Annotated in this window: 57 protein-coding genes and 1 tRNA gene (2 of these 58 running past the window's edge); 31 read left to right on the top strand and 27 right to left on the bottom strand. The window is 67.8% G+C overall.

All coding sequences use genetic code 11. The annotated features are described in order from the left end of the window. The 6 genes from NKJ07_RS10530 to NKJ07_RS10505 all read left to right on the top strand — a co-directional run. Positions 1-458, top strand: partial view of a pyridoxal-phosphate dependent enzyme gene (locus NKJ07_RS10530; RefSeq protein WP_318566784.1) — the end only. It extends 703 nt beyond the left edge of the window; the window shows 458 of its 1,161 coding nt (coding positions 704-1,161); the start codon falls outside the window, past its left edge; its stop codon occupies positions 456-458. 92 nt (positions 459-550) lie between these two features. Further along, the gene (locus NKJ07_RS10525; protein ID WP_318570440.1) at positions 551-1,249 is read left to right on the top strand and encodes a metal-dependent transcriptional regulator; all 699 of its coding nucleotides are present in this window, start codon (positions 551-553) and stop codon (positions 1,247-1,249) included. Next, the gene (locus NKJ07_RS10520) at positions 1,249-1,980 is read left to right on the top strand and encodes a TMEM165/GDT1 family protein (protein WP_318566783.1); all 732 of its coding nucleotides are present in this window, start codon (positions 1,249-1,251) and stop codon (positions 1,978-1,980) included. Before NKJ07_RS10525 ends, NKJ07_RS10520 begins: the two co-directional genes overlap by 1 nt. A gap of 111 nt (positions 1,981-2,091) precedes the next feature. After that, positions 2,092-2,754 (top strand): LysE family translocator, encoded by a 663-nt coding sequence (locus tag NKJ07_RS10515; protein WP_318570439.1) that lies wholly within the window; start codon positions 2,092-2,094, stop codon positions 2,752-2,754. A gap of 78 nt (positions 2,755-2,832) precedes the next feature. Beyond that, positions 2,833-3,888, top strand: coding sequence for an NAD(P)-dependent glycerol-1-phosphate dehydrogenase (locus NKJ07_RS10510; protein WP_318566782.1), 1,056 nt, complete (start codon positions 2,833-2,835; stop codon positions 3,886-3,888). A 233-nt stretch (positions 3,889-4,121) separates the two neighbouring features. After that, positions 4,122-4,739 carry a DUF420 domain-containing protein gene (locus NKJ07_RS10505; protein ID WP_318566781.1) on the top strand — a complete coding sequence of 206 codons (618 nt, stop codon included), beginning with the start codon at positions 4,122-4,124 and terminating at the stop codon, positions 4,737-4,739. A 29-nt stretch (positions 4,740-4,768) separates the two neighbouring features. On the opposite strand, the gene NKJ07_RS10500 is transcribed toward NKJ07_RS10505, so the two are convergent. Next, the gene (locus NKJ07_RS10500; protein ID WP_318566780.1) at positions 4,769-5,050 is read right to left on the bottom strand and encodes a hypothetical protein; all 282 of its coding nucleotides are present in this window, start codon (positions 5,048-5,050) and stop codon (positions 4,769-4,771) included. A gap of 122 nt (positions 5,051-5,172) precedes the next feature. Here NKJ07_RS10500 and NKJ07_RS10495 point away from each other — a divergent pair, with 122 nt between their 5' ends. Both NKJ07_RS10495 and NKJ07_RS10490 read left to right on the top strand, forming a co-directional pair. Then, a complete protein-coding gene (locus tag NKJ07_RS10495) occupies positions 5,173-6,243 on the top strand; it encodes a glycosyltransferase family 4 protein (protein ID WP_318566779.1) in 1,071 nt (356 codons plus the stop codon). 146 nt (positions 6,244-6,389) lie between these two features. After that, complete coding sequence (locus tag NKJ07_RS10490) at positions 6,390-6,587, top strand: hypothetical protein (RefSeq protein ID WP_318566778.1); 198 nt, start codon at positions 6,390-6,392, stop codon at positions 6,585-6,587. A 126-nt stretch (positions 6,588-6,713) separates the two neighbouring features. Here NKJ07_RS10490 and NKJ07_RS10485 read toward each other — a convergent pair whose 3' ends face one another. Both NKJ07_RS10485 and NKJ07_RS10480 read right to left on the bottom strand, forming a co-directional pair. Further along, positions 6,714-7,325: a halocyanin domain-containing protein gene (locus NKJ07_RS10485; RefSeq protein WP_425504757.1), complete on the bottom strand. Its 612-nt coding sequence runs from the start codon at positions 7,323-7,325 to the stop codon at positions 6,714-6,716. 89 nt (positions 7,326-7,414) lie between these two features. Further along, a complete protein-coding gene (locus tag NKJ07_RS10480; protein ID WP_318566776.1) occupies positions 7,415-8,482 on the bottom strand; it encodes a M42 family metallopeptidase in 1,068 nt (355 codons plus the stop codon). A 225-nt stretch (positions 8,483-8,707) separates the two neighbouring features. Between NKJ07_RS10480 and NKJ07_RS10475 the strand changes: the two genes are divergently transcribed. The 5 genes from NKJ07_RS10475 (at position 8,708) to NKJ07_RS10455 (ending at position 14,019) form a co-directional block, all read left to right on the top strand. Continuing rightward, positions 8,708-9,598, top strand: coding sequence for a GAF domain-containing protein (locus NKJ07_RS10475; RefSeq protein ID WP_318566775.1), 891 nt, complete (start codon positions 8,708-8,710; stop codon positions 9,596-9,598). Next, complete coding sequence (locus tag NKJ07_RS10470; protein ID WP_318566774.1) at positions 9,595-10,281, top strand: DUF7504 family protein; 687 nt, start codon at positions 9,595-9,597, stop codon at positions 10,279-10,281. Before NKJ07_RS10475 ends, NKJ07_RS10470 begins: the two co-directional genes overlap by 4 nt. Positions 10,282-10,340: 59 nt before the next feature. Then, on the top strand, positions 10,341-10,598 hold the full coding sequence (locus tag NKJ07_RS10465) for an MTH865 family protein (protein ID WP_318566773.1): 258 nt from the start codon (positions 10,341-10,343) through the stop codon (positions 10,596-10,598). Positions 10,599-10,902: 304 nt separating this feature from the next. Continuing rightward, positions 10,903-12,765 (top strand): S9 family peptidase, encoded by a 1,863-nt coding sequence (locus NKJ07_RS10460; protein WP_318566772.1) that lies wholly within the window; start codon positions 10,903-10,905, stop codon positions 12,763-12,765. Between the two features lie 114 nt (positions 12,766-12,879). After that, positions 12,880-14,019: a fructose 1,6-bisphosphatase gene (locus tag NKJ07_RS10455; protein WP_318566771.1), complete on the top strand. Its 1,140-nt coding sequence runs from the start codon at positions 12,880-12,882 to the stop codon at positions 14,017-14,019. Between the two features lie 77 nt (positions 14,020-14,096). On the opposite strand, the gene sufD is transcribed toward NKJ07_RS10455, so the two are convergent. The 5 genes from sufD to NKJ07_RS10430 form a co-directional block, all read right to left on the bottom strand. Beyond that, a complete protein-coding gene (sufD, locus tag NKJ07_RS10450) occupies positions 14,097-15,311 on the bottom strand; it encodes a Fe-S cluster assembly protein SufD (RefSeq protein WP_318566770.1) in 1,215 nt (404 codons plus the stop codon). Position 15,312: 1 nt separating this feature from the next. Next, on the bottom strand, positions 15,313-16,743 hold the full coding sequence (gene sufB / locus NKJ07_RS10445) for a Fe-S cluster assembly protein SufB (RefSeq protein ID WP_318566769.1): 1,431 nt from the start codon (positions 16,741-16,743) through the stop codon (positions 15,313-15,315). Between the two features lie 58 nt (positions 16,744-16,801). Then, the gene (locus NKJ07_RS10440; RefSeq protein WP_318566768.1) at positions 16,802-17,719 is read right to left on the bottom strand and encodes an ABC transporter ATP-binding protein; all 918 of its coding nucleotides are present in this window, start codon (positions 17,717-17,719) and stop codon (positions 16,802-16,804) included. A 400-nt stretch (positions 17,720-18,119) separates the two neighbouring features. Continuing rightward, a complete protein-coding gene (locus NKJ07_RS10435; RefSeq protein ID WP_318566767.1) occupies positions 18,120-19,877 on the bottom strand; it encodes a peroxidase family protein in 1,758 nt (585 codons plus the stop codon). Between the two features lie 57 nt (positions 19,878-19,934). Then, positions 19,935-23,996: a DNA polymerase domain-containing protein gene (locus NKJ07_RS10430; protein ID WP_318566766.1), complete on the bottom strand. Its 4,062-nt coding sequence runs from the start codon at positions 23,994-23,996 to the stop codon at positions 19,935-19,937. Between the two features lie 137 nt (positions 23,997-24,133). Between NKJ07_RS10430 and NKJ07_RS10425 the strand changes: the two genes are divergently transcribed. Together NKJ07_RS10425 and NKJ07_RS10420 are read left to right on the top strand one after the other, a co-directional pair. Beyond that, positions 24,134-24,301: a DUF7331 family protein gene (locus tag NKJ07_RS10425; RefSeq protein WP_318566765.1), complete on the top strand. Its 168-nt coding sequence runs from the start codon at positions 24,134-24,136 to the stop codon at positions 24,299-24,301. Between the two features lie 255 nt (positions 24,302-24,556). Then, on the top strand, positions 24,557-24,979 hold the full coding sequence (locus NKJ07_RS10420) for a DUF7346 family protein (RefSeq protein ID WP_318566764.1): 423 nt from the start codon (positions 24,557-24,559) through the stop codon (positions 24,977-24,979). Positions 24,980-24,989: 10 nt separating this feature from the next. Here the strand turns inward: NKJ07_RS10420 and rad50 are convergent, their stop codons facing one another. From rad50 to NKJ07_RS10400, 4 genes are all read right to left on the bottom strand, one after another. Continuing rightward, positions 24,990-27,677 (bottom strand): DNA double-strand break repair ATPase Rad50, encoded by a 2,688-nt coding sequence (rad50, locus tag NKJ07_RS10415; RefSeq protein ID WP_318566763.1) that lies wholly within the window; start codon positions 27,675-27,677, stop codon positions 24,990-24,992. Next, positions 27,674-29,044, bottom strand: coding sequence for a DNA double-strand break repair protein Mre11 (gene mre11 / locus NKJ07_RS10410; protein WP_318566762.1), 1,371 nt, complete (start codon positions 29,042-29,044; stop codon positions 27,674-27,676). The genes rad50 and mre11 overlap by 4 nt, the downstream gene beginning before the upstream one ends. A gap of 13 nt (positions 29,045-29,057) precedes the next feature. Further along, the gene (locus tag NKJ07_RS10405) at positions 29,058-29,438 is read right to left on the bottom strand and encodes a DUF7966 family protein (RefSeq protein ID WP_318566761.1); all 381 of its coding nucleotides are present in this window, start codon (positions 29,436-29,438) and stop codon (positions 29,058-29,060) included. Between the two features lie 194 nt (positions 29,439-29,632). After that, positions 29,633-29,902, bottom strand: coding sequence for a winged helix-turn-helix domain-containing protein (locus NKJ07_RS10400; protein ID WP_318566760.1), 270 nt, complete (start codon positions 29,900-29,902; stop codon positions 29,633-29,635). 170 nt (positions 29,903-30,072) lie between these two features. On the opposite strand from NKJ07_RS10400, the gene pan1 reads away from it, so the two are divergent. Beyond that, positions 30,073-31,290: a proteasome-activating nucleotidase Pan1 gene (pan1, locus tag NKJ07_RS10395; protein ID WP_318566759.1), complete on the top strand. Its 1,218-nt coding sequence runs from the start codon at positions 30,073-30,075 to the stop codon at positions 31,288-31,290. 172 nt (positions 31,291-31,462) lie between these two features. Here the strand turns inward: pan1 and NKJ07_RS10390 are convergent, their stop codons facing one another. Continuing rightward, complete coding sequence (locus NKJ07_RS10390) at positions 31,463-32,233, bottom strand: HpcH/HpaI aldolase family protein (protein WP_318566758.1); 771 nt, start codon at positions 32,231-32,233, stop codon at positions 31,463-31,465. A 100-nt stretch (positions 32,234-32,333) separates the two neighbouring features. Beyond that, positions 32,334-32,486, bottom strand: coding sequence for a hypothetical protein (locus NKJ07_RS10385; RefSeq protein ID WP_318566757.1), 153 nt, complete (start codon positions 32,484-32,486; stop codon positions 32,334-32,336). Positions 32,487-32,616: 130 nt separating this feature from the next. On the opposite strand from NKJ07_RS10385, the gene nth reads away from it, so the two are divergent. Continuing rightward, positions 32,617-33,300 carry an endonuclease III gene (nth, locus tag NKJ07_RS10380; RefSeq protein WP_318566756.1) on the top strand — a complete coding sequence of 228 codons (684 nt, stop codon included), beginning with the start codon at positions 32,617-32,619 and terminating at the stop codon, positions 33,298-33,300. A gap of 314 nt (positions 33,301-33,614) precedes the next feature. Here the strand turns inward: nth and NKJ07_RS10375 are convergent, their stop codons facing one another. Both NKJ07_RS10375 and NKJ07_RS10370 read right to left on the bottom strand, forming a co-directional pair. Beyond that, positions 33,615-34,109, bottom strand: a complete 495-nt coding sequence (locus NKJ07_RS10375; protein WP_318566755.1) for a DUF7321 family protein — start codon at positions 34,107-34,109, stop codon at positions 33,615-33,617. 92 nt (positions 34,110-34,201) lie between these two features. Continuing rightward, positions 34,202-34,756: a cysteine hydrolase family protein gene (locus tag NKJ07_RS10370; RefSeq protein ID WP_318566754.1), complete on the bottom strand. Its 555-nt coding sequence runs from the start codon at positions 34,754-34,756 to the stop codon at positions 34,202-34,204. Between the two features lie 186 nt (positions 34,757-34,942). On the opposite strand from NKJ07_RS10370, the gene NKJ07_RS10365 reads away from it, so the two are divergent. From NKJ07_RS10365 to NKJ07_RS10335, 7 genes are all read left to right on the top strand, one after another. Further along, the gene (locus tag NKJ07_RS10365; RefSeq protein WP_318566753.1) at positions 34,943-35,833 is read left to right on the top strand and encodes a DUF7319 domain-containing protein; all 891 of its coding nucleotides are present in this window, start codon (positions 34,943-34,945) and stop codon (positions 35,831-35,833) included. Positions 35,834-35,906: 73 nt separating this feature from the next. After that, the gene (locus tag NKJ07_RS10360) at positions 35,907-36,560 is read left to right on the top strand and encodes a halocyanin domain-containing protein (RefSeq protein ID WP_318566752.1); all 654 of its coding nucleotides are present in this window, start codon (positions 35,907-35,909) and stop codon (positions 36,558-36,560) included. Continuing rightward, on the top strand, positions 36,560-36,946 hold the full coding sequence (locus NKJ07_RS10355; protein ID WP_318566751.1) for a DUF7318 family protein: 387 nt from the start codon (positions 36,560-36,562) through the stop codon (positions 36,944-36,946). Before NKJ07_RS10360 ends, NKJ07_RS10355 begins: the two co-directional genes overlap by 1 nt. Position 36,947: 1 nt before the next feature. Further along, a complete protein-coding gene (locus NKJ07_RS10350) occupies positions 36,948-37,745 on the top strand; it encodes a cytochrome b (protein WP_318566750.1) in 798 nt (265 codons plus the stop codon). A gap of 9 nt (positions 37,746-37,754) precedes the next feature. Then, on the top strand, positions 37,755-38,534 hold the full coding sequence (locus NKJ07_RS10345; protein WP_318566749.1) for a cytochrome b family protein: 780 nt from the start codon (positions 37,755-37,757) through the stop codon (positions 38,532-38,534). 37 nt (positions 38,535-38,571) lie between these two features. After that, a complete protein-coding gene (locus NKJ07_RS10340) occupies positions 38,572-38,952 on the top strand; it encodes a DUF7315 family membrane protein (RefSeq protein WP_318566748.1) in 381 nt (126 codons plus the stop codon). After that, a complete protein-coding gene (locus NKJ07_RS10335; RefSeq protein ID WP_318566747.1) occupies positions 38,945-39,220 on the top strand; it encodes a DUF7314 family protein in 276 nt (91 codons plus the stop codon). The genes NKJ07_RS10340 and NKJ07_RS10335 overlap by 8 nt, the downstream gene beginning before the upstream one ends. A gap of 537 nt (positions 39,221-39,757) precedes the next feature. Here the strand turns inward: NKJ07_RS10335 and NKJ07_RS10330 are convergent. From NKJ07_RS10330 to NKJ07_RS10320, 3 genes are all read right to left on the bottom strand, one after another. Further along, complete coding sequence (locus NKJ07_RS10330; protein WP_318566746.1) at positions 39,758-40,201, bottom strand: DUF7313 family protein; 444 nt, start codon at positions 40,199-40,201, stop codon at positions 39,758-39,760. Positions 40,202-40,225: 24 nt separating this feature from the next. Further along, a complete protein-coding gene (locus NKJ07_RS10325; protein WP_318566745.1) occupies positions 40,226-40,945 on the bottom strand; it encodes an NAD(+)/NADH kinase in 720 nt (239 codons plus the stop codon). Between the two features lie 96 nt (positions 40,946-41,041). Continuing rightward, the gene (locus NKJ07_RS10320) at positions 41,042-42,337 is read right to left on the bottom strand and encodes a M28 family peptidase (RefSeq protein ID WP_318566744.1); all 1,296 of its coding nucleotides are present in this window, start codon (positions 42,335-42,337) and stop codon (positions 41,042-41,044) included. Positions 42,338-42,615: 278 nt separating this feature from the next. Here NKJ07_RS10320 and NKJ07_RS10315 point away from each other — a divergent pair, with 278 nt between their 5' ends. Both NKJ07_RS10315 and NKJ07_RS10310 read left to right on the top strand, forming a co-directional pair. Further along, positions 42,616-43,779, top strand: coding sequence for a thiolase C-terminal domain-containing protein (locus NKJ07_RS10315; protein ID WP_318566743.1), 1,164 nt, complete (start codon positions 42,616-42,618; stop codon positions 43,777-43,779). Then, entirely contained in the window at positions 43,776-44,159 is a 384-nt protein-coding gene (locus NKJ07_RS10310) for a Zn-ribbon domain-containing OB-fold protein (protein ID WP_318566742.1), read from the top strand. The genes NKJ07_RS10315 and NKJ07_RS10310 overlap by 4 nt, the downstream gene beginning before the upstream one ends. 67 nt (positions 44,160-44,226) lie before the next feature. On the opposite strand, the gene NKJ07_RS10305 is transcribed toward NKJ07_RS10310, so the two are convergent. The 3 genes from NKJ07_RS10305 to NKJ07_RS10295 form a co-directional block, all read right to left on the bottom strand. Beyond that, a complete protein-coding gene (locus NKJ07_RS10305) occupies positions 44,227-45,189 on the bottom strand; it encodes an alpha/beta fold hydrolase (protein WP_318566741.1) in 963 nt (320 codons plus the stop codon). A gap of 87 nt (positions 45,190-45,276) precedes the next feature. Then, positions 45,277-45,957, bottom strand: coding sequence for a DUF7546 family protein (locus NKJ07_RS10300; protein ID WP_318566740.1), 681 nt, complete (start codon positions 45,955-45,957; stop codon positions 45,277-45,279). After that, positions 45,954-48,500 (bottom strand): heavy metal translocating P-type ATPase, encoded by a 2,547-nt coding sequence (locus NKJ07_RS10295; protein WP_318566739.1) that lies wholly within the window; start codon positions 48,498-48,500, stop codon positions 45,954-45,956. The genes NKJ07_RS10300 and NKJ07_RS10295 overlap by 4 nt, the downstream gene beginning before the upstream one ends. Between NKJ07_RS10295 and NKJ07_RS10290 the strand changes: the two genes are divergently transcribed. Continuing rightward, a complete protein-coding gene (locus NKJ07_RS10290) occupies positions 48,499-48,648 on the top strand; it encodes a hypothetical protein (protein WP_318566738.1) in 150 nt (49 codons plus the stop codon). The two genes, NKJ07_RS10295 and NKJ07_RS10290, sit on opposite strands and share 2 nt — an antisense overlap. Here the strand turns inward: NKJ07_RS10290 and NKJ07_RS10285 are convergent. Beyond that, on the bottom strand, positions 48,629-48,826 hold the full coding sequence (locus tag NKJ07_RS10285) for a DUF8131 family protein (protein ID WP_318566737.1): 198 nt from the start codon (positions 48,824-48,826) through the stop codon (positions 48,629-48,631). The genes NKJ07_RS10290 and NKJ07_RS10285 overlap by 20 nt on opposite strands. Positions 48,827-49,084: 258 nt before the next feature. On the opposite strand from NKJ07_RS10285, the gene NKJ07_RS10280 reads away from it, so the two are divergent. From NKJ07_RS10280 to NKJ07_RS10265, 4 genes are all read left to right on the top strand, one after another. Next, positions 49,085-50,278, top strand: a complete 1,194-nt coding sequence (locus NKJ07_RS10280) for a halocyanin domain-containing protein (RefSeq protein WP_318566736.1) — start codon at positions 49,085-49,087, stop codon at positions 50,276-50,278. Between the two features lies 1 nt (position 50,279). After that, on the top strand, positions 50,280-50,861 hold the full coding sequence (locus NKJ07_RS10275) for a cytochrome c oxidase subunit II (protein ID WP_318566735.1): 582 nt from the start codon (positions 50,280-50,282) through the stop codon (positions 50,859-50,861). Next, the gene (locus tag NKJ07_RS10270; RefSeq protein ID WP_318566734.1) at positions 50,861-52,588 is read left to right on the top strand and encodes a b(o/a)3-type cytochrome-c oxidase subunit 1; all 1,728 of its coding nucleotides are present in this window, start codon (positions 50,861-50,863) and stop codon (positions 52,586-52,588) included. The genes NKJ07_RS10275 and NKJ07_RS10270 overlap by 1 nt, the downstream gene beginning before the upstream one ends. A gap of 67 nt (positions 52,589-52,655) precedes the next feature. Further along, on the top strand, positions 52,656-53,297 hold the full coding sequence (locus tag NKJ07_RS10265) for a hypothetical protein (RefSeq protein ID WP_318566733.1): 642 nt from the start codon (positions 52,656-52,658) through the stop codon (positions 53,295-53,297). A 7-nt stretch (positions 53,298-53,304) separates the two neighbouring features. Here NKJ07_RS10265 and meaB read toward each other — a convergent pair whose 3' ends face one another. From meaB to NKJ07_RS10245, 4 genes are all read right to left on the bottom strand, one after another. Continuing rightward, entirely contained in the window at positions 53,305-54,393 is a 1,089-nt protein-coding gene (meaB, locus tag NKJ07_RS10260; RefSeq protein ID WP_318566732.1) for a methylmalonyl Co-A mutase-associated GTPase MeaB, read from the bottom strand. Further along, entirely contained in the window at positions 54,390-54,806 is a 417-nt protein-coding gene (locus tag NKJ07_RS10255; RefSeq protein WP_318566731.1) for a cobalamin B12-binding domain-containing protein, read from the bottom strand. Before NKJ07_RS10255 ends, meaB begins: the two co-directional genes overlap by 4 nt. A 440-nt stretch (positions 54,807-55,246) precedes the next feature. Beyond that, positions 55,247-55,321, bottom strand: a tRNA-Met gene (locus NKJ07_RS10250). Positions 55,322-55,393: 72 nt separating this feature from the next. Then, positions 55,394-55,433, bottom strand: partial view of a GtrA family protein gene (locus tag NKJ07_RS10245; RefSeq protein WP_318566730.1) — the final stretch only. Its footprint extends 404 nt past the window's final position; only the last 40 of its 444 coding nucleotides appear in the window; its start codon lies beyond the right edge, outside the window; the stop codon is at positions 55,394-55,396.

Raw genomic sequence — 55,433 nt, 5'->3', positions numbered from 1 at the left:
AGGTCGTCTACGGGGTGGCGAAAGGGTTCCGTGATCTCGTCGAACTGGGGCTCGTCGATGACGTCCCCCGGATCGTCGCCGCACAGCCCGGCGGCTGTGCGCCCATGGCGACGGCGTTCGAATCGGGACGCCCGGTCGAGACGTGGACCCACCCCGACACCATCGTCGGTGAACTGGAGATTCCCGACCCCGCCGGCGGCGACCTCGCGGTCGACGCCGTCGACGAGACGGGCGGGCAGGTGGTGACGGTCGACGACGACGCGATCCTCGCGAGCGCGGTCGCGGCCGCACAGGCCGCCGCGCTCGAGGTCGGTGCGGCCGGCGGGGCCGCCGTCGCCGCCGCCGACGCGCTCGCCGAGGAGTTCGCCGACGACGCGACGCTCGTCGTCGTCAACACGGAGTCGGGCGTCAAATCCGCCGACATCCTCCGGTCACACCTGATGAGTCAGGGGATCTGAGCGGACTTCGACGAGAACACAAGAGAATTTAGAGGTCCCAAACTTTCTTTTCGGGGGATGGCGTACCCTCGCTCGAGATGGCGAAGTCCGACGTGCTCAGCGACGTGATGGAGGACTACCTCAAGTCCATCTACACCCTGCAGGCGGAGACGGGGCCGCCGGTGTCGACGTCGGCCATCGCCGAACTGCTCGGCAAGACCCCGCCGACGGTGACGAGCATGGTCGGCAAACTCGAAGAGCGGGGGCTCGTCTCCCGCGAGAAGTACAAGGGGGTCGAACTGACTCGTGAGGGCGAGACGGTCGCACTGGAGGTAATCCGTCACCACCGGCTGTTGGAGGCGTATCTCGCGGAGCACCTTGACTACGACTGGAGCGAGGTCCACGACGAGGCGGACGCGCTCGAACACCACATCTCCGAGGAGTTCGAGCGCCGCGTCGCCGAGGCGCTCGGTGACCCCGAGGTCGATCCACACGGCGATCCGATCCCGAGCGCCGACCTCACGCCGCTCGACGCCGACGACTCGACCCGACTCGACGACCACGCCGTCGGCGAGCGGGTCGTCGTCACGCGCGTCTCAGACCGCGACGAGGAGGAGTTGGCCTACCTCGCGGACGCGGGGATCACCCCGGAGACACGCCTCGACGTCGTCGACGTGGCGCCGTTCGGGATGGTGACCGTCCGCGTGGGCGAGAGCGGTCGCGAGCAGTCGTTGCCCGAGGCGGTCGCGCGGTCGATCCGCGTCAGGTCCGTCACGGACGACGATCCGGCGCCCGGGGAGGCCGAGAGCTGATGGCCGGCTTCGTCGAGGTTGCGGCCGTCGCCTTCGTCGCCCAACTCGCAGTCCTCCCGGGCGAGAAGGTGCAGTTCATCATCGCGGGCCTCTCGACCCGGTACGATCCGAGAGTGGTTGTCGCCGCCGCAGGGACGGCGTTCGCCGGGTGGACCGCCCTGGAGATCTGGTTCGGCGCGGCGTTGCAGGGGGCGGTTTCGCCCGTGGTCCTTGACGGCGTCACGGCCGTCCTCTTCGGGTTTTTCGCCGCGTTGCTCGTCCGGTCGGCCCCCGCACCCGGGGAGACGAGTGTCGGCGACAGCGAGACGGACGCACGCGACGCGTCGATGGGATCGGCCGAGACGGACGGCGGTTTCGCCGACGTGGCTCCGCCCACGGTGTTCGGCCGCGAACTGAACGCGTTCGGGAGCTTCCTGCCCATCTTCGCGATGATGGCCGCCGGGGAGTTCGGCGACAAGACCCAGCTCGTGACGATCGGCCTCGCGGTCCAGTACGGCGCGCATCCAGGGATCTGGGCCGGCGAGATGCTCGCGATCCTCCCGGTAAGCCTGGCGAACGCGTACGTCTTCCACCGCTTCTCCCACCGCTTCGACGTGCGGAAGGCACACTTCGCTGGCGCGGCGCTGTTCGGCTTTTTCGCCGCCGACACCGTGCTCGCGATTCTCACCGACGTCTCGGTGTGGGAGCTGGCCGTCTCGACGGTTGCGGACGCGCTCCTCGCGTTGTTGTAACGCTCCTCCGGTCGGCCGTCTCCTCCGTTCCCGAACGTCGAGCATTTTTGTCGGAGGCACCGGTACGGACGGTCGATGGCCGACGTAATCGTCTCGACCGGTGCCGGCGTGGTGTTCGGGTTGGCCCTGGCGGCCCCACCCGGACCGATGAACGCCGTCATCGCCGAGGAGAGCGTACTCCGAGGGTGGACAGCCGGCTTCCGTGCCGGTCTCGGGGCGATGAGCGCCGACGCGGTGTTCTTCGTGCTCTCGCTCGTCGGCGTCGTGGCGTTCGTCGATCAGTTCCCGACGGTCCGTGGGCTGATGGTCGGTGTCGGCGGGCTGCTCATGCTGTACTTCGCGTACGGTGCCGCCAGCGAACTGGGTGCGACGTTCGAGCCGAGCGACGGGACCGTCGCCGACGGCGGGACCGGCGAGACTGGCGCTGGGTTCCGGAAGGCGTTCCTTCTCGCGATCACCAACCCGTACCAGATCCTCTTCTGGCTCACGATCGGTGTCGCGCTCCTCGAATCCGGGCAGTTCGACGTCCTCGCGCAGACGCCGTACGTCGGCGGCGACCTGGCGGGGATCCTCGTCGTCGAGAAGGGGAGCCCCGCGCTCGTCGCCGGCTTCTTCGGTGGCATCCTCCTGTGGATCACCGGCTTCCCGGCGGCGCTCGTCACGGCCGAACGCCGCGTCGAGCGGTTCGCGCCCGTCGTGACCGCCCTGTCGGCTCTCGTGCTCGCCGGATTCGGCGTGGTATTCCTCGCCGACGCCGCCGGAACGCTTCTCTGACCCGCCTCGGCTCTGTCTCGACCCTGCGTCCGGACCGCAGTGAGAAGCCATATGCCCGGTGCCCGTGGATAGGTAGCCATGTTCGACAAGTCGACGTGGATCAAGCTCCCGCGGAACGTCGTCATCGGTCACGGCGTTCTCGGACAGGTCGGCGCGGCCGTCGGCGACCTCCACCTCTCGGGCCAGCCGCTGTTGGTGACGAGCCCGACGCCAGACCGGCTGGCCGGCGACCGCCTCCGCGCACAGTTCGAGATCGAACCCCACACCGTGACCGTCGAGACGGCGAGCTTCGCCTCGGTCGAGGCGGTGGCCGAGACCGCTCTCGCCGAGGAGACCGACTACATCATCGCCCTCGGGGGTGGGAAGGCGATCGACATCGCGAAGATGGCCGCTGAACGGGTCGACTGCGGCTTCGTCTCGGTCCCGACCGTCGCGAGCCACGACGGCATCGTCTCCGGCCGGTCGTCGATCCCGGAGGGCGACACGCGCCACTCGGTCGCCGCCGACCCGCCGCTCGCGGTGATCGCCGACACGGAGCTGCTCGCACAGGCTCCCTGGGAGCTCACGACGGCGGGCTGTGCGGACATCATCTCCAACTACACCGCGGTCAAGGACTGGCAGCTGGCCCACCGGCTGAAGAACGTCGAGTACTCCGAGTACGCCGGCGCGCTCTCGGAGATGACCGCCGAGATGCTCGTCGACAGCGCCGACTCGATCAAGCCGGGCCTCGAAGAGTCCGCGTGGGTGGTGGTGAAGGCACTCGTCTCGTCGGGCGTGGCGATGAGCATCGCGGGCTCCTCGCGGCCCGCCTCGGGCGCGGAGCACCTCTTCTCACACCAACTCGACCGGCTCGTCCCGAACACGGCGCTCCACGGGCATCAGGTGGGCGTCGGCGCGATCATGACCGAGTATCTCCACAGCGGCGAGAAGGGGCAGTGGCGGAACATCCGCGACGCGCTCGAGCGGATCGACGCGCCGACGACCGCCCGGGGGTTGGGCGTCGACGCGGAGACGGTCATCGAGGCGCTCACGACGGCACACACCATCCGCGACCGGTACACCATCCTCGGCGACGGGGTGAGCGAGGACGCCGCTCGGGAGGTCGCGCGGGTGACGGGCGTCATCGAGGAGTAACCGACTCGCGAGACCCGAGCGGCCCGGGGCTGACAGCCGGCACGACTCGCTCGCACGACGACGCGCCGGGCTCCCGCGACCCGCCGTGCGACGGCGCTCACCGCACCGACGGCTGTGGGTGCGTCATCGTTGATGAACTCCGGGGACGAACCGGAGCGTGTCCTTCGGCGGCGGAGGAGACCGCCGAAGCCAGAACCCGAACACGGATATTCACCCCATCCCAACGGTCGCATATGGCTACAGCCAGCGTGCGCGGCCCGCTCAAGGAACACCCGGTCGCCGTGACGGCGGTCCTCTCGGTCGTGGGGTACGCTCTCGTCATCGGCACCTTCCTGGGATACGTCCCTCGGTCGGTCTTTCCCGAACTCACCCTCCAGCAGGTCAATCGTATCGCCGACGCGATCGCCGTGATCAACACGGCGGCGACGCTCCTCCTCATCGCCGGCTGGCGGTTCATCCGCCGCGGGGAGGTCCGAAAACACGCCGCGTCGATGGCCAGTGCGTTCGGGCTCATCCTCGTCTTCCTCGTGCTCTATCTGACGAAGATCGGCGGCGGCGGCACGAAGGAGTTCGTCGGCCCCACGCTCCCGTACTACGGCTACCTCGCGATGCTCGCGATCCACATCGTTCTCTCGGTGGTGTCGGTCCCCGTGGTGGTGCACGCGCTCGTCCTCGGTGTCACCCACACGCCAGACGAACTCCGTACGATGGGAACCCACCGTCGCGTCGGGCGTATCGCCGCCGCGGCGTGGATCCTCTCGCTCTCGCTCGGCGTCGTGGCGTACCTGCTTCTCAACCACGTCTACGACTGGCAGTTCGTCGAGGCGTTCCTCCTCCCGGTGGTGCGCTGACGCGCGTCGTCGCGGCGACTCGGTGCGACTCAGTGCTCGTTCGCGCCGAACGCCGGATCGACGCCGAGTCGCCACCTGATGAACCCCGATAGTGCGGCGAGCATCACGACCATCCCGCCCGCGTTCCACCAACTGAGCGCGCCGATCGCGTAGCCGTAGCCGGCACCGAGTACGATCGCCAGCGCCAACACCGCGTAGAGCCGCAGATACCACTCGCCGTACCACGCGACGAACCGACGTCTGGTCTCTCTCCCGCCCCTGCCCTCGCCCTCGTCCGGTTCCACGGTCGACTCGCCGGCGTCGGTGTCCATACGTCGACGTTCGGGCAGGGGAACATAACGCGTGTGGCCGTTTCGGCGGCGGTCCGGTCTCGGAGTCGCTCGGTCGTCCGCTTCCGGTAGGATTTATTACGTCGGGCGGTCCCTCCGCGACCATGCACGTCGCGTTCGTCTCGATGCGCACGGCTCAACAGGACGAGACCGGCGCGACGGCGCGGACGCGACGGGTGGCCGAAGCGATGGCCGACCGCGGTCACGACGTGACGGTCTGCTGTTCGCAGTGGTGGGGGGGCACCATCCCCGAGTTCGAACAGAACGACGTCGTCTACCGGGCGGTCACGGAGGGCCCCGCCGTCGGGGCGTTCGGCTCGAAGCTCCCGCTTCACCTCCTCAAGACGAAACCCGACGTCGTCCAGGCGGTCAACAGCCCGCCCGGACACGTCGTCGCCGCCAAGCGGGCCTGCCGGCTCCTCCGGGTCCCGCTCGTCGTCGACTGGTGGCGCGACTCCCCCGACGACGACTGGGTGGGATACAAACGCGCCGCCCGCGCGGCCGCGACGATACTCGTGCCGTCGGAGCTCGTCCGGACCGGCGTCCGCGAACACGGTGCATCCGCCGAGCAACTCAGGATCGTTCCCGAGAGCATCGACACCGACCTCGTCCGCGACGCGCCCGTCGACCGACGCGCCGACCTCGTCTACGCGCACGACCTCGACGAGACGGCCAACGTCGAGTCGTTCCTGCTCGCGCTCGCGGAGTTGCGGACGCAAAGCTGGCGTGCGGCGGTCATCGGTGACGGGCCGGCTCGTGCAGCGGCCGAGGAGACGGCGGCGGAGCTCCGTATCGACGACCGCGTCGAGTTCCTTGGCGACCTCCCGTCCGAGGAGTTCGTTCCGATCCTGAAGGGCGCACGGGTGTTCGCCCAGACCGCCGCAGAGGAGCCGTTCGCCACCGGCTTGCTCTGGGCGCTCGCGTGCGGCTGCGTCGGACTCGTCGAGTACCAGGCGGGGTCGAGCGCGCACGAACTCGTCGAAGGCGAGGCTCGCGGTCGCTGTGTCACCTCGCCGCAGGAACTGGCTGACGCCATCGTCGAGGCGGCCGACGACGATCATCGCACGCGGAGCGAGGCGTACGACGCGTACGACCACGACGCCGTCCTCGACCGGTATCTCGACGCCTACCGGGACGCCATCGACGACCGCGGGTTCTCGCTCGGGCTGTTCTGAGTTCCAGCTCGGGCTCGGAGCGCGACTGGACGTGAGACTTCCGTTGAAACTCATCGGACGTCGACTCAGGGTGTGTGCTGACTATAGAGGTCCTATACAGCAGCTCGAGAGAAGGACTTGAGACAGCTCCCCCCCTAAGGGGATGTATGGACACAGATCGATTGATGGAACTCGCTCCACACTACATTGCGATGTTTATGTTGGTATTTCTAGCCCTCACGATCGTTCAAGCGACTGTGGGCGAGGTCGGTTTCTGGATCGAATTAGCGATTGTTGTTGTCGTCGTCTTCGCCTACCGCCCCATCGTGGTGAGACTCGGTATCGCTCCCAGCGGGTGGAGGTGAGGCTGTTACGTGCAGGACACGCGCTATCTACTCGGCACGCCGTAACCTCTCGTATACTGAACGTTTCGATAGCACCGACGCGATCGTTCGGGCACGAATCACCGGGCGACCGACGACGACCCGAGGTTACTCGTCGGGCGTCTCGTAGTCGCCGCCGTACTTGAGGAAGAAGAACGCGAGACCGAGGGTGGCGACCATCGCGAACGTGGTGGCGACGCCGAGGGTCTTGGCGCTCTCGGGGACCTGCGGGACACTGCTTCCCTCGCCACCGCCACCCGTCTCGACCGTCGGGACCTCGCCGCCGACGGCGACGGCCCCTTTCATCCCGAGCGCGAGGTGCGGATCGCAGTAGTAGTTCGTGATGCCGGCGTCGCCCTCCTCGAACGTGTACTCGTAGTTGACGCCGGCTTCCGAGACCGCCGCGCCCGAGTCGAGGCTCGCGGGACCGCTGTCGGCGATGACGTTGTGGCCGCCACCCTCGCCGGTCCACTCGAACTTGACGGTCGTCCCGGGGTCGATCCAGATGCCCGCGGGGGCGAACGCGAGGTTGCCACCGTTGCCGCTGGCGCCGACCTCCACGGTCACCTCACCGGAGCCGCGCATGTCCTGATACCCGCCGTCGACGCCGTCGAGCCAACTCCCGAAGTCGGGCTCCGTCGTCTGTGCCGCGGCGCTTCCCGACGCACCGGCAACGGCCGTCGTCCCGGCCGCGGCTGTCAGGAACGCTCGCCGCGACATCTGCGTGTCGCTCATGCTCGCGCCTATGGCGTCGCCTGTAGTGAATACTTTGGTTCGTGTCCACCGTGGTGGGCGGGGTTCCCTGTCGACTACAGCGAGTAGTCGTGGTCGCCCGTCTCGCTTCCGACGAACGCCGACAGCAGGTCGATCGTCGCCGCGACGTCGTCGACGTGGGCGCACTCGGTCGGCGTGTGGAGATACCGCGTCGGCACCGACAGCGCCCCGACCGGGACGGCACCGCCCGCCCGCTGGAGGTTCGCCGTATCCGTCCCGCCCGCGGGCAACACCTCCAACTGGTGGGCGACCCCCTCGGCCTCGGCTACGTCGCGGAGCCGTCGGTTCACCTTCGGCGTCGTGATCACGCTCGAATCCTTCAGTTTCACCGCGACGCCCGCGCCGAGTTCGGTCACGTGATCGGCCGCGTCGAATCCGGGAACGTCGTTTGCGACCGTGACGTCGAGCGCGAGCGCGAGGTCCGGGTCGAGGTCGACGCCGATCGCCTGGGCCCCGCGGAGCCCGACCTCCTCTTGGACCGTGGCGACGAAGTGGACCGTGACCTCCGGGTCCACGACGCGCCGCGCCGCCTCGAGCATCGCGAACAGACAGACGCGGTCGTCGAGCGCCTTCCCAGTGACGTGCTCGCCCATTCGGACGGTGGTCTGTTGCATCGTCACCGGATCGCCGACCGACACCCGCTCGTCGACCGCCTCTTCCGACAGACCGAGGTCGACGTACACGTCGGAGACCTCCTGTTTCTCCCCTTTCTGCTTGTCGGTCAGCGTGTGGGGCGGGACGGAGCCGATGACTCCCGTGAGCGGTCCCTCACGGGTGTGGACGCGGACGCGCTGTGCGCGGAGGATCCGTGGGTCCCACCCCCCGAGCGCGTCCAGCTGGAGGAAGCCCTCGTCGGTGACGTGCCTGACGATGAAGCCGACCTCGTCCATGTGCGCCGCGACGAGCACGTCGTAGTCGCCGCCTTCGACCGTTCCGACGACGTTCCCCATCGCGTCCGTTCTGATCTCGTCGGTCGCCGCCGCCAGTTCGCGCCGAACCACGGCGCGAACCTCGTCTTCGTACCCCGGTACGCCGTCCGTCTCGGTGAGTTCGCGGAGGAGGTCGAAGTCGAATCCCGTGTCAGGTTCGGGGTCGTCTTCCATGCCCACCGGATGGGTTCCGCGGCGTATAGTTCCGTCCCCGGAGGAGCGGCTGCGAAGGCGCTTTCACTGTTGATAGTTGGCACCGAATACTTATTCGCACGACCGGCTTCTCGTCGTCCGTAGATGAGTGTGAACCACCGGGGGCCGCGTGCGACACCGCGCCGCTGGCCGCACGCTGTCCACCGACGAGTTGTCGTTCGATGTACCGACAGAGGGTCCGAGTAGATGCAGTCCGCCGTCCTCTGTGTCGACGCCGACGCGTCGGCACGCGAACGGACGATGCAGGCACTGTCCGGGACCGGCGAGCTGCGTCCCACGGGGTGTGACTCGGTCGGGGCGGCCGAGGAGGCACTCGACTCGGCGCTGTTCGACTGCCTCGTCACGGAGTACGAACTCCCCGACGGGACCGGGTTGGACGTCGTCGCGGCCGCCAGGGAAGTCCACCCCGACATCGGCTGTGTGCTCTTTACCGACGCGCCGTTCGCCGAAATCGACACCAGTGAGACGGCTCACGCGGTCGTCGACTACCTCCAGAAGGAGACCCCGGCGGACTACGAGTATCTCCCCGAACTGGTCGAGAGCGTGACGACGGCGCGGACACACACCGCGTACCCGCTTCCAGACGACGAAGGAGCACGGTTGGCCGCGGTCGCGTCGTACGACGTCGACGGGCTCGCGGCGACCGACGCCTTCGACCGCCTGACGGAACTCGCCTCGCGACAGTTCGACGCGGCTTTCGCGTTCGTCGGCCTCGTCGACGCCCACGAGGAACGGTTCGCATCCTGTTACGGCGCCGAGTGGGAGTCGTTGCCCCGCGAGAAGACCGTCTGTACGTACGCCATCCTCGAAAGCGACGTCACCGTCATCGAGGACGTCCAGCAGGATCCGCTCTTCGAGACGAACGAACTCCTCCACGAACTCGGTATCCGCTCGTACGCCGGGGCGAAGCTGACCACGACGGACGGCGAGACCATCGGGATGTTCTGTGTCCTCGACGACGAGCCGCGGACGTACACAGCCGACGAACGCGCGACGCTGCGACTGTTCGCGGCCGAAGCGTCCGAACAGCTCGAACTCCGTCGCCGGCTGGCGGAGGCTGGGAGGGCCGACGCGTGAGCGTCAACTCCGGCTCCGAGGCCGCGTCCACGCGCGACCGCTACGAGTTCACCTCCGACCTGCCGCTCCAGCCCGTCTCCACCGGAACGACGCTCGTCGTTCGCGGCGACCCGGCTGCCGCGCCGGGCGAGTTGGCGATGCGTCTGCTCTCACCGGTCTCCCACGGGCAGGGTGGGACGCTGTTAGTCGACACCGACGACACCTTCCACGGAACCGCGACCCGATGGACCGACGTGACGGGCTGCCCCGCCTCGCGGCTGGCAGTCGTCGCCTGTGACGGCGGAAGGGAGGCTCCGGCCGACGGACTCGGTGCGGTCGCCTGCGTCTCACAGCCGAACGACCTCACCGGACTGGGGATCCAGTACTCGAAGCTCGCCCGGTCGTTCACCGAGGGGCCACGCGGTCGGCTCCGCGTCGGCCTCGACTCGGTTTCGACGCTCCTGATGTACTGTGAGGACGTCCAGACGGTCTACCGCTTCCTCCACACGTTCACCGGGCGGATCCGCTCGACCGGCCAACTCGGCGTCTTCGCGTTCAACCCCGCGATGCACGACGAACGCGTCTCCAGCGTCGTCGCCCAGCCGTTCGACGCCGCGATCGACGTCCGGCTCACCGACGACGGGGAGCGCGAGATGCGCGTCTCCGGGCTACCCGACCAGTCGACCACGTGGTCGTCGCTCTGACGTGACGCTCGGGCACCAGTTCCGGAACGCTTTTGAAGTTCTTGGGGGTGGATGCATCCATGACTGACGTCGAAGCCGAACTCCGCGCACAGTTCGAGGACGCGTTCGGCACCGCTGATTTCCCCGTCACCAACCAGATGGATCTGGTCCCCGCCCTTCCCGACGGCCCCGGAACGACGTTCGAGGCGGGCGACGTCTCCTTCTCGGCGATGGAGCTCGCCGCGAACCTCAGCGGTCACCAGGAGTTCCCGTACGAGTCGCTCGACGAACTCGTCGACGACGTCATGGCCGGCCTGAAAGCCGAAGGAATGCTCTGAGTCGTCGGAACGGACACCCGAGCATACATCCTGAGCCGCTCGTTGCTTGATCCCCCACCGCGTGCGAACAGCCGGCACGCCGGGCGTCACGTGTGGCGTCGTGCCGGACGACCGCGTCCACCACACGGCGACAGTCAGGTCACGTCGGCCGGTGGCTTCCGCTTCGTATTTGAACCGTCGCCCGATCGACTCCTTCCATCGACTGATCGACCCCTTCCATCGACGCATCCGGTGAGGTGGTCGACCCGTCCGTCCGGGACCCACCGAGGAAAGGGGTAAACATCCGCCGAGCGAACTGCGCTCGATGACGGACTCCGACGCCCGGCCACGTCCCACCTTCGACATCGACCGGTATCTGAACATCCGCAGCGCGTACGGTGCCTCGTTCGGGCCCGACGGCACGCTCGCGTTCCTGATGGACACGACGGGCGTCCCGCAGGTGTGGACGCTCGACGCCCCCGGCGCGTGGCCGGAGCAACACACGTTCTTCGACGAGCGCGTCACGTTCGTCTCCTGGTCGCCGGAGCGTCCAGAACTCGTCTTCGGCATGGACGAGGGCGGCAACGAACGGGAACAGTTGTTCGCGCTCACCCCGTCGACCGGCGAGAGCAGGGCCCTCACGGCGATGCCCGAGGCGAAACACCGCTGGGGTGGGTGGAGTCACGACGGCGAGCGGATCGCGTTTACCTCCAACCGGCGGGACGAGGCCGTCTTCGACGTCTACGTCCAGGGTCGCGAGGGGGCCGGCGACGACGCCCGACTCGTCACGGAGGGCGACGGCTGGCTCACCCTCGACGGGTGGTCGCCCGACGACTCCCGGCTGTTGGTGACCGAGGCATACTCGAACTTCGATCAGGACGTCTCGGTGCTCGACGTCGAGTCGGGCGAACTCCGGCACCTCACGCCCCACGAGGGGAGCGTCCGGTATCAGAGCGCCTCGTGGGGTCCCGACGGGGAGAACGTCTACCTCGTCACCGACGACGGCGACGCCGACACGCTGTACCTCGCACGGATCGACCTCTCGACGGGCGAACTGTCGCCGGTGGCCGTCGAGGGCGACTACGAGGATCGACCGAACCGTAACTCGCCCGACGGCGACTGGGAGGTCGACGGCGTCGCCGTCGACCACGACGCCCGTCGGCTGGTGTTCTCACGCAACGTCGACGGCTACACCGAACTCACCGTGGGCGAACTCCCCGCACCGGGCCGCGTCGACCCGCTTCCGACGCCCGACCTCCCTCCGGGGACCGCTGGCGGCGTGAGCTTCGACGACGCCGGCGACCGGTTCGCGCTCTCGGCGTCGGCCGCGGCCGACAACACGAACGTCCACGTCGTCGACGTCCGCTCGGGCGAGACCGAACGCTGGACGCGCGCCGCGACCGCGGGGATCCCGCGCGACACGTTCGTCGGGCCCGAACTCGTCCACTACCCCACGTTCGACGGCCGGGAGATCCCCGCGTACTTCTCGGTGCCCGACACCGAGGGCACTGTACCGGTCATCGTCGACATCCACGGCGGCCCCGAATCACAGCGCCGTCCGTCGTTCTCGGCGACGAAACAGTACTTCATCAACCACGGCTACGCGGTGTTCGAGCCGAACGTCCGCGGCTCCTCGGGCTACGGGAAGGCGTACGGTCACCTCGACGACGTCGAAAACCGGATGGACTCCGTCGCCGACATCGAGGCCGCCGTCGAGTGGCTCCACGACCACCCCGCAGTCGACCCCGACCGGATCGTCGCCATGGGCGGCTCGTACGGCGGCTTCATGGTGCTCGCCGCACTCACGGAGTACCCCGACCTGTGGGCCGCCGGCGTCGACATCGTCGGCATCGCCAACTTCGTCACCTTCCTCGAGAACACGGGCGACTGGCGGCGAAAACTCCGCGAGGCCGAGTACGGTTCGCTCGCCGAGGACCGCGAGTTCCTCGAGCGGATCTCGCCGATCAACAACATCGAACACATCGCCACGCCGCTGTTCGTTCTCCACGGGGCGAACGATCCGCGCGTCCCCGTGAGCGAGGCACACCAGATCGTCGAGGAGGCGCGCGACCAGGGGGTCCCCGTCCGCGAACTCGTCTTCGACGACGAGGGCCACGGCTTCTCAAAGCTGGAGAACCGCATCGAAGCGTACCGGGAGATCGTCGCGTTCCTGGACGAGCACGTCTGACCGGGGTCCACCTCCGGCCGGGTACACGATCATCTCCGTCCCGTCCGAACGGACACTCTAGTTGTAGCACCAGTAACACTTAACTCCGTTTCGTAACACAGTAGTATCCGAGCCATGCGAACCCTGTCGTGCATCAAGGCGGACGTGGGAAGCAACGCCGGACACCTCCGTCCCACCGACGAGGTGGTCGAGGCGGTCGAGTCACGTCTCGCAGCGGCGGACGTCCTCGACGACTACTGGGTGTTTACCGTCGGTGACGACATCGACCTACTGATGAGCCACCGCGAGGGCGAGGACGCCGAGGTGATCCACCAACTCGCGTGGGACGCCTTCGAGGCCGGCACGACGGTCGCCGAGGAGCAGGGCCTGTACGGGGCGGGGCAGGACCTCCTGAAGGACGCCTTCTCGGGCAACGTCCGGGGGCTCGGCCCCGGCGTCGCCGAACTCGCCCTCGAAGAGCGCGAGAGCGAGCCCTTCCTGGTGTTCGGGGCCGACAAGACCGAGCCCGGGGCGTTCAACCAGCCGCTCTATACGACCTTCGCGGACCCCCGTCACACGGGCGGACTCCTGCTGAAAGACACTATCCACGAGGGATTCACCTTCGAGGTCATGGACCTCGAACACACCGAGGGCGAGCGCGTCGTCGAACTCGACGTTCCCGAGGACTCCTGGCGACTGCTGGCGCTGTTGATGGAGCCGCACCGGTTCGCCGTCCGGAAGATCCACTCGCGGGCGACCGGCGCGACCGTCGCCGCGGTGTCGACCCAGCGCCTGCACAACATCGCCGGCGAGTACGTCGGCAAGGACGACCCCGTCGCGATCGTCCGCACGCAGAAGGACTTCCCGTCGCCCGGCGAGGTCGTCCAGCCGTACGGCACGCCGCCGTACGTCGCCGGCGCGATGCGGGGGTCACACCACGGCGTCCTCTACCCCGTGCGGAGCGACGACTCCGAGATCCCGTCGTACTACGACGGGCCGCCGCTGGTGAAGGCAGTGGGGATGGTGCTGAACGACGGGCAGTTCTCCGAACCGGTGTATCCGTTCGACGCGTCGTTCTGGGACTCGGTGCGTGACGACGCCGCCCGCGAGTTCCGCGAGTTCCGCGATCGGCAAGGGAGCTTCGGCCCCGGCACCGTCGAGTCCTCCGAACTGGAGTACGGCGGCTGGGCCGCGGTCGTCGACGCGCTCGACGAGCGGTTCGAGGTCTCGCCGTCTGCGGGTGACACCGGCCCGGTCGAAGCCGACGACGACTGAGCCGCCGTGGCGGCATCGTCCGGTCGAGTGAGGGAGAAAAAGGCGGGATTCGCGTGGAACCGGACCGCGCTGCGGCGTTACCGGAGCCGCGCGGCGATCAGTTCTTCGAGGTCGTCGCGGAGTTCGTCGACCGCGATCTCCTCGAGGACCGGCACGAAGAAGCCCTCGACGAGCATGTTCCGCGCCGTCAGATGCGGGATGCCCCGGGAAGTCATGTAGAAGAGGTCCTCCTGGTCGACCTGCCCGACCGTCGCGGAGTGGCTCGCTTCGGTGTCGTGGTTGTGGATGATGAGCTTCGGCGAGGCGTCGGCCTCGGAGTCGTCCGAGAGCATCAGCGTGTTCTCGCGCTGGTAGGAGTTGGTGTCCCACGCGCCGCGGCCGACGTCTTGGACCCCTTCGTACACCGACCGTGCTTCCTCGTCGAGGACGCCGCGGGTGACGAGGTCGGCGGTGGTGTGTTCGGCCTGGTGCCAGACGCGGGCGTTGACGTCGAAGTGCTGGTCACGGTGACCGAAGAACGCGCCGACGATCTTCGTCTCCGAGGAGTCGCCGTTGAGCTCGGTCTCGATGTCCGACCGGGTCAGCCGCGACCCGAGGTTCCCCTCGATGAAGTTCACGGTCGAGTAGGTGTCGGTGACGCCGCGCTTCAGCGTGTAGTTGTACGTCTCTTCCGAGAGGTTCTGGAGCGCGCCGTACTGGACGTACGAGTTCTCGCCGGCGTCGATCTCGACGAGGCCGCTGTAGTAGCGCATCCCCTCCTCGCTGTAGGGCTCCGACGACTGTCGTTCGAGGATCGTCACCGACGAGGAGTCCTCGGTCACGACGAGGGTGTGGTTGAACAGCGACCGGCCCTCCATCCGCGTCCGGATCTTCACGTCCTCGGCGTCGACACCCTCGGGGACGTAGACGAGCGTCCCCGACGAGAAGAGCGCCACCGAGAGCGCCGTCAGGTAGTCGCGCTCGGGATCGATGACGCTCCCGAAGGAGTCGCGGACGACCTCCTCGTGCTCCGCGACGGCGTCGACGAACGACAGCACTTCGACCTCGGATTCGGGCGAGACGAGGTCGCGCTCTTCGGTCTGGGCGAGCGGGTCGACGAGCTCCTCGAAGTCGAGCACAGCGAGGTTCGTCCACCGGCGACCGGGCGTCTGGATGACGTCCGGCAGCTCCGCGTCCGAAAGCGCGGCGAGCGCCTCCAGTCGCGTCTCCAGCAGCCACTCGGGTTCGTCGCGCTCCTCGGAGAGCTGTCGGACCGTCTCCTCAGAGATGCTGGCTGGCAGTTGTGTGCTCATGTTATCCGAGGCTCCCCTCCATCTCGAGTTCCACCAGGCGGTTGAGTTCGACCGCGTACTCGATCGGCAGCTCTTCGGTGATGGGCTCGATGAAGCCCGAGACGATCATCTGCTTGGCGTCGTCGTCGTCCAGCCCGCGCGACTGGAGGTAGAAGACGTCCTCGTCGCCGATCTTGCCCACGGTGGCCTCGTGGGCCACGTCGACGGTCGACTCGTTGATCTCCATGTACGGCATCGTGTCGGAGGTCGAGTCGTTGTCGAACATCAGCGCGTCACACTCGACCGCCGTCGAGGAGTCGTGTGCGCCGTCGGCGATGTGGACCAGTCCTCTGTAGTTGGTCCGGCCGCCGTCCTTGCTGACACTCTTGGACTCGATCGTCGACTTCGTCTCGGGGGCGTTGTGGTACACCTTCGCACCGGTGTCGATGTTCTGGCCCTTGCCCGCGAACGCGATTGTGATGTGGTTGTCCGAGGCACCGCGACCCTTCAGCACCGACGAGGGGTAGAGCATGGTGGCCTTCGAGCCCATCGAGCCCGAGATCCACTCCATGCGACCGCCCTTCTCGACGATTGCGCGCTTGGTGTTGAGGTTGTACGTGTTCTTCGACCAGTTCTGCACCGTCGAGTACTGGACGTGAGCGTCTTCTCCCACGAAGACCTCGACACCGCCGGAGTGGAGGTTGAACGCGGAGTACTTCGGAGCCGAGCAGCCCTCGATGTAGTGGACCTCGCTCCCCTCCTCGGCGATGATGAGCGTGTGCTCGAACTGGCCCATCCCTTCGGAGTTCATCCGGAAGTACGCCTGGACTGGCATCTCGACCGTCACGCCCTCTGGGACGTAGACGAACGAGCCGCCGGACCACACCGCGCCGTGCAGGGCGGCGAACTTGTTATCGGAGGGCGGAACGCACTTCGTCATGAAGTGCTCGCGGACGAGGTCGGGGTACTCCTGGACGGCCTTGTCCATGTTGCAGAAGACGACGCCCTTCTCCTCCCAGCGCTCCTGCATGTTCTGGTAGACGACTTCGGACTCGTACTGGGCACCGACGCCCGAGAGCGCGTTCTTCTCGGCCTCGGGGATCCCCAACTTGTCGAACGTGTCCTTGATGTCGTCGGGCAGGTCGGTCCAGTCGTCGACGCCGCCGCGAGTCTCGACGTCCGGCCGGATGTACGGCACGATCTCGTTGACGTCGACTTCGGAGAGGTCCGGCTGGCCGGGCCAGTCGGTCGGCATCGGCATCTCGTGGAACTGCTTCAGCGCGCGGAGGCGACGCTTCAGCATCCACTCCGGTTCGTCTTTGTCTTCGCTTATGACGCGAATCGTCTCCTCGGTGAGGCCCTTCTCCGCCTGGAAGGAGGACTTCTGCTCCTTCTTGAATTCGAAGCGGGCTTCGGTGTCGGTCTCTTTGAGGTGGTCTTGTTCGGAGCTCATGATGTGTGTCGTGTTGTTACGGTTCGTTGCTTATGACCTTGTGCGTAACCACTCACAGTTACGCCGCCTCGTACACTTCCTCGCGGATCCAGTCGTAGCCCTTGTCCTCGAGCTGACGGGCGAGGTCGGCACTGCCGCTCTTGACGACCTTGCCGTCGAGCATGATGTGGACGTGGTCGGGCTCGACGTACTCGAGGATGCGCTGGTAGTGGGTGATCTGCAGGATGCCCGTCCCCTGCTCGTCGCGCAGGGCGTTGATCCCCTTCGAGACGTCCTGGAGGCGGTCGATGTCCAGCCCGGAGTCGATCTCGTCGAGTACCGCGACCGACGGTTCGAGGATCGCCGCCTGGAGAACCTCGTTCTGCTTCTTCTCGCCGCCGGAGAAGCCCGCGTTGAGGTAGCGCTGGGCGAACTTCTCGTCCATGTCGAGCAGCTCCATCTTCTCCTTGAGGAGCTGCTGGAACTCCGCGACGCCGACCTCACCCTCGTCGGCGGGACCCTCCATCGGGGAGGTCTCGTAGCCGGCGTCTTCCTCTTCGGCCTCGGCCTCGTCCTCGTCGTCGCCCTCGAACAGCTCCTCGCGCTCTTCGAGCTTGGCGTTGAGCGCCTGCCGGAGGAAGTTCGTCATCGTGACGCCCTCGATCTCTGCGGGATACTGGAAACCCAGGAAGATGCCGAGCGCGGCCCGCTCGTTCGGTTCGAGGGCGAGGAGGTCCCACGTCTGCATGTTCGCGGGGATCTCGATGTCCTCGCCGAACTCCTCCTCGTCGAGGTGCAGGAGGATCTCGCCGTCGGTGACCTCGTAGGCGGGGTGACCGGCGATGATCTTCGCAGTCGTCGATTTGCCCGATCCGTTCGGACCCATCAGTGCGTGAATCTCGCCCGAGCGTACCTCCAGGTCGACGCCCCGGAGAATGACTTCGCCGTCGTCCTCTGCGACCTCGGCGTGGAGGTTCTTGATTTCGAGTGTGGCCATGTTGTTGGTGTTCCTCTATCCCGATGTGGGGGAGTCGGCTCCATAATGCTTACGCATCTACCCCATCGGAGTTTCGATTTCGAAAAGGAATCTTGAGCATGTGGGAAATCCGTTCGGCGAGAAACCCACCTCGGCCGATGCCGTAGGCACGCGATACTCCCTCCGTTTCCCCGATCCCCGTCGCTCGTCGGGCGTCCCCGATCGGTGTCAGCCCGCCATCCAGCACCGCCGGCGGTTCGTCGCCGCCTCGGACGAGTCGTCCCCCGTGTCAGGTCGCCGCCCGACCGCGGGTGAACTATTTATTGGGGTAGACTGTTCAGTGAACCCGCCCGGGGCTCGAAAGAACCGTTCGGGCCTCACCCCGTCCAGTCGGATCCGGCCAGCCGTCGCACCGGGTGCCTCACTGCGCCGGATGTGTGTAGCCGCCGTCGACGGCGAACTCGAGCAGGTCGGCTATCTGGAAGTCGTTGCTTCCGCTGTGTGGCCCCGGCAGCGTCGGCGTCCAGCCCGGGTGGACGGTCCGGTACGAGGACGGGTCTGAGTCGACCAGTCCCACGAGCGTCTCGGCGACGATCCGTGAACCGACCGGGCCTAGGTGGTCGCCGCCGGTGAAGTGGGCCGCTTCCGCGAGGACGTAGTACCACAGCGGCATCTCCGTGTCCTGGCTCTGTCCGTGGTCGGAGAGGATCGCGTCGAAGCCGACGTCGTCGTTCGAGACGACGGGGACGTCCCCGATGTTCCGGGCGACCGCCTGGCCCGACGGGAGTCCGAGCTGCCGTCCCCGGACGAGGTTGCGCGACGCGAGTGATTTCCGCCACGCCTCCGCGTCCATGACGAACGGGAGAGCCAGGAGGTCCGGTGCCAACCGTGGATCGATCGCCCGTACTGGCTGTGGGTCGACGTCCGAGCCGTCGAAGTCGAAGAGATACCGCCAGTTGACCGCCTTGTGCTCGGGCACCGCCTGGAAGCCCGTCCCGAGCGCGTCCGTGTCGCCCGGCATCCCGAAGAGCGGTCCCTCGAAGCCCGAGTTTACCCGGTAGTCGAGTCGGGCCTGACTGTGCCCGAAGCGGTACGCCGCACCGGAGAACTCGAGCGGGATGTACGCCTGCTCGCTCGGTTCCACGGTGAAGAACCGCCGGTCGCCATCGTCGCGGACCCGTTCGATGATGTCCGTATCACAGACCGCGGGGAGGTACTCGTGGAGCACGATCCAGTGGTAGTGCCGTCGGACGATCGTCTGTGCCTTCTCGAACAGGTCGGGGACGTCCCCGAGCCAGTCGACGACGGCGTTGTGGAAGTTCAACATCGCGTAGTGCAACTGCGAGATGATCAGGTTCTCGTCGTTCCGCGGGTCGCCGATGAGCGCGGTGTCGTGGTGGTTCCGTGGGAGGTCGATCCGGTCGGCGTCGGCGAGCAGGAGATAGTGGTTGTCCCCGCCGACGAACGGCGACTCGTACCGGAAGGGATCGGCCTCGGGGCCCGCGCCGTACACCGAATCGAGGTCGAGTCCGGGCGTTCGGAAGTTCCGGAGCGCGTCCGGGTCGTTCTGCCGTGTCAGGCTCGACAGCGGGTCGAGCGTGATGTCGTGGTCGATGAACTGTCCGAGGAAGACGAAGCCGCTGGGGAGCGGCCCGTCGTCCACGCTGCCGGCCGCGCTCTCGTCGAGCGGCCCGCCAGGGAGACCGATCTCCTTCAGAAACGCCACGTCGTGGTCCGCGGGCGTGAGGTGGGGGAACATCCGCTGGAACCGACCGTGGCCCGGGGCCGACGGTCCCACCGGAATGTTCTCGACGCCCCGCTGGCCGCCCATGCCGTGGTGCATCGACTGTGCCGCCTCCATCATCGCCATCGGATCCAGTGTGACGCGATCACGCTCGACGGTCAACGAGAGCCCGGTCGTGCCTCCATCGACGGGGTTGGCGTTCACGTGACGGCCGTCGTCGAAGAGATGGACGACCAGTTCCGGGTCGCCCTCCACCACTCCGCCGACGTCGTCACGTGTCGCCGTCACCTCGAACCGGCCGTCGGGCGTCGTCGTGTCGATCCCGAGCGCATCGTCGAGTCCGGTGTCGATGTCGACGACGAGTACCTCGACGTCCCGCGCCGGCCGCCCGCCCCCGTCCGTGACCGTGCCACTCACCGTGATACTGTGTGACATGGTGTCGACACGATAGCGCCGCGAATAAGCGTTTTTGAGCCAAAAAAGTTATTCAGACTACATGAACGATCCGAGTCCGGTCTGTTGCTGGCCGCTTTTCACCTCGTCCCACGACATGCCGAGCGCCTCGATGACGCGGGAGATCGGTCCTTTCAGCGTCTTGTCGAGCATCTTGTCCCAGTCGACCACGAACTCCTCGGGTACCTGGTCGGCGTATTCGAAGCAGATGACGTCGGGATCGCGCTTGAACGCCAGGTAGAGCGGGTCGTCCGCGATCTCGGGGTGGTTCGACTCGATCCGCTGCCAGAAGTCCGGGTGGACCTTCGCGAGATACAGGTGTTTCGGCTTCGACCCGCGGCCGAAGTTCGTCCCGAGCAGGAGGTTGGCGTACTTCGCCCCCCTCACGTGAGCCGTGTCGGTCTCGTACGCCGTGAGCCGCTTGCCGATCCCGCCGGGGACGCCCACGTCGTCGAGCGAGAGGTGGCCGTCGGAGAAGTCCGCGATGATCCCGTTGACGTACGTCTTGATCTCGTCGGTCGGTTCCCCGGTGACGATCATCTCGATGACCTCCCGCTGGACCTCCTTGGTGACAGGCGCGATGTCCGACCGCTTGTACTCGAAGCCGGTGATGTCGATGTCGTCGACGTCCTTACCCTCCTTCCAGACGATGTGGCCCGCGTAGCGTTTCTTCTTGCCCGCCTGGAAGAACCGCCGGTAGAGCTTCTCGAACTCGATCTGGAAGCGGTGGTCGTCCGCCCCGAGTCGATCGCGGGCGAACTGGTCGTACGCGGCGTTGATCTCCGCCTCCAACTCGAACGACTGATCGATCGCCTCCTGCTTGGAGACGTCGGGGCCGAGTTCGAGCATGACCGAATCGGTGTTGTGCAGTACGATCCCGCCGACAGCGTCGACGAAGTTCTCGTTGTTCTCGACGCTCAGATCGTAAACGTACCCGTTGTAGTCGACATCGGTCAGGACCGGATCCCGTCCATCGCGGTAGTCGTCGCACGTCCGAATCGTGTACGACGCGTTCGACTCACGGTACTTCAATGAGTGCTTCCGATTTTGCTGCGTGAGGAGCATCGAGAGCCCCCCTGCGAGTTCCCGACTCGTGGTTTCGAAGTCGAAGTGACGCTCGGCACACTCGTCCGTGTACCTCGGGAACACCTGTGACCCGTCGCCTTCGACGAGTACGTCGAGGAACAGTCCTTGGAGGTCATCGGGGAGGTGGTAGACGAACGATGGGACACGTTTTTTTCGGGAGGTCTGGCCGGCGAACTCGCCGAAGAACACGGCCGCGAGTTCGTTCATCATCTGGAGTTTGAATGTCCGGTCGTCGTACGTGGTCGACGCCTGCCCGCCCTCCGTGCTGTACTCGACGGAGCGCTCGGTCCGGGTGTCACTGGCGGAGATACTCGCAGTCGTGTTGTCGAATAGTCGGTGATAGTCGGTCTGAAGCTGTTCGAGCCAATCGCCCCGTGACTCGGCGATACTCGCTCCACACTTGGTATCGGTCGTCTCGACCGTCGAGGCGCTCCCTTCCGACACGTACGCCGCGAGCAGTCTGATCAGCGCTTGCCCGTCCTCGCTTTCGAGGTCGATATACCGCCTGACTCGGACCGTTTTAGACTGGTGAACGTGGTGTCCGTGTCCGAACCACACCCAATCGTCGTTCGCCTGAACGCGCTTGACTTCCTTATTGGCCTCGTTCGCGCCGACGCTTCGCCCATCGAGATGCTCGCGTTCATAGCCTCGGAGTGCCTCGTACACGTCGACAGAGTCCCTTTCGGTCACGTCGGGCACGCCCGGGACACGGAGCGGGCTCTCGACATCGTTCGGCGAACGCTCGACGAGGCGACCATCGCGCTCGACGACGTACGAGTGGTCTCGCGTCGTCGTCGATTCGCCGAACTTGTGCTGGAGAGTCACGACTGACTTGTCGGTCTCGTGTCGGATCGCCTGCGTGATCGGTTGCCACTCCGCGTTCCCTTTATCACTAACCGAGAGCGCCTCCCACCCTTCGATCATCCGACGTTCCTTTCCCAGTTCCGCGCTCGCGACGGGTCCGCCGTCGGCCGTGACGAGCAGGGAACGATCCGACGTGTGTTCGCCGCGAGCGAACAGTTCTCGAATAGGGAGGATACGGACAGTGTCGCTGGGATCTTTGACGACGATCGGTCGGTCCCCGGTCACGCTGTCCCCGTACGCGACCTGGTAGTCCAGTCCGCTCGCCACTTCCTCGGTGAACTGGATCACCTCGCGCCCGGTGGCGGTGATCGCCGCACCCATCTCCTTGTCGTACAGCCGGAAGCGGTCCCAGCCCAGCACGCCGTACAGCGAGTTCATGATGACTTTCACCGCCGCTTGCTGGCGGTCGAACTGCTCGTACGCCTGGGAGTCGGGGTCGTGGTCGTTCCGCAGCGCCTTCTTCTGCTCGCGCTCATCCAAGAGTTCGTCGACCATCTCCCGGATGATCCCGTCCGGCTCCCGCCGGAAGTGGGTGCCGTTGGGTGCACGGTACGTCTCGCCCCCGTACGTCTCGGGGTCGACCTTCGTCTCCGGCGAGGCGTTGATCGTCACCATACACATCGGGTACAGCGACTTGAGGTCGAGCACCGTGACGTTCTCCTTGACGCCGACGATGGGCTCGAACACCGCACCACCCTCGTACTCTTCGCTTTCTACCGTGCCTTTCGACGGCAGGGCGAACTCGTCGTGGACCTTGTGGAGGACGTAGATGTCGACCGTATCTCCCGGCGTGGGAGCGTCTTCGAGTTTGCAGCCGACGAACGATCGCACCTCGTCCCAGAAAGCGATGACCTCCTGCTTGCGGTCGATCTCGACACAGAGTTCGACGTCGCGGAGGTTGTACTCCAGCAGGCGTTCCGGCTCTTGCTCCCAGAGGTCGCCGATGTCGCCCGAGTACCGCTCTTTGCCCGCGTCGAGTTCGAGCTCGCCGACGGCGTCGAGCCTGTACGATTCGAGTTCGGTGAACTGCGTCCGCTTGTACGCGTACAGCAGGTCGAACACCACGCGACCCTTCACGTCGGGACCACCCCAACCGCCGCGCCACACCTCGCCGACCCGCGAGAGCCGTTCGATGGCGAGATCACGGTCGGTCCGGGGGTTCCGCACCTCCAGACGGTCCAACAGGTAGGGGGCGTCGAAGTCCTCGAAGTTCCACCCGGTCAGGACGTCGGGGTCGGTCTCCTCGATGTAGGCGAGGAAGGCGTCGAGCATCGCGTCCTCGTCGGCGAACGACCGGACCTCCACGTCGATCCCTTCGCCGAGCGGGTCGTACCCGGTCAGCGCTTCGACGGACTCGCCGTTGCCCTCAGGGGCGACCGCGTGCCAGACGACGTACTGGTCCCGGTAGGAGTCGTGGCTGGTGAGACAGACGACCGGCTCCTCGCCGTCCTCGGGGAAGCCGTTGCGGTCGTCGACCTCGATGTCGAACGTGTTCACGCGGAGGTCGGCGTCGACGTCGTGCGCCTCGACCTCCTCGTGTGGCACCTGGACCGATCCCGACTCCAGCCGTCGAGCCGGGACGCGGATCCCGCTCCCGACGTCCTTGTCGATGAGCAACCGGTTGGGGAAGAGGATGTCCGCCTCGTAGTGTTCGAAGTCGTCGCGGATCTGGCCGACGTCCCGTGGCGTCCGCGTACAGATCTTCGTCAGCGACTCCCCCCGGATGCTCTCGTACCCCTCCTCGGTTCGGGTGATGACGTCGCGGTCGAGGTCGGCGTCGGAGAGCGTCTCCGTCGGCGCGTAAAAGTAGGGCTCGAAGCCGAGGACGCGGACGTGTTCGGGTTCGTTGTCGGGCGTCCGCCCGAAGACGTGGATGACGGGGTACTCGTCGCGCCCCTGGCCCTCGATGGTGTAGTCGACCTGCGTGACCATCAGATCGACGACACCGTCGGCCTCGGGGTAGCCCGCCCGGTCGTCCGCGACCACCTCCGTGACCTGTGGCCCGCCGTTCCCGGCGACCGCCTGCGCGATGGCCGACTCGTCCGGGCGATCCCCATCACCGCCGGACTCGGTCGGGTGATCGCCGTCACCCCCGCCGTCGTCCGCCGCCTCGGTGGGTGTGGAGAAGTCACCGAAGTCCGTCTGATCCATGTAGCCACTCTTCGCCGCTCCCGGCTAAAAACCCAGTCTTTCCCCCCGCGTCCGCGCGTCAGTGGGCCCCGCGGGTCGGGGGACAAATTCCGTCGCGAAAGAAAGACATATGACATGGTACGTCATACCATGAGGCGATGTCAGACCCGACTCGTGCCGACAGGCGGGATCGCTCCGACGACCACGACCCGGCCGTCGACATCGAGACATACGAGGTCGACGACGGCGTCGTCTTCTTCGACGCCGAGAACCCGCTCGCGTGGGTCGAAGCCAGCGCGGCGATCCGACTCAAGGACGCCGCCTGAGCCGAACGCGTTTCTTCTCTCGCGTGGGAGCACCGCCGTCCTCCGGACGGGCCGCCGCGTCCCGCACGCTCACATACGTGACCACACCGAGGTTGGGCCGCCTCTGCGGGGCGGCTCGGCCGGCCCGATGAATGACGCGCCGACCGAGTCCGGTAGGGTGCCAGCCGGACGTTACGACCGACGCCGAGTCCGAGTCCGTCTCCGTCTCCGCGCCCGAGCGGAACGGATAAGCGGGGCGAGCGGCTCCGTATGCCCATGCGAACGGTGTGCGACACGGACGGGACGCGGTATCTCCTCGTGAAGCGGTCGAGCGAGTCGAGCCTCGTCCGCGACCCCGAGACGGGCGAAAAACGGTATCTCCCGAACGGGGAACTCACGGTCCTCGACGGCGCGTCGGCGCTCGACGTCGCCGCCGCTGGCGTCCCCGACTCGATCAGACGCGTCGTGACGGCCGCCCACACGGAGCAGGCGCTCGGGCTATTGGTCGAACTCGCCGACCGGGGGCCGATCGGGATCCGCGAACTCCTCTCGGCGTACGACCTCTGTGAGTCCGATCTCCACGGGCTGTTGCTGGAGTTCCGCGCGGCGGGCCTCGTCGAGGAACGCGACGTGGCCGGCGAGCGCGGCTACGACGCGACCGAGACGACCCGCGAGGCCGTAGCCGTCTTGCGTCCGTAGCCGTTCGCGGCTACTCCGGTTCGGGGCCCGCGCCGACAGCCGCGAGGGTCGGGTCGTCGACCCGTTCGACGGCCGAGCGGTTCGACGTCGGGTTCTTCTCGACGCGGACGAGGTCGTCGGCCGCGCCGACGAGTTCGTCGTCGTGGCTCACGATCACGATCTGTCTGACGCCGAGCGAGCGCATCTCGTCGACCAGATCGACGAGCCGGGAGACGTGGCCGGAGTCGAGGAAGACGGTGGGCTCATCGAGGATGAGCGGCGGCATCGGGGCCGCGCCGTCGATCCCTTCCGCGAGGAGGCGGTAGATGGCACATCTCAGTGAAAGGTTGAACAGCGCTCGCTCGCCACCCGAGAGCTGGTCGGGTGCGAGTTCGGTGCCGTCTTTCTGGAACACCGTGAGTTCGTACTCGCCGTCGAGCCGGATGTGCGAGTAGGCGTCGTTGCCGTAGACGAGATCGAACGTCTCGTTCAGCATCCGCCCGAGCGTCTCGACGTTCCGCTGGCGGAGGTCGGCGCGGAGGTCGCCGTACATCGCCTCCAGCGCCTCGGTCTCGTCGTGGAGCGAGTCCAGCCCGTCGACCCGCGCGGCGAGCGCGTCGCGCTCCTCGCGGAGGCTGTCGAGCTGGTCGAGTTCGCTCTCGACGCTCCCGATCCGACTCTGGAGCGCGTCGCGGCGCTCCTGTAGCTCCGTGAGGGTCTCGTCGGCCTGCTGGATGTACGTCTCGGCCCGCTGTTTGTTCTCCCGCGCGTCCGCGACGGTCTCCTCGTCGACCGCCGCGGCCAGTTCGCGGCGGCGTTCGCGCTTCTCCTGCAGTCGGTCGTTCCGTTCGGCGTTCAGGTCGGCCAGCCGCTCGCGCCGCTCGCGCAGCCGCTCGACGGTCGCGGCCGCCTCGGCGCGCTCGTCGACGATCTCGGCGAGTTCGGTCAACCGCTCGACCCGTTCGTCCAGCCGCTCGGCTTCTGCCGTGGTTTCGGCGGCCTCCGCGCGGACCGTCTCCGCACGTTCGGCCTGCGTCTCGCTCGCCTCTCGTGCCTCGCTCGCCTGCGAGTCGAGCTCCTCGGCCTCCTCGCGCAGCCGGACGGCGCGGTCGCGCGTCTCCGCGACGCTCTCGGCGCGGTCGTCGACCAGTTGCGCGAGCGTCGACCGCCGCTCACTGATCGACTCGATCCGGCCCTCGCGGTCGACGAGTTCTTCGGCCTCGTCGATCGCCGCCTCACACTCCTCGCGGTCGGCCTCGCAGTCGGCCAACTCGGCTTCGAGCTCCGCGACGCGGTCACGGTCGTCCGCCAGCCGCTCGACGTGCGGCGAGCCCTCGACGGGCTGTCCGCACTCGGGACACTTGCCCGCCTCGCGGAGGCGTTCCGCCTCCTCGACGCGGCTTCGGGCGGCTTCGAGCGCGGCGGCGACCTCCCCCCGCCGCTCCCGGATCTCGTCGAGGCGCTCCCGGAGTGATTCGAGGTGTGACGCCGCTTCGCCGGGCTCGACGGGCTCCGTCTCGAAGCTCGCACGGAGTTCGTCGGCCTCCGATTCGAGGTCAGCGAGCTGCTCGCGTCGCTCGTCGAGTTCCGCCGCGGCGGTCTCGGCGTCCCCCTCGAGCTCCGACGCCCGCTCGCGCTTCTCGGTCGCACGCGAGGCCAGATCGTCGACCTTCGACGCGAGGTTCTCCGCCTGCGTCTCCAGCGCCTTCGCCCGCGTTCGCCCGTCGGCCGCCTCCTCGCGTCGCTCGTCGGCCTGCGACGACAGCGTCTCGACGCGTGCGTCGATCGCCTCCGGCGCGGCGTCGTCGAGGTCGGTGCCGGCCAGCCGGTCGTCGATCTCGTCGCCGAGGCCGTCGATCCGCTCGCGCTCGGTGCCGAGGCGGTCGCGGATGTCGTCGCGTTCGGCCTCCGTCTCCCGAACCGCCGCTTCGAGGTCGTCGATCTCGTCGTCGAGGCGCGCCAGCTCCTCGCGGGTCTCCTCGTGGGCGTCGAGGACGTCCGTCGCCTCGTCGAGCGTCTCTCGTGCGCGCTCGCGCTGGTCCTCGTACCGCTCGATCTTCGCGTCGACCTCCGACCGCTGGCTCCGGAGGGTGTTCAGCGTCTCGGGGAGCTCTCGCGCTTCGTACTCGTCGATCGTCGCGTCGAGCTGGTCGAGCGCGCCGCGCTTCTCGCTCCGGACGTCCTCGACGCCGAGCCGCGCCTGGCCGGCGCGCTCGCGGTACTCCTCCAGTTTGCCTAGCTGGAGGAGGTCGTCGAGCATCGTCCCTCGCTCGGTGGGCGTGGCGTTGATGAGCTTGTTCACCTCGCCCTGACGGACGTACGCGCAGTTGACGAACGCGTCGGCGTCCATCCGGAGCATCCCCGCGATCCGGTCGCGCACGTCGCGCGCCCCGTCGTACGTCGCGTCGGGGCCATCGAGCGTGCAGTCCGCGGTCTGGATGCGCTCGCCCGACCGTCTGAGCCGGCGGTGGACGTGGTAGGAGACGCCGTCGTGGGTGAACCACAGGTCGATCTCGGCCTCCTCGGCGCCCGTCGTGACGAGGTCGTCGAGCGTCTCGTCGAGCGCCCGCGCGCCGTACAGCGCGAAGAAACACGCGTCCAGGAGCGAGGACTTCCCGCTCCCGTTCAGCCCGTGGATTACCGTCACGCCGTCGTTGAGCGAGAGGTCGGCGTCGGCGTACGGCTTGAAGTTCGTGAGCCGGAGCCGGTCGAACCTCACAGGAAGTCCCCCATCGAGACCTGTCCGTCGCCCGCCTCGTCGTCGCCATCCGCCTCGTCGTCGCCGTCCGCACCGTCACGCTCCGATCGCGCGGTCGCCGTCGATTCGCCGGTCGGTCCGGTCGCCGCACCGCCAGCGGTCGCCTCGTCTGCCGCGGCGCCGGGTTCCTCTTCGTTCCCACTGCCCCCGTTCTCCGTGGTGTCCTCTCCGTCCACCTCCTCCGCGGGTGTCGTGCCCGCCGCCGAGTCGGCCGGCGATGCGGGCTCGAACGCCGAGACGTCGTCGAGTCGTTCCTCGATCCGTCGTTTCACCGTGTCGCGGACGTTCGTGTCCGCGACCTCTCCCCTGACTGCGTCGTCGACGTCGAGCGCCGCCGGCGAGAGCCCCAGTTCGGCCACCCGCTCGCGGACCGCCTCGTCGGGGTCCGCGAAGTCGACGCTCGTCTCCACGTCCGTCGCGGTCTCGAACTCCCGGCGGTCGGTGACGCGCGCGACGAGCGCCCCCCGCTCCGTCGCGAGTTCCTCGATACTCGCCGGCGTGACGGGGTCGCCGTCGCCCGTGATCTCGACGACGACGACGGCGTCTGCGAGGTCGTACTGGCGGACCGCCTCGCGCACGCGGTCTTCGCCCTCGCGCTCGGCGAGCGTGACCTCGACGAAGACGAACGGTCGCGTCTCGACGGCACGTCGTCGGATGTCCACCGCGTCACCGAAGCTGACGAGGTTGTAGCCGCGGCCGTCGCGCTCGGCCGCGGAGACGCGCTCGGTCGACCCGCAGTACGTCACGGGCGTGCCGTCGACCCGTTCGACGCCCGGCGCGTGGTTGTCGCCGAGGAGGACCGCGTCGAAGTCGACGGTTGCCTCGGCGAGGACGGTCTCCGTCTCCCAGTCGGCGTGCGCGAAGGGGGTGAAGAGGCCGTGGGCGACGAGGACGGCCGACGCCGCCCCGTGGGGGTCGAACGCGTAGTCGAGGTCGTCCCGTTTCGACGGCGGGACGTGGTCGAGCCCGTAGAAGGCGACGTCATCGACGACCTCGGGCTCCGACCCCAGTCGCGTGGCGAGCCCCAGTCGCTCGAACAGGTCGAGCCACTGCCCCCCGCGCGTCGACTCGTGGTTCCCCACGACCGCGAGGAACGGGATCCCCACCTCCGAGAGCCGCCGGAGCACCGAGAGCGTCCCGAGGAGGTCCGGTAGCGCCGGCCGGCGGTCGTGGAAGAGGTCGCCGGCGTGGACGACCGCGCTCACCTCCTCGGCGACCGCGTCGTCGACCACCTGCCGGAAGGCGTCGAGGAAGTCCTGCCGCCGCGTCGGCGAGTGGTACTGCTGGTACCCGAGGTGCGTGTCGCCCGTGTGGACGACTCGGGTCATCTGTCACCTCGTCTCATCTGTCACCCCGTTTGCCATCGCCACCTAAAACCGTTCCGCGAGCGGGGTGAAAGTGGTCCGGAGCGTGCTCGAGGTGTCCAGAGTGCTCGGAGTGCTCGGCGGACGGGTCCGTGCGCGGGCGTCCCGCGTCGGACCCCACGACACCGTCGTCGTCGGTCACGCGGCCGTCGAGCGCCGACTCGAACGCCCGAAGCGCCGAGAGCGACTCACGACCCCGGCGGACGGTGTCGTCGTCGCCGTCGCGGACGGCTCCGGCGACGGCGCGAGCCAGTCGGTCGACGCCGTCGGTCGCGAGAAACCGGGCCGCGCTCTCGACGCACTCGGTCGCGCGGGTCGCCTCGTCGACCACGGTTTCGGGACGATCGCTGTCGGCCACGTCGTCGGCGACGAGCGCGCGAAGGGCACGTTCGTCGCCGCGACCTCTGTCGTGTCCGCCACGGGAGTCGTGGCTGCGGCTCGGTATTTGAACTCGTGGGCGGGAGCGGTCGGACACCGGACCCGGCGTCGACGGAGTGGAACGCGACCGGACTGTCCGCCAGCAAGCCAGACCAGGTCGGTAGGTACGCCCGATCAGACCGTTAGCCGGTAGAGCCGTTTGCGCGCGTCGGAGAAGGAGAACCGCGAACTGACGACGCCGGCGTCTTCGAGCCGAGTCAGCGCGTAGCGGACGGTCCGGGCGGGGAGGAGCGTCTCTTCGGCGATCTGTGACTGGGTGAGAGTGTCCTCGTAGTCGAGGACCTTCGCGACCAGTTTCGCGCTGGGCGGGAGGTCCCGAACGGGTTCCCAGCGGTCCGCCTTCGCTTCCGACTCCGACCCCGCGAGTGCCTCGGACGTGCTCATGTGTACTACCAGCTAGCGAGATACAGACTAATAATATTTGTTAATCTGTTTTATTACTTTTAGTAATATAGCGTGGCTAACGCCCGACAGAGCCGCTCTGCGGACCGAACAGGCGGTCGGGTTTCGGCCCGACCCGAAGCCTCTTATGACCTTGTGCCTTACCACGTACGATGACCGATACGGTCGACGATGTCGACCTCCCGTACGACGAGGAGGCTGCATCGCAACAGGAGATGATCGAGGCGCTGGAAGAGCGCCTCGAAGTTCTCGAACGGCAGAACGAGGAGATGCGGGACAAGCTCCTCGACGCGAACGCGGAGAACAACAAGTACCAGCAGAAGCTCGAGCGACTCACGCACGAGAACAAGAAGCTCAAGCAGTCTCCGCTGTTCGTCGCCACGGTGCAGGAGATCAACGACGACGGCGTCGTGATCAAACAGCACGGCAACAACCAGGAGGCGCTGACCGAAGTCACGGAGGAGATGCGGGAGGAGCTCGAACCCGACGCTCGCGTCGCCGTCAACAACTCTCTCTCTATCGTCAAGCGGCTCGATAACGAGACCGACGTGCGTGCACGCGTGATGCAGGTCGAACACAGTCCCGACGTCACGTACGAGGACATCGGCGGGCTCGAAGACCAGCTCAACGAGGTCCGCGAGACGGTCGAGATGCCGCTCGAACGCCCCGAGATGTTCACCGAAGTGGGTATCGACCCACCCTCCGGCGTCCTGCTGTACGGCCCTCCAGGGACAGGAAAGACGATGCTGGCGAAGGCCGTCGCCAACCAGACCGACGCGACGTTCATCAAGATGGCCGGCTCCGAACTCGTCCACAAGTTCATCGGCGAGGGGGCGAAACTCGTCCGCGATCTCTTCGAGGTCGCCCGCGAGAACGAGCCCGCGGTGCTGTTCATCGACGAGATCGACGCCATCGCCTCGAAGCGGACGGACTCGAAGACCTCCGGTGACGCGGAGGTCCAGCGGACGATGATGCAACTCCTCTCGGAGATGGACGGCTTCAACGAGCGCGGCGAGATCAGGATCATCGCCGCCACCAACCGCTTCGACATGCTCGACTCGGCCATCCTCCGCCCCGGGCGGTTCGACCGCCTCATCGAGGTGCCCAAGCCCAACGTCGAGGGCCGTGAGATCATCTTCCAGATCCACACCCGCAATATGAACGTCTCCGACGACGTCGACTTCGCCCACCTCGCGGAACTCACCGAGCACGCCTCGGGCGCGGACATCAAGGCCGTCTGTACCGAGGCCGGCATGTTCGCCATCCGCGACGACCGCACCGAGGTCTACATGGAGGACCTCGTCGGTGCCTGGGAGAAGGTCCAGGCCGAAGCCGACGAGGACGGCGACGTCTCCCGCGCGTTCGCGTAACTCGACCGTTTTACCTCGCTAAGAGACGGCGAACCCGTCTCTGCATCCCGAAATCTCCGATCTTCGGAGACCTCGGGGACGCTCGCTTCGCTCGCGTCCCACTCGTCGGGAAAAGCTCGGACAAAAACCCGCGAGCGAGCGCCTCGGTGCTCGCTCGCGCTCGGTGTGCGTTCTACTCCCGCGCCGCCTCGTGGGCCGTCAGCGCCGCGTCCGCACCCCGAACCAGATCGAGCGTGTCGACCCCACAGATGACGTAGTCGAAGCCCCACTCGACCCACCGCTCGACGTCGTCGGTGCTCGTCGCGAGCGTCCCGACCGGCGTGTCGTGTTCGCTTCCGGCGTCCAGGACGCGGGAGACGGCATCCTCGAACTCGTCGCCGTGGTCGCCGAACGACCCCAACGCCGCCGAGAGGTCCGCCGGACCGATGAAGAGCGCGTCGAGCCCCTCGACCGCGGCGATCTCGCCGACGTTCTCGACGCCGGGCTCGGTCTCGATCTGTGCGACCCTGACGAGGTCGGCGTCGCCGCGCTCGACCTGCCCCCCGACGTCCCGCCCGTAGCCGGCCGACCGGCCGACGCCGATCCCGCGCACTCCCCGAGGGGGGTAGCGCGTCGCGGCGACGAACTCGGTCGCTTCCTCGGGGGTCGAGATCATCGGCGCCATCACGCCCGCGGGGTCGAGATCGAGGACCCGTTTGATCTTCACCTGATCGTTCCACGGGACGCGGACGACGCCGGTGGCTTCGGTCGACGCCGCGTCGATCGCGCGGAGGCCGTTCGCGACGGTCTCCAGGTTCGACGGCGTGTGCTCGGTGTCGACGACGACGAAGTCGAACCCCGTCTCGGCGACGAGTTCGGGGACCGCGGGATCGGCGAGCGTGGTCCAGTAGCCGCTGACCGGTTCGCCGTCACGGAGCCGGGTTCGCAGACGTGTCTCTGTCATACACCACGAGCGTCGGGGCCGAGCGGGGTAAGCCGGCGGGGGTTGCGGCAGCCCCGGCCGAGTGTCAGCGCGTGAGAAATATTAGATAAGTATAGGTGTATCAGAGCGCGAGAAACACCAGGAAGGGAACGACGAACAGCGCGAGGAACATCGCGAGGAGGACGACGCCGTAGCCGACCCCGGCCCCCGCGAGCGTCCGCCAGGCGTCGTGGTCGAAGCCGCCGAGTCCACCCTCGTCGTCGGTCTCGGTCATACGCCCACGTCGGGTGCGGGCGAGAAAACGTTACCCCTCGCCCTCTCACCCGAGCGGGACTCCGCACGTTACCCCTCACTCCCGAGCCGGACTCCGAACCACTCATGTCTCCACCGTGGAACCCCCGAGTATGGGAACCCCACGCGACTCCCGCGAGGCGCAGGCCGAGGAGATCCTCGACCGCCTCTACGAGGAGTACCCCGACACGACCATCTCGCTGAACTTCTCCAACCGGCTCGAACTCCTCGTCGCCGTCGTCCTCTCCGCGCAGTGTACCGACGAGCGGGTCAACGAGGTCACGGCGGAGCTGTTCGAGAAGTACCGCACGGCCGCCGACTACGCGAACGCGGACGAGGCGGAACTGGCCGAGGACATCTACGGCATCACCTTCCACAACAACAAGGCGGGCTATCTCACGTCCACCGGCGAGACGCTCGTCGCCGAACACGACGGCGAGGTCCCCGACACGATGGGCGAGCTCACCGACCTCTCCGGGGTGGGTCGGAAGACCGCGAACGTCGTCCTCCAGCACGGCCACGACGTGGTCGAGGGGATCGTCGTCGACACCCACGTCCGGCGGCTCTCACGTCGCCTCGGCCTCACCGAGGAGGATAGGCCGGAGCGAATCGAGACGGATCTCATGGGGATCGTCCCCGAGGCCGACTGGCAGCAGCTCACCCACCTGTTCATCAGTCACGGTCGAGCCGTCTGTGACGCTCGCAACCCCTCCTGTGCGGAGTGCGTGCTCGAAGACGTCTGCCCCTCCTCGAAGCGGGACCACGACGTGGATCTGGCGAGCGGCGAGGCGTGGTGAGAACGGATCGACGGCGTCACTGGCCACATCGGGCATAGCTTCAGTCCAGGGGTCCGGACGGAGAAGACGATACGAGCGTCAGGGCGGCGTGGCCTCGCTCTCTCCACCTGCCTCCGACCGAACTGATTCACCGCGGTGGCGTGTGACGGTCGCGGCTCCGGCCGCGACTTCACGCGCAATCGGCTGGGGAGGGTGTGGCGTCACCGCACTGGTGACCGCCCGATGACCACGGTTTCACCCGTCACGATGTCTCTCTGAGTTCACTTTCATCCGTCACGATGTCTCTCCGGCCCGCCTCCCCGCACATCCGTTCGCTACCCAAGCCCCGAGCCGAGCATGTAGCCCGTGACGTACCGGTACAGTCCCAGAAGCCACGCGCCGAACCAGAAGAGCACGTAGCCGAAGACGCCGATTCGCAACCGTCCACGCCACGCGCCCATGTTCTCGTGGAGGTCGTCGAGGTCGACGTCCGGGTCGGGGTCGTGGTAGAGGTTCGCCCGACGCTTGGCCTGAAAGATGCGGACGATGCCGGTGAGCGCGAAGACGAGCATCGCGTACGCCTGCAGCCCCAAAATGGCGTGCAGCGCCGACAGCCCGCTCAGCTGGTTGAGCAGGCGGGGTATCATCCACGTCACGACGGGCACCGTGTTGAGCACCAGCCCGGGGACGATGAACTTCAGGTGGTGGACGAGGACGTTCCACGTGACCGTCTCGGCGTCGATCATGATCCAGGCCCCGTAGAGGTAGAAGGGGAGACTCGACGTGACGAGGAGGGCCGCGATCGTGGCGTACGTCGACTCGCTTGCCATCGAGTCGGCTACGGAATGCGGGTGTGTAAAGGGTGCGGCTTCGATCGCCGGCGCGACCGCAACCGCGACCGTGACCCGGCGGCCGATCGCTCCTAGTGGGCCGCGGACTCCCACCCGTCGACGAGGTCGGCGGCGGTCGTGATCTCGGCGTCGTACACGTAGTCGAGGTACGCCAGCCCTCGTTCGTGTTCGTCCTCGGAGAACGCGTCGGCGCAGTCGGCGGAGACGGCGATATCGTAGCCGTTGAAGAACGCGCTCGCCGACGTGTGCCGGACGCACATGTTCGTGTGCAGTCCGACGGTGACGACGCGGTCCACCCCGAGGCTCCGGAGGTGCTGGTCGAGCCCGGTCTCGTAGAACGCGTCGTAAAAGCGCTTCTCGAAGACGTCGTCCTCGTCGGCCGGCGTCAGTTCGGGAATCACCTCCGCGCCTTCGGTCCCCCGCATCGCGTGCGGCCCCCACACTGCGAGTTCGAAGTCCTCCGGGCGGTGGGCGTCGTTGGCGTAGATCACCCGAACGCCGTGTTCGCGGGCGGCCGGGAGGAGTTCGTCCCGTAGTGTCGGGATGATCCGCTCGGCGCGCTCGGCGGCGATCGCGCCGGTCACGAAGTCGTTCAGCATGTCGAGGACGATCACCGAATCTGTCATGATAGTAACTAGTGCGCCAGCGAGTCAACTGTTTCGGTGCGGGGGGTCGAGATCGGTTCGGTGCCGGTGACTCGCCGGTCGGCAGCGACGAGAGCGCACCCGGTCACTGTGTGGTCACAGCGTGAACCTCCGCTCGCGCGAGCGCGGAGCGAACCGCTTAACGGGACAGCGGCCCAACCTCGAACGATGACTGACGCCTCGGACGAGCCAGTGGGTGAGGAGCCACCCGACGCGGCAGCAGCGCCCGACAGCGTGGACTCCGATGGCGACACCGCGACCGACGCCCAGCCCGGGAACAGCCCCGACACCGATCAGGACCTCGAAGCCCTCCGCCGACAGGTCGAAGAGAAGTACGACTTCGACAACTTCGGTCCCGCGGACATGGCCGAGATGACCGTCGAGGAGTGGGAGGCGGCGTTCGACCCCGGGTCGTGGATCGTCGGCCCGGAACTCCTCGACAGAGTTGAAAAGGACCTCCTCAACCGCGTGGCCTCGCGGGACGTCTTCGCGATCGTCGAGCGTTACACCCAGGAGGGCGAGCCACGGCTCGTCGCGTACTCCGACGAGGGGTACGCCGTCGTCTACCCCGACGGGAGCGTCGAGGGCACGGGGACCGTCCTCAGAGACGTGACGCCGACCGTCGCGCTCTGTTCGATGGACGACTACGACGTGCAGGAGCCGCCGGCGAACGTCGGTCTCCCCGCCCCCGACGAGGTGCCCGAGGGCTCCGGGGAGTTCGGCAACCTGATGCTCCAGGCGGTCGCGTTCGCGCAGGTGCTCGGGGGGCTGGCGCTCCTGGGGGCGTGGCTCGTCACGGACCTCAACACTATCGTCGCGCCCGTGGCGGCGCTCTTTTTCCTCCTCATCGGCTTCTTCCTCTTTTTCGTCGTCGCCAACGCCCGGCTCTCGGATCGCTTCCGCTCCGAGGAGTACCGGGCGCGGCTCCGTGCGGTCGGGCTCGAAGACGGGAGTAGGCCCGACTTCCTCCCCCCACTCGACGAGGACCGTCCCGCCGTCGAGGGGGGGAGCGAGGTCGGCGGCGAGGAACCCGGAGAGACCGGCGCACAGAGCGTCTGAGCGGGGAGACGTAACCGGCTGGAGGCGGGTGAGTCGGTGGGTTTAAGCGCGTTCCATCCTGAGGCTGTCCTGTATGAACAGGCGGGATTTTCTCCGGACGGCCGGAGGTGCGTCCGTCGCCGCGACAGCCGCTACGGGCACCGCCGCCGCCCAGGAGGGTGAGGGTGGAGGCGGGAACGTCCAGCCCGACTTCGGGAGTTGGCTCGACGGCGTCGACGGCGGGTATCAGGACATGCGCGGCTCCGGTGAGGTGACCGTGGAGGTCGGCGCCAGCGGCAACGGTGGCAACCTCGCGTTCGCCCCCGCGGGCATCTGGATCGACCCCGGGACGACCGTCAAGTTCGAGTGGACCGGCGAGGGTGGCGGCCACAACGTCATCGCCGACAGCGGTCCCGCGAGCCTCGACTCGGGCGCGGCGGTCTCGGAAGCCGGCGTCAACTACGAGTACACGTTCGAGGAGGGCGACGCCGGCATCACGAACTACTACTGCGATCCGCACCTCGCGCTCGGGATGAAAGGGGCCGTCGCCGTCGGCGGCGAGGTTCCGACGGTCGAGACGGGTGGAGGCGGTGGCGAGAAGGAGCTGGAGGAGCTCGGCGTCCCGATCCAGGCGCACTGGGTCGGCTCGGCGACCATTCTCGGCATCATCGTCACCATCATCTACACCTTCTACATCCTGAAGTACGGCGAGTCGCCGAACACGGGCAACACGGGAGGTGGTGAGTGATGTCGTCGTCCGGCAGTACGTACGGTGACATCCACCGCTACGAGTCCGCTCGGGAGTCGACCGCGGCGGCCATCGGCATCGTCCTCCTGACGGTGATCGAGGTCGTCTTCGTGTTCCTCTTCACCTTCGGGCTGGTCTCCGGGTGGGGCCTGACCGACACGGGGAACATGTTCCTGGGCGGCGTCCTCGCGGTGATCTTCGTCGATCTGGCGTTCATCCTCGCGCTCTACCGGAAGGAGTTCCTGCCGGACGTGATGATCGTCAAGAAGCGTCGGCGCAAGTGGGAAGACCTCTACATCCGCGAGGAAGACGTCGACGGAACGACCATCGGAACCGGTGCGTGGGACACCGTAAAGCGCGCGATCTACCCATACTACAAGCGATAACATGAGCTTAGAAAAGAAAGACGAGTACGACCACAAGGCCTGGTTGAAGTCCAAGGAGGACCTCACGAAGGTCGAGCAGTTCTTCCTGTTCGGCCTCATCTACGTCGACAAGCGGCTGCGGATCGTCGACTACCTGGAGCTGATGGAGACGCTGTACTACCGGGTTAACCTCCAGATGCCGAAGAGCCACACCGAACAGTACAACCTCGACAACAAGTTCTGGTACTGGTACCCGCTGTACACGCTCGGGCTGTTCTCGACGCTCGCGTACGTCGTCGCGGCGATCTCGGGTGCCCTGCTGGGCTTTTATTACAGCCCCGCCACCACGGGAGACCCCACGACCGCGTACAACAGCATCGCCTTCATCATGCGCGACCTGCAGTTCGGGTTCATGCTCCGCTCCATCCACCGCTGGTCCGCACAGGTGATGGTCGCCGCGGTGTTCCTGCACATGCTCCGCGTGTACTTCACGGGGGCGTACAAGGAGCCGCGCGAACTCAACTGGATCCTCGGCATCGTCCTGATCAGCCTGACGATGGTGTTCGGCTACACCGGCTACCTGCTGCCGTGGGACCAGCTGGCCTTCTGGGCCGGGCAGATCGGCGTCGAGATGTCGCTGTCGATCCCGCTGGCCGGCGAGTGGGTCGCCCAGCTGCTGTTCGGCGGCTTCACGCTGAGCCAGGCCACGCTCCAACGGATGTACATCCTCCACGTGTTCTTGCTCCCGTTCGTCGTCACGACGCTCATCGCGATCCACATCGGCATCGTCTGGGTGCAGGGCATCGCGGAACCGCACTGATCCAAGATCATGAGCAACCAAGACACTCCAACCGAGGACGAGAACGAACCGATGGCCGACGGCTCCGGGAGTCTCGCGGTGCCGCCGGACGACGAGACGCCGACGTGGGGCGAGCGCAAGGCCCGCAAGACGGGACTGTCCCGGCTCACGTACGAGTACTTCGAGCGCGCCCGCCGCGAGGATCAGGACCTCCGCCAGGAGTCGACGTACGTCGAACGCGACGTGCTCGGCTTCCCGACGTGGCCCCACGAGGTCATCCGTAACCTCTCGATCACGTCCTTTTTCGTGGGGATGATCCTCTTCCTGTCGGCGACGATGCCGCCACACATCGGCCCGCCGGCGAACCCCTCGTCGACACCGGCGATCATCCTGCCCGACTGGTATCTGTACTGGTCGTTCGGCCTGCTCAAGCTCAACCCGCTCAACCCCGAGCTCGCCATCCTCGGCGGGCAGAAGATCATGGCCGACCGGACGTACGGCGTGCTCGCTAACCTGGTCGTCGTCGGCTTCGTCGCCATCGTTCCCTTCCTCAACAAAGGGAGCGCGCGCAGACCCGTCGAGCAGCCGTTCTGGGCCGCCGTCGGCGTGCTCGGCATCGTCTTCGCCTTCACCATCTCGCTGCTGTCGGTGAAGAACCTCATGCCGATGAACGTCGACCTGCTGTTCGACCTGACGTTCCTCCTGCCCGTCGTCGCGGGGATCGTCGCCTACGCGGTGCTGAAGACGATGCGCGAGGGGTACATGTACGACCTCAACCGTCGCTACTACCGCCTGCGTCCGCCGAAATAACCGCCGCGGCTCGCGGAATACACGCTTTCGTTCACCGATGACCTCCGACACAGACACCACACAGCCGACCAGCGAGGGGACCGGCCGGCGCGGGCGGCGCGACATCGAGGTGCCGATGCGGCTGTACAAGACGATCACCGTGTTCTCGACGCTCATCGCGGTCGTCACCGTCGTCGCCGGCTTCTTCCTGCTCGACGCGGCGACGCTCCAGGTGAGCTTCCTGCGGGCGATCATCGCGGGCGGTCTCGGCGCGGTCGGGCTCTCGGTTCCGACGGGGGTGTTGAGCACCGTGTTGGCCGTCTGTGGCCTGCTCGTCATCGGGTTCGGTGCGGGCGTCTACACGATCGCGACCCGGTTCCGTGCCGAGGGGATGGGAAAGTCTCAAGAGGACGCCGACGAAGGTGAGGACAATGGCTGACGAATTCATCAAAGGGCTCGGCATCTTCACCGGCGGCGGCCTCGCGTGGCTCGTCCTCGCGAGCTGGTACCGGACGACGAGCTTCGAGAGCACCCAGCAGCTCGTCGCGCCAGTGTCGGACGGGGGGATGGACCTGTACAACTCGCTCGGCGTTGCGCTGATGGACGTCTTCTTCTGGTTCACGCTCATCGGGGCACTGACGTTCTGGGTGCTGATCCCCGCGGGTCGACAGGCCCGAAAGGCGATCGAGAACCGCCGCGCGCAGTAATCGCCCGGCCGGTACGGCCCCCTCACGTTCTGCGGCTCTGGCTTCGCCGACCACGCGAAAGCGTGCGCTGTCAGCGTTCACGGATCGACCGCTCTTCCCGCCACCGACCGCAGTGTGAGCCCGCCGTCTCCGACGAGACTCCACGGCGCACGCGGCGCGGGTTTGGCCATCCACGGGACGCCACCGGGGTCGGAAGCCCGTCTCGTTCACGGCCCCACGCGGCACGCGATTCGATGGTGTGGGCGACCGAGCGACCGGTCCGGGCGACGACTCGGCGGAGAGTACGTGGCTTCACTGCCCCGCTCGTCCGTCTCGTCCTCTGTGACGCAGGACGCGTCCGCTCCGCTTTCAGTGGACTGTGCAGACTCGGAGTGAACTCTGTGGCCCGTTTACCGTCCCAGGGACCGACGCAGTCACCAGTCCGCACGACGACGCGGCGAGGGGGGACATCCCGTGCTCTCTGGTGCGGTAATCACGGGGGAACGAGACGGGGACAGAGACCGAAGCGACGGCGCGGCCGGAACGGCCGGCGGAGGCTCAGATGATCGCCGTCCAGATGGGCTCGACGACGAAGAAGAGACTCTGGAACCCGGCGTACAGAAGCGCCACGAACGAGGCCGTGAGGGCCGCCTTCGGGCGTTCAATCGTCATCTCGTTACGCGCTTCCACCTTGCGGGACTCGAACTCGAAGAAGTCCGCGAGGAAGACCCCGAGCACGAGGACGGACATCACCATGCCGCCGTGTGGGGCGACGATCAGGAACGCGAACGACGTGAGGATGAGCAGCACGGTCGTGACCGTGTGGGGCGTGTACCGCGAGACGAGTTCGTCGTCGCCCTCCTCGGCCTGCCTGACATGCGTGCGATGTGCGAGGAGACGCGTCACCATGTTCGCCACCACCAGCGCGAGCACGACGAACGGGATTATCGACTCCGCCGCGACCAGTGGGTCGAGCGGGACGAGGAACTGTAGCGGTTGCATACCCGACGTTCGGGCAGGTACTCATTAGAGTTTTTCCAATCTACGCGCGTCGTCGGGCGAGCAGGGCGGCCGGATCAGGTCGACGACCCCGGCTACGTCGATCCGGACCGGGTCGTCGACGCCGACCTCCCGACGGGCGACGCCGTCGACGACGAGCGACACGGGCGTCTCGTCGCGCTCGACCGACAGCGTCACCGGCGCGTCGGTCACCCACGTGCTGGGACGCGTCGTGTACGGCGAGATGGGGACGACCGCGAGGCCGGCTTCCGTCGTGAGGACCGGCCCGCCGGCGGCGTGGCCGTAGCCGGCGCTCCCGACCGGCGTGGCGACGACGACGCCGTCGGCGCGGAACGACGCGAGTTCGCCGACGGTGTACTCGGAGATCCGGGCCGCCTCGCTCGTCACGAGCGCTACGTCGAGCACGGCTTCGGCCCGGATGCTGTCGACGGTGACCGCGAGGCGCGGATGCGCGCGGGTCCGTTCGAGCCGCGACGGCTCGATCGCGAGCGCGCGGAGCGCCGCGCCGACCCGGTCGACGGCGACCCCGTGTGGCCCGACGTCGGCACCGACGAGAAGGGTGGGGACCGGCGGCGGGTCGGCGGCGAGGGTCCGGACCGCGGGTTCGCCGACGGCGAGCAGGAGATCGGCCGCCGTTTCCCGACCGACGGCGGCGACGTCGACCGGTGCGTCCCCGACCACCTCGGCGAGGGAAACGTCGCCGCGACGTGCGACTGTCAGCGACATTCGGCCTCCCCAGCAGGCGTCACAGCCATTACGATGGCGCTTCGCTCGCGCCGATAAAAGTCCCCGCGGTTCGGCGCTCGCGTCACGACGGCGGGCTCAGAACGGCCAGTCGCCGGTCAGTCTCATCCCTTCGGCTTCGCCCTGGGCGTCGATCGCGGCGGCGATCTCCTCGACGGCAACGGGCGCGAGGTCGGCGTCGGCGCGGGCGAGTTCGACCACGACGTCGGCCAGGAGGACGGCCTGTTCCCGAAACGTCCGGCGTTCGAGTTTATCGAGCGTGTCGGCTTCAGTGTGGCCCCAGCCCCGTCCCCGGTCGCCGGTCTCGGCGGAGACCATACAGCCCGGGACCCCCCGTGCGACGAACGGCCAGTGGTCGGAGTGGGGGAGGTGTTCGGGTACCACGGTGACGGGGTGGTCGTACCGTCCGGCGACCGTCTCGAACGCCGCGGCGAGGCCGCCGAAGCCGCCCACGTGCGTCTTCAGCGTCCGGCCGGCACAGACGCCGTCGAGGTTGCACACCGCCCGGACGTCGTCCGCGCGGGCGGCCGCGTGCCCCGACCCGACGAGGCCGACCTCCTCGGCCCCGAAACAGGCGAGGTGAACCCTGGTGTCGAGTTCGTCGGCCCGCGCCGCGAGGATCCGTGCGAGTTCGACGACCATCGCGGTACCGGCCCCGTTGTCGAGCGCACCCTCCGCGATGTCGTGGGCGTCGACGTGGCTCGTGAGATACACCGCGTCGTCCGTCGTGGGCCCGACGTCGGCGTGAACGGTCCCGCTGTCGGCGTCGGGGGTCTCGCAGTCGACGGTGACCGCTACGGGCTCACCCTCGTGGCGTCGGGCCAGGCGCGAGCCGACCTCCTTCGAGACCCCCACGGCCGGGATCTCGCCGATGGGCGAATCGTCGGTCCCGACGCTCCCCGTCGGGGGGAGCTGTCCGGGGACGTGGTTCCGGAAGACGAAGCCCGCCGCCCCCGCCTCGACCGCGCGGTAGTACTTCTCGCGACGGTGGATGAAGCGGTCGACGTGGTCGGGGACGGTGGAGGAGGCCAGGACGATCGCTCCGTCGAGATCACGGTCGAAATCGTCGGGTAGGCCGTCGCCGAGGTCGACGAGACGGCCCTCGACGCTCCCAGCGGGACTGCGCGGGAGCGCGATCGACGCGAGCGTCCGGTCCGCCGCGGTCACGGCACTGTCGCCGCGCACCCATCCCTGGATCGGGAATGTCTCGACGCGCGCGTCGCGCGCGCCGACCTGGTCCAGGGCGTCGCGCGTCGCCGCCAGCGCCTCGTGTTCGCCCGGTGAGCCGGTCATGCGGTCGCCGATGTCGACGAGTCGTTCGAGGTGGTCCCATCCGACGTCGCTAGTGAACGTGCCGCCGATCCACTCGGTCATGGCCGCATCTCGGGGAGCGCCGCTGAAACCGTTTCGATCGGTCGAGTGGGCTTCCTGTCAGTCATGCCATGGTTCGAAGAAACCTCCACTGAGCGGTGTTCGGTGGCGGGGAGCCCCGTCGAGTCCCGTCGGTCGAACCGCGGTTTTAGCTTTGGAGTTCGAAGTATAACAAAATACCAGCAAATCCCGTCGAAATACATCAGGAGGACTATAACACCGTGAGGCTCCGTACAGACCCATCGACAGGGTTTTATTCACAACCACATGTACGTTAATGCATGACAACTGTTCGCATCGCCGGGGCCGACTTGACCCGCTTCGGGAGCACGCCGGAGCGGACGGGGCGAGATCTGTTCGCCGAGGCGGCGCTCGGCGCGCGCGAGGCCGCCGGGATCTCGCGCGAGGAGTTCGACGAGCTCACCTACGGCAACTTCATGGGCGAACTCGCCGAGCGCCAGGGCCACCAGGGACCCATCATGGCCGAGGCGGCCGGGCTGGACTGCCCCGCGACGCGCTACGAGGAGGCCTGTGCCTCCGCGGGTGTCGCCGTGCGTGCGGCGGTGTCGGCGATCCGGTCGGGGCGGGCGGACGTCGTGCTCGCCGGCGGGATGGAGCGGATGACGAACCAGGAGACGGAGGACACGACGGAGTTCCTCGCCATCGCCGCCGACGAGCTGTACGAGGTCCGCGCCGGGATGACGTTCCCCGGGGCGTACGCGCTGATGCAGCGGGCTTACGTCCAGGAGTTCGGCGGGGAGCGCGAGGACTTCGCACACGTCGCCGTGAAGAACCACGACCACGCGCTCCCGAACGAGTACGCACAGTACCGTTCGGCGATCACGGTCGAGGACCACCTCGACGCCCCGATGATCTCCGACCCCGTCGGTCTGTACGACTCCTGTCCGATCACCGACGGTGCGGCGGCGCTCGTCCTCTGTAGCGACGAGTACGCCGAGGAGCACGCGATCGACGCGCCGGTCGCGATCACGGGCACCGGGCAGGGCGGCGACAAGATGGCGCTCCAGGACCGGACCCACCTGAACCGGACGCCCGCGACCGACCGTGCCGCCGCGGAGGCGTACGCCGACGCGGGGATCACGCCCGACGACGTCGCCGCCGTCGAGGTACACGACTGCTTCACCGTCGCCGAGGTGCTCGCGCTCGAATCGCTCGGCTTCTACGAGCCCGGGGAGGCCGTCTCGGCCGCGCGCGACGGCGAGACGACGAAAGAGGGTTCTCTGCCGGTGAACCTCTCGGGCGGTCTGAAGGCCAAGGGCCACCCCGTGGGCGCGACCGGTGCCTCGCAGATCGTGGAGATGAACCGGCTCCTGACCGGCACGCACCCGAACAGCGAGTACGTCGACGGGGGCGTCGGCGTGACCCACAACGCGGGCGGGACGGTCGCCAGCGCGGTCGTCCACGTCCTGGAGGTGGTCGCATGAGATCGAAACCCCGCGACGACGGCTACGACGACCTCCTCGACGCCGCCGAAGCAGGCGAGGCGTACTACCTCGCCTGCGAGAACGGTCACGGCTCGCTCCCGCCGCGGCGGAGCTGTCCGCACTGCGGCTCCCCGGAGCTCTCCGAGGAACCCCTCCCCGAGTCGGGGACGGTCGAGACGTACACCACGACACAGATCGCCGCGCCGTCGTTCTCGGCGAAGACGCCGTACATGACCGCCGTCGCGGACTTCGGTCCGGTCCGTGTTACGGGGATCGTCCGGGCCGATCCCGAGGAGATCTCGGTCGGCATGCGGGTCGGCCTCGCCGTCGGCCGGAACACGATGACCGGCAACCGGATGCTGACGTTCCACCCGCGGTAGCCGGGTAGCGGACAGAGACCTCGTGTGGGGACGGTGATGAGGTCGCGTTACCCTCGGCGGGTCGTGGTTACGCCTCGGCCGACGCGGGCGCGGTCAGTGCCTCCCGGACGATCTCTACGAAGGCACCCGGGTGTTCGACGTGTGGCAGCAGTTTCGCGTCGTCGATGACGACCAGCCGCGCGTCCGCGTCCTCGGCGAGGTCGCGCCCGTCGGCGAGCGGCGTGATGTCGGCCTCGCGGCCCCAGACGAACGTGACGGGGACGTCGAGACCGCGGAGGGCCTCCCCGAGGTCGACCGCCGAGTTGAGGAAGCCGCTGACGAACGACGCGGGGGCAAAGCGGGCGTTGGGCTGGTGGGCGGTCCGCCACTCGTACGCCATCCACTCCTCCGTGACCGAGTCCATGTCGTAGTAGCCGTGGTCGGCGTTGAAGTACCGGATCGATGGTTTCGACCCGAGGAGGTTGAACAGCGCCGTGCCGACGACGGGTGCGCGGAGGAGTTCTCGCGCCCAGGTCACCCGGTCGGGGCCGCCCCGGGCGGTGGGGCAGACCGCGACGAGCCGCGAGACCGAGACGTCACCGTAGGGATCGGCGAGAGCGCTCGCGACGTACGCGGTCGTGAGCGAGGAGACTAGCACGGCGGGGGAGTCGTACTCGGCGAGGAAGTCGGCGACGAACTCCTCGTACAGCGCCGCGGAGTACTGCAACGGGGGCCGGTCCGAACAGCCGAAGCCGGGCAGGTCCGGCGCGACGACGTGGTACTCGGCCGCCAACTCGTCGAACACCGCCCGGAACTCGCCGGAGGAGCCCGCGGCGTTGATGCCGTGGAGAAGCACGACCGTCGGCGCGTCTTCGGGTCCGGCCTCGGTGTACGCGACGTCCATCCCTCGCCAACGGTACGTGCGGTGGTCGCCCGACAGAGGTGGGTCGAGCGGGTCGGCACGGGCGGCGAGCGCGCGGTTGACGCCGGCGAGGCCACCGACAGCGGCGGCCCCGGTCCCGACCGTCTTCGCGAGTCGTCGAAGGTTCATGCTCGACTGAAAGAGCGCGACCGACTTGACCCACACGGCCGCCGGGCGGGCACGCCGCGGGAGCTGCGGGAGCGACGCCCCGGACGGTCAGCGCCGCCGCAGCCACGAGACCGAGCCGACCGTCGGACGCCACGCCAGCAACCCGACGCTGACGACGAACGCCAGCGTCGAGAGGTCGTACGACCACGTACCCGTCGCCGTCAGGCCGACGGTCCCGCCGACGAGCCCCGAGACGACGGCGGCGGCGAGCGGGAGCGTACACGACACACAGGAGAAGAGGCCGACCGCGCCGCCGACGATCCCCGAGCCGGCGATGTCGGCGACGAGTCGGTAGACGAGGTACGCCAAGACGGCGTAGCCGACGACTTTGAACGGGAGGAGCGCCAGCCGGACGACCCCGTCGTACAGGAGCGCCGGTCCCCACCCCGGCGAGAGCGGGAGGAGCCGGAGGGTGCCGGAGCCGGTACCGAGCCCGACCGTCCCGTCGAGCGACGCCACGAGGAGGAAGTAGCCGACGGCGACCGCCAGTGCCTGGAGCCGCCGCCGTCCCGTCGCCCGGGGGCGGTCGACGGCGAGCACCGCGAGCACGGCGACGTCGATCCAGACGAACGGGTAGAGGACGTACCGCGGCGCGAGCACGGTTCGCGTGGAGACGGCGAAGTACGCTCCGAGCAGGAGCAACTCACAGGCGACGAGCGCGCCGGCGACGACGACCAGCCCCCGGTGGTCGTCGAGGCGTCGGCCGAGGCCGGCTCCGAGCACGCTCATGCGGCGTCGCCTCCGCTCGGAAGACGGGTGGCGTCCCGGTCGCCGCTTCGGCTGTCGGCGGTCCCGTCGTCTGCGGTGTCGGTCCCGCGGCCGAGTCCCTCGTCGTCGATCAGGCGGCGGCGCGAGTTGAGCACCACGAGGACGCTGCTCGTCGCCATGGCGACGGCGGCGAACAGCGGATTGAGCAGGCCCAGCGCCGCGAGCGGGATGGCGACGACGTTGTAGAGGAAGGCCCACGCGAGGTTCTCGCGGATCCGGGTCCTGGTCGCCCGCGTCACGTCGAAGACGGTCTCGACCGTGTGGAGGTCGTCGGTGGTGACGACGGCGTCGGCGGCGTCCACGGCCAGGGGGGTGCCGGATTCGAGCGCGATCCCGAGGTCCGCGGCGGCGAGCGCCGGCGCGTCGTTGCTCCCGTCGCCGACGAACACCACGGTGCCGTCCGTCCGCAGGCGGTCGACGAGTGCGACCTTCGCCTCGGGGCGCACACGGGTGAACACCTCGTCGACGCCGGCGTGCGCCGCGAACCGCGCCGCGGCCGCCTCGCCGTCGCCCGTGACGACGACGACGCGGTGGTGCTCCGAGAGCCGGTCGACCACCGGCTCCCACTCGGGACGGGGGTCGTCGCCGGCGACGACGACGCCACGCGCCGCGCCGTCCCAGCCGACGAGTGCCGGAACCACGCCCGCGTCCCGCGCCTCGGTCGCCCGCGCGCGGAGTCGGTCGGGAACGGTCCAGTCCCGGTCGGTGAACAGGTCGGCACTCCCGACGAGCGCCCGTCGGCCGCCGACGGTGCCCGAGACGCCCTGGCCGGGGTGCGTCTCGACGTCGGTGACCGCGAGGCCACCGTCGGTCGCGGGCGCAGCGGTCGGGGCGCCTGCGTCGCCCGTGTCGTCCGTGTCGGTCGGGACGGCCACGCCGTCGGCCGCAGCCCGCGCCACGACCGCGTCGGCGACGGGGTGGTCGGCAAAGCGTTCGAGCGCCGCCGCGACGGCGAGCGTCTCGTCGGCCCCCTCGACCGTCCGGACGGCCATTCGTCCCGTCGTCAGCGTCCCCGTCTTGTCGAAGGCGACGACGTCGGCGTCGGTCGCGCGCTCGAACAGTTCGCCCGAGCGGACGACGATCCCGTGTGAGAGCGCCTCGCGGACGCCGCCGGCGACGGCCATCGGCGTCGCCAGCCCGAGCGCGCAGGGGCAGGAGACGACGAGGACGGTCAGCGCCGTGAGGAGCGCGGCCGTGGGGGTCGCCCCGACGAGGAGGTGGGCGCCGCCGGCAACGGCCGCGAGCGCGAAGATCAGCGGGACGAACACGCGTGCGATCCGGTCGGCGAGCCGTTGTGCGCCCGACCGGGTGCGGAGCTCCCACTGGAGGTCGACGAGCCGGTCGAGCGTGCGGGTGGCCTCGGCGTCCGCGGCGACGACGACGCCGCCGTCCCTGAGTCGGGAGCCACCGACGACCGCGTCGCCGGGCTCGCGGCGGACGGGGCGTGACTCGCCCGTGACGAGCGACTCGTCGACCGCGCCCGTCCCCTCGACTACCGTCCCGTCGACCGGGACCGACTCGCCCGCCCGCACGACCACCTCGTCGCCCTCGCCGATGGCGTCTACGGGGACCGTCTCGGTCCCGTCGGCGCTCCGGATCCGCGCCTCGGAGACGCGCCGCTCCGAGAGGTCCCGGAGGCTGTCGGCGGCCGCCTCGCGCAGTCGGCTCTCGTAGTAGCCGCCGATCGACACCGCGAGGACGACGACGACCGTGATGTCGAAGTAGAGGTGGGTGCGACCCAGCAGCCCGAGGACGGTCGAGTAGACGTAGGCGGTCGTGGCCGCGGTGGCGACGAGGAGATCCATGTTCGGCTGCCCGGCCCGGAGGCTGACGTACGCCCCGCGGAGGATGGGAAAGCCGGTGTAGACGAGGACGATCGTCGCCATCACCCAGACGTTGGCGACGAGATACGTCCCCGCAGGGGAGGAGACGTCGAACAACAGGAGCGAGGCGTCGACGCCGAGGTAGGTCGGGTAGAGAAAGAGGACGTACCACAGCATCGTCATCATCCCGAAGAAGCCGCCGACGAGCAGCCGACCCACGTCGCCGTCGTCGTCGTCGGGCTCCGTTTCGGCGCTCACCTCGTGAGCGCGGTAGCCGAGTCCGTCGATCAGCTCGGCGATCTCGGTCGGCGGTCGGTCGGGGCGGTGGCTGATCTTCACCAGCCCCGACGCGTAGCTCGCGTCGGCCCCGTACACTCCGGGCTCGTTGTCGAGACGAGACTCGACGAACGCCTCGCAGGTGGCACAGTGCATCCCGTCGACGGCGAGGTACGAGTCGACGCCGTCGTCGGGCGCGTCTTCGCCCCGATCCTCGTCACTGTCAGGGGCGTCGGGCGCGAGCGCCGTCCGCGCCTCCTCGGGGTCGACGTCGGCCGCCGCGGGGTCGTCGAGCGTCCGGGCGACGACGAGACAGCCCTGACAGCAGAAGCGGCCGTCGACGCCGTCGGCGGTGACGGGCGGGTCGGGCGTCGGCAGGTCACAGAGCGTGCAGTGGTCGGTCATGACGGGTCAGCCGACCGGAGGAGACGACGGCTCCGTGGGGGAGACGACACCGAGCGTGGCTGCGGTTCCGTCCCCTCGCGGCGACGGCGTGCGGGCGCTCGTGATCCGACGGATCGAGCGGGCCATCGTCACCCCTGCGACGGCCTGACCTCGGCTTCGGAGGGTGAGAACATCAGAAACAGCGCGATGCCGATGATGAGGACGCTCACGAGCGACAGCGCGACGATTGCCACGTTGCGCAATAGAAGGAACGTAGCGACCGGCAGGAGTGCGAGCAGTGCAAGCACGACGGCCGTGCGGAGGTCCCAGTCCGTAGGCAGATTCATACCCACTGATTCCGGATGCGAACTAATAAATCGCACTCTGATTACCGCCTCGCTGAAGCACCGAACTTCAGACACACAAACACGAGGGATACTTAACCCTGTCCACTGCTCTGTCGGCGACCTCGACTCGTGTCACTTCCCGTTTCCAAACAACCGAGATGGATACGAACGTTTTAGACGTTGGTGTGCTCAACGGCACTCTATGGTACGGACTTCTGACAGTGCGTCGACCGTCCACCGGGAGTGGAGGGTCGGCTGATGCAGGGGCAGACGCGCCGTGACCTGCTCCGGGGTGGTGTCGCTGCGGGTGTCGCGCTCGGAGCGGGGGCCGCCGCGGGTCCCGCAGCGGCACAGACAGACGACTACGACGGATGGCTCTCGGACGTCGACAACTACGACGGGACGACCGTCGACGCGACCGGCCAGGACGCGGTCGAGGTTGAGGTCGGCGCGCAGGGCAACGGCGGGACGTTCGCCTTCGCCCCGCCCGCAGTGCGGGTGAGTCCGGGGACGACGGTGACGTTCAACTGGACGTCGAACACCCACAACGTCCTGATCGAAGACCAGCCCGAGGGCGCGGGCTGGGAGGGCCACTCCCCGATCGAAAACACCGGCTTCACGCTCGAACACACGTTCGAGACGCTGGGGGTCTACAAGTACTACTGCGAGCCCCACCTCTCGCTGGGGATGAAAGGTGTCGTCGTCGTCGAGGAGGGCGGTGGCGGTGGCGGGGGCGGCCCGACCGTCGAAGCCGACTACGGCGACTGGTTCTCCGACGTGGACAACTTCGACGGGACGACCGAGGACCTGACGGGTCAGGACGCGGTCGAGGTCGAGGTCGGCGCGCAGGGCAACGGCGGGACGTTCGCCTTTGCCCCGCCCGCAGTGCGGGTGAGTCCGGGGACGACGGTGACGTTCAACTGGACGTCGAACACCCACAACGTCCTGATCGAAGACCAGCCCGAGGGCGCGGGCTGGGAGGGCCACTCCCCGATCGAAAACACCGGCTTCACGTACGAACACACGTTCGAGACACCGGGCGTCTACACGTACTACTGCGAGCCCCACCTCTCGCTGGGGATGAAAGGGGCCGTCGTCGTCGGGGCCGCACCCGGCGGCGGCGCGGGCGAGGGCGAGGCGTCGGCGGGCGCGATCCGCCTGCTCCAGGTCACGCAGGGGCTTCTCGGCGTGATCTTCCTCGCGATCGTCGGCGTCATCGCGTACGTCGCGGTCAACCGCGAACGCTACCCCGCACCGGAGCCCGACACGACGGAGCGCGAACCGACCGCCGAGGCCGCCTTCGAAGCGCCCGAGGTCGAACTGGAACACGACGACTTCGATCCGGTCGGGACGTTCACCGTCGTCTTAGGCTACTTCGTCATCCTCGTCCTGATGTGGGTGTTCATGTACTTCGTGGAGTTCCTCGGCAACGGTCCGACGGTGGTGGGATAAGATGGAGATACACAGGTTCGAGAAACTCTGGGTCGCACTGGCCTTGCTACTGATCGTCGGCTTCATCGGCACCGTCACGTACGGCGCCGTCGGGGCCGGAGTGAAGATGGTCGACGACTCCGGCGGCACGGTCGACGCGAACGCGCTGAACGAGCACCCGCGGTTCGGCGAACCGGGGACGTACCAGGCGGGCGAGAACGAGTACGACGTGTACGTCGTCTCCCGGCAGTTCCTCTTCGAGCCGGGGACGAACGAGCCCATCCGGGTGCCCGCGGGCTCGACCGTGACGTTCCACATCACGTCGAGCGACGTCATCCACGGCTTCGAGGTGGCGGGGACGAACGTCAACACGATGGCGATCCCCGGCCAGGTGGCGCGCGTCACGGTCCAGTTTGACGAGGCCCGAAACTACGGTATCATCTGTCACGAGTACTGCGGCGCGGCCCACCACACGATGGAAGGGCAGTTACAGGTGGTGCCGCAGTCGGAGTTTTCCAGCGCGGACCTGCGGAACCCTGACGCCGTCAGCGCCGACCGGACCGCGCCGGCGGGCGACGACGAGAACGAGGAGGAGACCCGATAATGGCATTCGCAGACGAATACAGAGAGGAGGCCGGAGAAGCGATCCCGATCGAGAGAGAAGCGTTCGTCGACCAGTTCCCGCACGACGCGTTCATCGTGCGGTTGAACCTCGCGGTCGCGTTCGGTTCGCTCGGTGTGGGCGGACTGTTCGGGATGATCCAGGCGCTCCACCGGACGGGGATCTACCGCGGCTTCGTCTCGTCGGCCGACTACTACACCCTCCTGACGGGCCACGGCGTCCTCTTAGCGCTGGTGTTCACCACCTTCTTTATCACCGGCATCTTCTCGTGGGCGGTGGTGTCGAGTCTCGACGAGTCGTTGAACGACCGGCTCGCGAAGACGTGGTTCGGGACGATGTTCGTCGGGACGCTCCTCGCGGCGCTCGCCATCCTCGGCGGGCTGACGGGCGGCCCGGTGAGCGCGGACGTGTTGTACACGTTCTACGCCCCCATGGCCGCGAGCCCGATCTTCTACCTCGGTGCGACGCTGCTCATCGTCGGCTCGTGGCTCGCCGGTCTCGACTGGTTCCTCGCGTACCGTCGGTGGCGCGCGGAGAACCCCGGCGAGCGGATCCCCCTGCGGACGTTCATGGTGCTGGCGACGATGCTCATGTGGTACATCTCGACGATCGGTGTTGCCGTCTCGGTGCTGTTCTTCCTGCTCCCGTGGTCGCTGGGGCTCATCCCGGCCGTCGATCCCCTCCTGACCAGAACGCTCTTCTGGTACTTCGGCCACCCGGTCGTGTACTTCTGGCTGATGCCCGCCTACCTGGTGTGGTACGCCATCCTCCCGAAACTCTCGGGCGGGCGACTCTTCTCGGACCCGCTCGCTCGGGTGGTGTTCGTCCTGTTCGTCATCCTCTCGACGCCGGTCGGCTTCCACCACCAGTACGTTGACCCCGGCATCCCCGAGGGGTTCAAGTTCATCGCCATGACGAACACGATGTTCCTCCTGCTTCCGAGCCTGCTCACCGCTTTCACCGTCGTCGCGTCGATGGAACACGGCGCGCGCCAGCGCGGCGGCAAAGGTCGGCTGGGGTGGCTCCGCGCGCTCCCGTGGGACAACCCGGCCTTCTCCGGCTGTGCGCTCGCCGGCCTGATGTTCGCCGCCGGCGGCTTCTCCGGGATGATCAACGCCGGCATGAATATCAACTATCTCGTGCACAACACGCTGTGGGTTCCCGGGCACTTCCACCTCACCGTCGGCACCGCCGCGGCGCTGACGTTCATGGCGATCACCTACTGGCTCCTGCCACAGGTGACGGGGAAGAATCTCAAGCTGAAGACCGTCGCGATGGTCCAGCCGTTCACCTGGTTCATCGGGATGACGCTCATGTCGAACGCCATGCACCGCGCGGGCCTCGCGGGGGTTCCGCGCCGCACCGCCGAACCGCAGTACGCCAACGTTGAGTTCGAGAACGTCATCGGCGGGATCGCAGAGATGCGCCTCCAGATCGCCGTCGGCGGGGTGATCCTGTTCGTCGCCCTCCTGATGTTCCTCGCCGTCGTCGTGGCGACGTGGTTCGGCGAGCGGAGTCAGAAACTGGAGGTCAACAGCGAACTCCCCCCGGCGCTGTCGGGGCCCGAAAACAGTCCGGTCGTCCTCGACGACCTCCGCGTGTGGGCGCTCATCGCCATCGTGCTTGTCGCGATCGCGTACGGCCCGCCTCTCTGGAGCATGGTCGCCGACGGCCTCCTCGCTCCCGGGAGCCCGCCGATCCCGGTCTGAGCGGGTGACCCGCGGACGAACCTCTTGACATCGGTTTCGCACACCTTTGACTCAGTAGGACCATACAGTGACCGACGAGACGACACCGACCACAGACGGCGCGACCGTGACCGAAGACGCAGAGACAGACGCCGAGTCAGCGGCCGAGGCACGCAGGCGACGGACCATCATCCGTCTCCTCGTCGGGTTCGGGATCGGGATCCCCGTCCTGATCGAACTGGCGACGTTCGTCGGGCTAGTTGAACAGTCACTCCTCGGGGACGGGAGCGACGGCGACGGGAACGGCGGTAGCGGGACGGGCGGTGACGCGACCCGAACGCCCGGCGATGGAGACGGCGACGCCGGCGACGAGGTGGGGGTCGGCGACGAACTCCTGCCGGAGACCACACAGCGAGAGACGCTGTCGGTCGCCTCGTTCCGCGCCGGCGACGACAGTTGGGTGCTCACGCTCGCGGCCGGGGTCGAGAACACGGCGTCGGAGCCGTACACGATCGGGTTCGGCCCCGTGACGACGACGAACGGCCGGCAGGTCGAGGGGACGAACCGAGCCGCCACGGTGGCGGCCGGCGAGACGGGACAGGTCACGGGAACCTGGCAGCTCTCCCCGGGGAGCCGTCCCGCGGCGGTCGAACTCCGGACCGCCACGGGCGACGCCGAGCCGACCGCTCACGAGGTCGCGTTGGCGCGGATCCCCGTCGAGGGACGCTGAATCTCCGTTACGATCGGTCGTTCCGGTCGCGTTCGTCCAGGCAGTCGCGGACCGGGGCGACCACCTCGTCGGCGACCGTGTAGGGGTCGGTCTCGCGGTCGAGGACGGCCTCAGCGAGTCGCTCGACGCCACCCCGGGCGTTTAGTTCCCGCTCGACGAGGTCGGACACGTCCGAGCGGACGAGCGTCCGGATCTCCTCGGCGTATCTGGTCCGGGCTTTTTCGCGCAGGCGGCCCGTGTTTTCGAGGAACTCGCGGTGTGCGCTGAGCGTCTCGATGAGGTCGCCGATCCCTTCGCCGCCCGTGGCGACGGTCTCGACCACTTCCGGCGTCCACGACGCCCGTTCGGCCGCGTCCTCTCCGTCGGCCGACTCCCCGTGTTCCCCGTTCGGCCCGAGGTCCGCGCCGGCGGCCCCGTGGTGGCCGGTATCGAGGTTCCGCGTCGGCTCGCGCTGGAGGTGGATCATCTCCTCCAGTTCGGCGACCGTCCGGGCCGCGCCGTCCATGTCGGCCTTGTTCACGACGAAGACGTCGCCGATCTCCAGGATGCCGGCCTTGAGCATCTGGACGTCGTCGCCCGACCCCGGCTGGACCAACACCACCACGGAGTCGGCCGTCTGGACGATGTCGATCTCGTTTTGACCAGCACCGACGGTCTCGATGACGATCCTGTCCTTGCCGAAGGCGTCGAGCGCCTTGACCGCGTCCGCCGTGGCGGTCGAGAGGCCGCCGAGCCGGCCCCGGGCCGACATTGACCGGAAGAAGACGTCCATGTCGCCGACGTTCGACGCCATCCGGATGCGGTCGCCGAGGACGGCACCCCCCGTGTAGGGCGAGGAAGGGTCGACCGCGATGACGCCGACGGTGTCGCCCCGGTCGCGGTAGCGCTTGGCCAGTTTGTCGACGAGCGTCGACTTGCCCGCGCCGGGACTGCCCGTGATCCCGATCACCTCGGCGTCCCCCGTGTGCGCGTGGAGCGCCGAGACGATCTCGCGGTAGCCCGGCGCGCGGTTCTCGATCTTCGTGATGGTGCGGGCGAGCGCGCGGTGTGAGCCGTCGAGGAGTTCCTCGACGAGGTCTGCCTCCGCCTGACTCATCGTTCGGGCGCGTTCTCGCGGACGAAGTCGATCGTCTCCTGCATCGGCGTCCCCGGGCCGAACACCTCCGCGACGCCCAGTTCCTTCAGCTTCGCGCGGTCCTCGTCGGGAACGATCCCCCCCACCAGAATGAGCGTGTCCTCGAACGCGTCGTACTCTTTGAGCCCGTCGACGACCTTCGGAACTAGAGTGTTGTGCGCCCCCGAGAGGATGGAGATGCCGATCACGTCGACGTCCTCTTGGACGGCCGCCTGTACGATCTCGTCCGGCGCACGATGGAGTCCCGAGTAGATCACCTCGAACCCGGCGTCGCGGAACGCGCGCGCGATGACGTGTGCGCCGCGGTCGTGCCCGTCGAGACCGACCTTGGCGATGAGACACCGGATCGTCCGTTGCTCTGCGTCTGCGCTCATGGACGGACGTTCGCTCGGGACTCGTTTGACTTTAACGGACGATCCGGCACGAACTGCCGGAGCACGGGCCGACCGCAAGCCCGACCCGCTTCGGTCGCGTTGCACGGGCGTCACGACGCCGAGCGGAGACTCGACGCCCGAAGTGTGGCTGCCTCGAAAATAGCGGGAGGGAGATTTGAACGACGTGGACTCCGCTTCGCTCCGTCCTCTCGTTCAAATCTCCTGAGCACTCGCACGGACTCACCGGAGTCGCGGCGCGATGAAACCCGCCGCTTGGGAGGCGAGTCCGAGAGGAGTAGCGGGAGAGATTTGAACCCCGGTCGTTCCGCTCGCGCCGCTCGCTTCACTCCCTGGTTCAAGTCTACTCCGGCGATGCTCCGGTAGTCACGGCGGTCGCGCCGAGACGAGACTCGGCGCTGAAAGGGTGACTGCCTCGAAAATAGCGGGAGGTAGATTTGAACTACCGATCTCCGGGTTATGAGCCCGGCGGAATCTCCTGGCTATCCCATCCCGCTATCAGGTACGAATCGGCCACTGCGGTTAAGGATTGTGATTCGGACGCCGTATGCTACTTTTGGCCGTGTGACTCAGCCACGTCCGACGCGCCACGTGACGAGGCTTTCGGCG

Source organism: Salinigranum marinum, from assembly GCF_024228675.1.
GTDB classification, from domain to species: domain Archaea; phylum Halobacteriota; class Halobacteria; order Halobacteriales; family Haloferacaceae; genus Salinigranum; species Salinigranum marinum.
Note: the sequence above shows the minus strand (reverse complement) of the source record. Positions and strands in the feature narration are given on the sequence as shown.

Coding starts and splice junctions, on each gene's coding strand:
- NKJ07_RS10520 (WP_318566783.1), top strand. CDS start 1,249: ATGGCCGGCTTCGTCGAGGTTGCGGCCGTCGCCTTCGTCGCCCAACTC.
- NKJ07_RS10510 (WP_318566782.1), top strand. CDS start 2,833: ATGTTCGACAAGTCGACGTGGATCAAGCTCCCGCGGAACGTCGTCATC.
- NKJ07_RS10505 (WP_318566781.1), top strand. CDS start 4,122: ATGGCTACAGCCAGCGTGCGCGGCCCGCTCAAGGAACACCCGGTCGCC.
- NKJ07_RS10500 (WP_318566780.1), bottom strand. CDS start 5,050: ATGGACACCGACGCCGGCGAGTCGACCGTGGAACCGGACGAGGGCGAG.
- NKJ07_RS10495 (WP_318566779.1), top strand. CDS start 5,173: ATGCACGTCGCGTTCGTCTCGATGCGCACGGCTCAACAGGACGAGACC.
- NKJ07_RS10490 (WP_318566778.1), top strand. CDS start 6,390: ATGGACACAGATCGATTGATGGAACTCGCTCCACACTACATTGCGATG.
- NKJ07_RS10485 (WP_425504757.1), bottom strand. CDS start 7,325: ATGTCGCGGCGAGCGTTCCTGACAGCCGCGGCCGGGACGACGGCCGTT.
- NKJ07_RS10480 (WP_318566776.1), bottom strand. CDS start 8,482: ATGGAAGACGACCCCGAACCTGACACGGGATTCGACTTCGACCTCCTC.
- NKJ07_RS10475 (WP_318566775.1), top strand. CDS start 8,708: ATGCAGTCCGCCGTCCTCTGTGTCGACGCCGACGCGTCGGCACGCGAA.
- NKJ07_RS10465 (WP_318566773.1), top strand. CDS start 10,341: ATGACTGACGTCGAAGCCGAACTCCGCGCACAGTTCGAGGACGCGTTC.
- NKJ07_RS10460 (WP_318566772.1), top strand. CDS start 10,903: ATGACGGACTCCGACGCCCGGCCACGTCCCACCTTCGACATCGACCGG.
- NKJ07_RS10455 (WP_318566771.1), top strand. CDS start 12,880: ATGCGAACCCTGTCGTGCATCAAGGCGGACGTGGGAAGCAACGCCGGA.
- sufD (WP_318566770.1), bottom strand. CDS start 15,311: ATGAGCACACAACTGCCAGCCAGCATCTCTGAGGAGACGGTCCGACAG.
- sufB (WP_318566769.1), bottom strand. CDS start 16,743: ATGAGCTCCGAACAAGACCACCTCAAAGAGACCGACACCGAAGCCCGC.
- NKJ07_RS10440 (WP_318566768.1), bottom strand. CDS start 17,719: ATGGCCACACTCGAAATCAAGAACCTCCACGCCGAGGTCGCAGAGGAC.
- NKJ07_RS10435 (WP_318566767.1), bottom strand. CDS start 19,877: ATGTCACACAGTATCACGGTGAGTGGCACGGTCACGGACGGGGGCGGG.
- NKJ07_RS10430 (WP_318566766.1), bottom strand. CDS start 23,996: ATGGATCAGACGGACTTCGGTGACTTCTCCACACCCACCGAGGCGGCG.
- NKJ07_RS10425 (WP_318566765.1), top strand. CDS start 24,134: ATGTCAGACCCGACTCGTGCCGACAGGCGGGATCGCTCCGACGACCAC.
- NKJ07_RS10420 (WP_318566764.1), top strand. CDS start 24,557: ATGCGAACGGTGTGCGACACGGACGGGACGCGGTATCTCCTCGTGAAG.
- mre11 (WP_318566762.1), bottom strand. CDS start 29,044: ATGACCCGAGTCGTCCACACGGGCGACACGCACCTCGGGTACCAGCAG.
- NKJ07_RS10400 (WP_318566760.1), bottom strand. CDS start 29,902: ATGAGCACGTCCGAGGCACTCGCGGGGTCGGAGTCGGAAGCGAAGGCG.
- pan1 (WP_318566759.1), top strand. CDS start 30,073: ATGACCGATACGGTCGACGATGTCGACCTCCCGTACGACGAGGAGGCT.
- NKJ07_RS10390 (WP_318566758.1), bottom strand. CDS start 32,233: ATGACAGAGACACGTCTGCGAACCCGGCTCCGTGACGGCGAACCGGTC.
- NKJ07_RS10385 (WP_318566757.1), bottom strand. CDS start 32,486: ATGACCGAGACCGACGACGAGGGTGGACTCGGCGGCTTCGACCACGAC.
- nth (WP_318566756.1), top strand. CDS start 32,617: ATGGGAACCCCACGCGACTCCCGCGAGGCGCAGGCCGAGGAGATCCTC.
- NKJ07_RS10375 (WP_318566755.1), bottom strand. CDS start 34,109: ATGGCAAGCGAGTCGACGTACGCCACGATCGCGGCCCTCCTCGTCACG.
- NKJ07_RS10370 (WP_318566754.1), bottom strand. CDS start 34,756: ATGACAGATTCGGTGATCGTCCTCGACATGCTGAACGACTTCGTGACC.
- NKJ07_RS10365 (WP_318566753.1), top strand. CDS start 34,943: ATGACTGACGCCTCGGACGAGCCAGTGGGTGAGGAGCCACCCGACGCG.
- NKJ07_RS10360 (WP_318566752.1), top strand. CDS start 35,907: ATGAACAGGCGGGATTTTCTCCGGACGGCCGGAGGTGCGTCCGTCGCC.
- NKJ07_RS10355 (WP_318566751.1), top strand. CDS start 36,560: ATGTCGTCGTCCGGCAGTACGTACGGTGACATCCACCGCTACGAGTCC.
- NKJ07_RS10350 (WP_318566750.1), top strand. CDS start 36,948: ATGAGCTTAGAAAAGAAAGACGAGTACGACCACAAGGCCTGGTTGAAG.
- NKJ07_RS10345 (WP_318566749.1), top strand. CDS start 37,755: ATGAGCAACCAAGACACTCCAACCGAGGACGAGAACGAACCGATGGCC.
- NKJ07_RS10340 (WP_318566748.1), top strand. CDS start 38,572: ATGACCTCCGACACAGACACCACACAGCCGACCAGCGAGGGGACCGGC.
- NKJ07_RS10335 (WP_318566747.1), top strand. CDS start 38,945: ATGGCTGACGAATTCATCAAAGGGCTCGGCATCTTCACCGGCGGCGGC.
- NKJ07_RS10330 (WP_318566746.1), bottom strand. CDS start 40,201: ATGCAACCGCTACAGTTCCTCGTCCCGCTCGACCCACTGGTCGCGGCG.
- NKJ07_RS10325 (WP_318566745.1), bottom strand. CDS start 40,945: ATGTCGCTGACAGTCGCACGTCGCGGCGACGTTTCCCTCGCCGAGGTG.
- NKJ07_RS10320 (WP_318566744.1), bottom strand. CDS start 42,337: ATGACCGAGTGGATCGGCGGCACGTTCACTAGCGACGTCGGATGGGAC.
- NKJ07_RS10315 (WP_318566743.1), top strand. CDS start 42,616: ATGACAACTGTTCGCATCGCCGGGGCCGACTTGACCCGCTTCGGGAGC.
- NKJ07_RS10310 (WP_318566742.1), top strand. CDS start 43,776: ATGAGATCGAAACCCCGCGACGACGGCTACGACGACCTCCTCGACGCC.
- NKJ07_RS10305 (WP_318566741.1), bottom strand. CDS start 45,189: ATGAACCTTCGACGACTCGCGAAGACGGTCGGGACCGGGGCCGCCGCT.
- NKJ07_RS10300 (WP_318566740.1), bottom strand. CDS start 45,957: ATGAGCGTGCTCGGAGCCGGCCTCGGCCGACGCCTCGACGACCACCGG.
- NKJ07_RS10290 (WP_318566738.1), top strand. CDS start 48,499: ATGACGGGTCAGCCGACCGGAGGAGACGACGGCTCCGTGGGGGAGACG.
- NKJ07_RS10295 (WP_318566739.1), bottom strand. CDS start 48,500: ATGACCGACCACTGCACGCTCTGTGACCTGCCGACGCCCGACCCGCCC.
- NKJ07_RS10285 (WP_318566737.1), bottom strand. CDS start 48,826: ATGAATCTGCCTACGGACTGGGACCTCCGCACGGCCGTCGTGCTTGCA.
- NKJ07_RS10280 (WP_318566736.1), top strand. CDS start 49,085: ATGCAGGGGCAGACGCGCCGTGACCTGCTCCGGGGTGGTGTCGCTGCG.
- NKJ07_RS10275 (WP_318566735.1), top strand. CDS start 50,280: ATGGAGATACACAGGTTCGAGAAACTCTGGGTCGCACTGGCCTTGCTA.
- NKJ07_RS10270 (WP_318566734.1), top strand. CDS start 50,861: ATGGCATTCGCAGACGAATACAGAGAGGAGGCCGGAGAAGCGATCCCG.
- meaB (WP_318566732.1), bottom strand. CDS start 54,393: ATGAGTCAGGCGGAGGCAGACCTCGTCGAGGAACTCCTCGACGGCTCA.
- NKJ07_RS10255 (WP_318566731.1), bottom strand. CDS start 54,806: ATGAGCGCAGACGCAGAGCAACGGACGATCCGGTGTCTCATCGCCAAG.